The organism is Geomonas oryzae (assembly GCF_004117875.1).
GTDB classification, from domain to species: domain Bacteria; phylum Desulfobacterota; class Desulfuromonadia; order Geobacterales; family Geobacteraceae; genus Geomonas; species Geomonas oryzae.
On sequence record NZ_RAHW01000001.1, the window covers coordinates 568,856 to 626,526 of the forward strand.

General features: G+C 63.1%; 47 protein-coding genes (2 of these 47 running past the window's edge). 24 read left to right on the forward strand and 23 right to left on the reverse strand.

Features of this window, described 5'->3' with window-relative positions; all coding sequences use genetic code 11:
• The 4 genes in view from D6Z24_RS02615 to D6Z24_RS02630 are tightly spaced (at most 43 nt apart) and all read right to left on the reverse strand, a layout consistent with a single transcriptional unit that may run on beyond the window.
• A protein-coding gene (locus D6Z24_RS02615) for a quinol:electron acceptor oxidoreductase subunit ActD (RefSeq protein ID WP_129124982.1) crosses the window boundary here: on the reverse strand, window positions 1-196 show its 5' portion. The gene continues 368 nt to the left of window position 1, outside the view; only the first 196 of its 564 coding nucleotides appear in the window; the start codon lies at window positions 194-196; the stop codon falls past the left edge of the window.
• Between the two features lie 39 nt (window positions 197-235).
• On the reverse strand, window positions 236-421 hold the full coding sequence (locus D6Z24_RS02620; RefSeq protein ID WP_129124983.1) for a DUF6496 domain-containing protein: 186 nt from the start codon (window positions 419-421) through the stop codon (window positions 236-238).
• A gap of 36 nt (window positions 422-457) precedes the next feature.
• Window positions 458-610 (reverse strand): DUF3309 family protein, encoded by a 153-nt coding sequence (locus tag D6Z24_RS02625; RefSeq protein WP_129124984.1) that lies wholly within the window; start codon window positions 608-610, stop codon window positions 458-460.
• A 43-nt stretch (window positions 611-653) separates the two neighbouring features.
• A complete protein-coding gene (locus D6Z24_RS02630; RefSeq protein ID WP_129124985.1) occupies window positions 654-2,273 on the reverse strand; it encodes a DUF748 domain-containing protein in 1,620 nt (539 codons plus the stop codon).
• A 257-nt stretch (window positions 2,274-2,530) separates the two neighbouring features.
• On the opposite strand from D6Z24_RS02630, the gene ku reads away from it, so the two are divergent.
• From ku to D6Z24_RS02655, 5 genes are all read left to right on the forward strand, one after another.
• A complete protein-coding gene (gene ku, locus D6Z24_RS02635; RefSeq protein ID WP_129124986.1) occupies window positions 2,531-3,307 on the forward strand; it encodes a non-homologous end joining protein Ku in 777 nt (258 codons plus the stop codon).
• 334 nt (window positions 3,308-3,641) lie between these two features.
• Window positions 3,642-4,370, forward strand: a complete 729-nt coding sequence (locus D6Z24_RS02640) for an SRPBCC family protein (protein ID WP_129124987.1) — start codon at window positions 3,642-3,644, stop codon at window positions 4,368-4,370.
• Between the two features lie 36 nt (window positions 4,371-4,406).
• Window positions 4,407-5,594 carry a zinc-dependent alcohol dehydrogenase gene (locus D6Z24_RS02645; RefSeq protein WP_129124988.1) on the forward strand — a complete coding sequence of 396 codons (1,188 nt, stop codon included), beginning with the start codon at window positions 4,407-4,409 and terminating at the stop codon, window positions 5,592-5,594.
• A gap of 92 nt (window positions 5,595-5,686) precedes the next feature.
• Complete coding sequence (locus D6Z24_RS02650) at window positions 5,687-5,908, forward strand: SDR family oxidoreductase (protein WP_281275013.1); 222 nt, start codon at window positions 5,687-5,689, stop codon at window positions 5,906-5,908.
• A 46-nt stretch (window positions 5,909-5,954) separates the two neighbouring features.
• Window positions 5,955-6,917 carry a YihY/virulence factor BrkB family protein gene (locus D6Z24_RS02655; protein WP_129124989.1) on the forward strand — a complete coding sequence of 321 codons (963 nt, stop codon included), beginning with the start codon at window positions 5,955-5,957 and terminating at the stop codon, window positions 6,915-6,917.
• Between the two features lie 175 nt (window positions 6,918-7,092).
• On the opposite strand, the gene D6Z24_RS02660 is transcribed toward D6Z24_RS02655, so the two are convergent.
• From D6Z24_RS02660 to D6Z24_RS02695, 9 genes are all read right to left on the reverse strand, one after another.
• Window positions 7,093-7,554: a CHRD domain-containing protein gene (locus tag D6Z24_RS02660; protein WP_246014540.1), complete on the reverse strand. Its 462-nt coding sequence runs from the start codon at window positions 7,552-7,554 to the stop codon at window positions 7,093-7,095.
• Between the two features lie 67 nt (window positions 7,555-7,621).
• Window positions 7,622-10,951: a maltose alpha-D-glucosyltransferase gene (treS, locus tag D6Z24_RS02665; RefSeq protein ID WP_129124990.1), complete on the reverse strand. Its 3,330-nt coding sequence runs from the start codon at window positions 10,949-10,951 to the stop codon at window positions 7,622-7,624.
• Between the two features lie 9 nt (window positions 10,952-10,960).
• Window positions 10,961-12,940 carry an alpha-1,4-glucan--maltose-1-phosphate maltosyltransferase gene (locus tag D6Z24_RS02670; RefSeq protein WP_129124991.1) on the reverse strand — a complete coding sequence of 660 codons (1,980 nt, stop codon included), beginning with the start codon at window positions 12,938-12,940 and terminating at the stop codon, window positions 10,961-10,963.
• Window positions 12,941-13,071: 131 nt separating this feature from the next.
• On the reverse strand, window positions 13,072-16,056 hold the full coding sequence (locus tag D6Z24_RS02675; RefSeq protein ID WP_129124992.1) for a malto-oligosyltrehalose synthase: 2,985 nt from the start codon (window positions 16,054-16,056) through the stop codon (window positions 13,072-13,074).
• Between the two features lie 12 nt (window positions 16,057-16,068).
• Window positions 16,069-18,519 (reverse strand): DUF3536 domain-containing protein, encoded by a 2,451-nt coding sequence (locus D6Z24_RS02680; RefSeq protein ID WP_129124993.1) that lies wholly within the window; start codon window positions 18,517-18,519, stop codon window positions 16,069-16,071.
• Between the two features lie 10 nt (window positions 18,520-18,529).
• Complete coding sequence (gene treZ, locus D6Z24_RS02685) at window positions 18,530-20,395, reverse strand: malto-oligosyltrehalose trehalohydrolase (protein WP_129124994.1); 1,866 nt, start codon at window positions 20,393-20,395, stop codon at window positions 18,530-18,532.
• 251 nt (window positions 20,396-20,646) lie between these two features.
• Window positions 20,647-21,087 carry a ferritin-like domain-containing protein gene (locus tag D6Z24_RS02690; RefSeq protein WP_129124995.1) on the reverse strand — a complete coding sequence of 147 codons (441 nt, stop codon included), beginning with the start codon at window positions 21,085-21,087 and terminating at the stop codon, window positions 20,647-20,649.
• An 83-nt stretch (window positions 21,088-21,170) separates the two neighbouring features.
• Window positions 21,171-21,338 (reverse strand): hypothetical protein, encoded by a 168-nt coding sequence (locus D6Z24_RS21585; protein ID WP_198419497.1) that lies wholly within the window; start codon window positions 21,336-21,338, stop codon window positions 21,171-21,173.
• Between the two features lie 24 nt (window positions 21,339-21,362).
• The gene (locus tag D6Z24_RS02695; protein WP_129124996.1) at window positions 21,363-21,542 is read right to left on the reverse strand and encodes an SAP domain-containing protein; all 180 of its coding nucleotides are present in this window, start codon (window positions 21,540-21,542) and stop codon (window positions 21,363-21,365) included.
• A gap of 280 nt (window positions 21,543-21,822) precedes the next feature.
• Here D6Z24_RS02695 and ligD point away from each other — a divergent pair, with 280 nt between their 5' ends.
• The 3 genes from ligD (at window position 21,823) to D6Z24_RS02705 (ending at window position 25,068) form a co-directional block, all read left to right on the forward strand.
• A complete protein-coding gene (gene ligD / locus D6Z24_RS02700) occupies window positions 21,823-24,519 on the forward strand; it encodes a DNA ligase D (protein WP_129124997.1) in 2,697 nt (898 codons plus the stop codon).
• A 71-nt stretch (window positions 24,520-24,590) separates the two neighbouring features.
• Window positions 24,591-24,740: a hypothetical protein gene (locus D6Z24_RS21485; RefSeq protein WP_162604664.1), complete on the forward strand. Its 150-nt coding sequence runs from the start codon at window positions 24,591-24,593 to the stop codon at window positions 24,738-24,740.
• Between the two features lie 151 nt (window positions 24,741-24,891).
• A complete protein-coding gene (locus D6Z24_RS02705; protein ID WP_129124998.1) occupies window positions 24,892-25,068 on the forward strand; it encodes a DUF1328 family protein in 177 nt (58 codons plus the stop codon).
• A 53-nt stretch (window positions 25,069-25,121) separates the two neighbouring features.
• Here the strand turns inward: D6Z24_RS02705 and D6Z24_RS02710 are convergent, their stop codons facing one another.
• Complete coding sequence (locus D6Z24_RS02710) at window positions 25,122-25,994, reverse strand: ADP-polyphosphate phosphotransferase (RefSeq protein WP_129124999.1); 873 nt, start codon at window positions 25,992-25,994, stop codon at window positions 25,122-25,124.
• Window positions 25,995-26,223: 229 nt separating this feature from the next.
• A complete protein-coding gene (locus D6Z24_RS02715) occupies window positions 26,224-28,014 on the reverse strand; it encodes a thiamine pyrophosphate-requiring protein (protein WP_129125000.1) in 1,791 nt (596 codons plus the stop codon).
• 208 nt (window positions 28,015-28,222) lie between these two features.
• Here D6Z24_RS02715 and D6Z24_RS02720 point away from each other — a divergent pair, with 208 nt between their 5' ends.
• The 10 genes from D6Z24_RS02720 to D6Z24_RS02765 all read left to right on the forward strand — a co-directional run bounded on the left by D6Z24_RS02720 (window position 28,223) and on the right by D6Z24_RS02765 (window position 38,678).
• Window positions 28,223-31,108 carry a molybdopterin-dependent oxidoreductase gene (locus D6Z24_RS02720; protein ID WP_129125001.1) on the forward strand — a complete coding sequence of 962 codons (2,886 nt, stop codon included), beginning with the start codon at window positions 28,223-28,225 and terminating at the stop codon, window positions 31,106-31,108.
• A 93-nt stretch (window positions 31,109-31,201) separates the two neighbouring features.
• On the forward strand, window positions 31,202-33,067 hold the full coding sequence (locus D6Z24_RS02725; RefSeq protein ID WP_246014568.1) for a quinol:electron acceptor oxidoreductase subunit ActD: 1,866 nt from the start codon (window positions 31,202-31,204) through the stop codon (window positions 33,065-33,067).
• Entirely contained in the window at window positions 33,054-34,106 is a 1,053-nt protein-coding gene (locus D6Z24_RS02730; protein ID WP_129125003.1) for a polysulfide reductase NrfD, read from the forward strand. Before D6Z24_RS02725 ends, D6Z24_RS02730 begins: the two co-directional genes overlap by 14 nt.
• Window positions 34,103-34,636 carry a cytochrome c3 family protein gene (locus D6Z24_RS02735; protein ID WP_129125004.1) on the forward strand — a complete coding sequence of 178 codons (534 nt, stop codon included), beginning with the start codon at window positions 34,103-34,105 and terminating at the stop codon, window positions 34,634-34,636. Before D6Z24_RS02730 ends, D6Z24_RS02735 begins: the two co-directional genes overlap by 4 nt.
• Window positions 34,637-34,788: 152 nt before the next feature.
• Window positions 34,789-36,174, forward strand: coding sequence for a cbb3-type cytochrome c oxidase subunit I (locus D6Z24_RS02740; protein ID WP_129125005.1), 1,386 nt, complete (start codon window positions 34,789-34,791; stop codon window positions 36,172-36,174).
• Complete coding sequence (locus D6Z24_RS02745) at window positions 36,171-37,160, forward strand: cbb3-type cytochrome c oxidase subunit II (RefSeq protein WP_129125006.1); 990 nt, start codon at window positions 36,171-36,173, stop codon at window positions 37,158-37,160. The genes D6Z24_RS02740 and D6Z24_RS02745 overlap by 4 nt, the downstream gene beginning before the upstream one ends.
• Before the next feature lie 148 nt (window positions 37,161-37,308).
• On the forward strand, window positions 37,309-37,614 hold the full coding sequence (gene ccoS, locus D6Z24_RS02750; RefSeq protein ID WP_129125007.1) for a cbb3-type cytochrome oxidase assembly protein CcoS: 306 nt from the start codon (window positions 37,309-37,311) through the stop codon (window positions 37,612-37,614).
• Window positions 37,608-37,889, forward strand: coding sequence for a hypothetical protein (locus D6Z24_RS02755; protein WP_246014541.1), 282 nt, complete (start codon window positions 37,608-37,610; stop codon window positions 37,887-37,889). The genes ccoS and D6Z24_RS02755 overlap by 7 nt, the downstream gene beginning before the upstream one ends.
• A gap of 7 nt (window positions 37,890-37,896) precedes the next feature.
• Entirely contained in the window at window positions 37,897-38,187 is a 291-nt protein-coding gene (locus tag D6Z24_RS02760; RefSeq protein ID WP_129125008.1) for a hypothetical protein, read from the forward strand.
• Complete coding sequence (locus D6Z24_RS02765) at window positions 38,184-38,678, forward strand: c-type cytochrome (protein ID WP_129125009.1); 495 nt, start codon at window positions 38,184-38,186, stop codon at window positions 38,676-38,678. The genes D6Z24_RS02760 and D6Z24_RS02765 overlap by 4 nt, the downstream gene beginning before the upstream one ends.
• 131 nt (window positions 38,679-38,809) lie before the next feature.
• Here the strand turns inward: D6Z24_RS02765 and D6Z24_RS02770 are convergent, their stop codons facing one another.
• From D6Z24_RS02770 to D6Z24_RS21915, 7 genes are all read right to left on the reverse strand, one after another.
• Window positions 38,810-41,551, reverse strand: coding sequence for a hybrid sensor histidine kinase/response regulator (locus D6Z24_RS02770; protein ID WP_129125010.1), 2,742 nt, complete (start codon window positions 41,549-41,551; stop codon window positions 38,810-38,812).
• Between the two features lie 35 nt (window positions 41,552-41,586).
• Window positions 41,587-43,824 carry a GspE/PulE family protein gene (locus D6Z24_RS02775; RefSeq protein ID WP_129125011.1) on the reverse strand — a complete coding sequence of 746 codons (2,238 nt, stop codon included), beginning with the start codon at window positions 43,822-43,824 and terminating at the stop codon, window positions 41,587-41,589.
• A gap of 35 nt (window positions 43,825-43,859) precedes the next feature.
• Complete coding sequence (locus tag D6Z24_RS02780) at window positions 43,860-46,004, reverse strand: putative bifunctional diguanylate cyclase/phosphodiesterase (RefSeq protein WP_129125012.1); 2,145 nt, start codon at window positions 46,002-46,004, stop codon at window positions 43,860-43,862.
• Window positions 46,001-46,564, reverse strand: coding sequence for a YfiR family protein (locus tag D6Z24_RS02785; protein ID WP_246014542.1), 564 nt, complete (start codon window positions 46,562-46,564; stop codon window positions 46,001-46,003). The genes D6Z24_RS02780 and D6Z24_RS02785 overlap by 4 nt, the downstream gene beginning before the upstream one ends.
• Before the next feature lie 11 nt (window positions 46,565-46,575).
• Complete coding sequence (locus tag D6Z24_RS02790) at window positions 46,576-48,621, reverse strand: TonB-dependent receptor plug domain-containing protein (protein ID WP_129125014.1); 2,046 nt, start codon at window positions 48,619-48,621, stop codon at window positions 46,576-46,578.
• Between the two features lie 477 nt (window positions 48,622-49,098).
• A complete protein-coding gene (locus tag D6Z24_RS02795) occupies window positions 49,099-49,458 on the reverse strand; it encodes a hypothetical protein (protein WP_129125015.1) in 360 nt (119 codons plus the stop codon).
• 140 nt (window positions 49,459-49,598) lie between these two features.
• Window positions 49,599-49,769 (reverse strand): ATP-binding protein, encoded by a 171-nt coding sequence (locus D6Z24_RS21915; protein ID WP_129125410.1) that lies wholly within the window; start codon window positions 49,767-49,769, stop codon window positions 49,599-49,601.
• Window positions 49,770-49,966: 197 nt separating this feature from the next.
• Here D6Z24_RS21915 and D6Z24_RS02805 point away from each other — a divergent pair, with 197 nt between their 5' ends.
• Window positions 49,967-50,614, forward strand: a complete 648-nt coding sequence (locus tag D6Z24_RS02805; RefSeq protein ID WP_129125016.1) for a flavodoxin family protein — start codon at window positions 49,967-49,969, stop codon at window positions 50,612-50,614.
• A gap of 112 nt (window positions 50,615-50,726) precedes the next feature.
• On the opposite strand, the gene D6Z24_RS02810 is transcribed toward D6Z24_RS02805, so the two are convergent.
• Window positions 50,727-51,809 carry a fibronectin type III domain-containing protein gene (locus D6Z24_RS02810; RefSeq protein ID WP_129125017.1) on the reverse strand — a complete coding sequence of 361 codons (1,083 nt, stop codon included), beginning with the start codon at window positions 51,807-51,809 and terminating at the stop codon, window positions 50,727-50,729.
• Between the two features lie 290 nt (window positions 51,810-52,099).
• Between D6Z24_RS02810 and D6Z24_RS02815 the strand changes: the two genes are divergently transcribed.
• The 5 genes from D6Z24_RS02815 to D6Z24_RS02835 form a co-directional block, all read left to right on the forward strand.
• The gene (locus tag D6Z24_RS02815) at window positions 52,100-52,528 is read left to right on the forward strand and encodes a bacteriohemerythrin (protein ID WP_162605062.1); all 429 of its coding nucleotides are present in this window, start codon (window positions 52,100-52,102) and stop codon (window positions 52,526-52,528) included.
• 280 nt (window positions 52,529-52,808) lie between these two features.
• Window positions 52,809-55,631 (forward strand): response regulator, encoded by a 2,823-nt coding sequence (locus D6Z24_RS02820; protein ID WP_129125019.1) that lies wholly within the window; start codon window positions 52,809-52,811, stop codon window positions 55,629-55,631.
• 1 nt (window position 55,632) lies between these two features.
• Window positions 55,633-56,004, forward strand: coding sequence for a response regulator (locus D6Z24_RS02825; RefSeq protein WP_129125020.1), 372 nt, complete (start codon window positions 55,633-55,635; stop codon window positions 56,002-56,004).
• A 102-nt stretch (window positions 56,005-56,106) separates the two neighbouring features.
• On the forward strand, window positions 56,107-56,610 hold the full coding sequence (gene tpx / locus D6Z24_RS02830; protein WP_129125021.1) for a thiol peroxidase: 504 nt from the start codon (window positions 56,107-56,109) through the stop codon (window positions 56,608-56,610).
• A 121-nt stretch (window positions 56,611-56,731) separates the two neighbouring features.
• Window positions 56,732-57,671 carry the 5' portion of an AI-2E family transporter gene (locus tag D6Z24_RS02835; protein WP_246014543.1) on the forward strand. Its footprint extends 50 nt past the window's final position, so only the first 940 of its 990 coding nucleotides appear in the window; it begins with the start codon at window positions 56,732-56,734; its stop codon lies off the right edge, out of view.

Below are 57,671 nucleotides of genomic sequence, written 5' to 3' on the forward strand. Positions count from 1 at the left end.
CGGTCCCCGCGCCGGTAGCAGACCCCTCAGGCACCTTGGTGTGCTTTTCGTGGGCGAAGTCCTTGGTGCCTACGTTCTCGGAGAACAGCACCGAGATGTCCGTGTTGCGAAAGTCCGCCGCACGCAGAGAGTCGACGGCATGCTCGACGCTCTCGCGGCTGCGGTAGATCCCGAATACTGCGGTGTTCTTTGCCATGACAGCCTCCTTTTCCTTTCTACAGGTTTGCGGTGCCCGTCACTTCTTCTTCGGAGGCTCAGGCACCTTGGCTCCCTTCTCGCGCGCCTCCGAAAGTCCGATGGCAACGGCCTGCTTGCGGTCCGTCACCTTTTTCCCGCTGCCACCGCTCTTAAGTTCCCCTTTCTTGAACTTGTCCATCACCTCATGCACCGTTTCCTGCGCCTTCTTTCCGTACTTGGCCATGCCTCGTCCTCCCTTTTCCTTCCCTCGACCGGCCGCTTAGATGCGCCCCATCAGCATCAGGATCAGCAGGATCAAAAGGATGAGCCCCAGCCCCCCGCTGGGATAGTAGCCCCACCCGGAACTGTACGGCCACGTGGGGAGCGAACCGAGCAACAACAGGATCAGGATGATCAGCAGTATCAACCTCATGGCTTCCTCCTTTTCTTTCTGGTTGTTTTGCCGCCGCCGGAAGTCAGCGCTTTCTCCCCAGTGCCGTCACCTCCTTCTCGAAGGTGGGGAGTATCGCCTTGAAGAACGCGTTCCGCACCAGTTCCACGACGACCTGCCAGGTATTGGTTTTCGGACTCTGCAGCGGCCCCGAGATGTCCGCCTTGGTCGCGACCTGGTCGCGCTCCTTGTTTTCCAGGAGCTTGGCGATCCCTCCCACGAGCATCTCGTAGACCTGGTGGAAGAACCCCTTGTTCTTGTCCTGGCGCCGGTCGTAGACCTTCATGTCCTTGAAAAACGGTTTGATGTAGCCGTTCACGCGGTTGTTCTTCACATGGAGCTCGGTCACCAGGGAGAAAGTCCCCGCGGTCACGTCGAAATCGCCGTAGGTGCGCAGCAGGTCGTTCAGCGACACGAGCTGCGTCCCCGTGATCTTTACGTAGAGGTCGAGATCGGGCCCTTTGTCCTCGGGGCGAAACGCGGCGGTCGCCTCCGAAACGCCGCTTCCCATGAAACGGCCGGAAAGCTTCGCCCGGGCCGGCCCCTTCGAGAACTGGTTCGAGAAGTTGTCCAGGTAGAGGTTGGAATCGGAAAGGAAGAGGCGGACCTTTTTCCCGCCGTAATCGTTCACGAAACCGATGTTGGCATCGGTCAGGCTGAAGTGCTCCACGGTGAGGATCAGGTTCGGCTTGTTGGTCACCTCTTTCGCCGCCTTCTTGACCTTCTCCACGCGCCTTTTCTCGGCCCGCGCCGTCTCCGGGGCATGGATGTAGTCGAGACGCACCCCCTGGATGGAGAGCTTTTTAAGCCTGGCCGTCTGAACCTTGCGCCCGTACTCCACGTTGCCGACCGCGCTCAGCACGCCCCCCTCGATCTTCATGTTGGTGCGGGCGAGCATCGGCGCGAAATAGCCGAGCGGAACCTTGGCGAGTTCGATGGCCGCCTTCACCGCCGGGGTCGGCTCGGCGAGGAAGTTCGCCCTGCCGTCCACGGTCCCGTGACCGCTGCCGAAGATGTCCGTCTCCAGGTGGAAGTTGGAAGGGTAGACCTTGTCCGGGAGGTGGATGTTGCGGATGTTGTCCGCCTCCAGCGCCAGGTTGGTCAGCTTGAGGGGTCGCTTTTCGTCAAGATCGATGTAAGTGATGCTTGCGTCGGTGATCTTCAAAAGGTTGATCTTAAGCGGGTAGATCGCCTCGAAGGCCTGCTGCCACCCCTTCTGCTTCATGGGGACCTTGCTGGCCGCCTCGGTGCGAAGCTGGTTCAGATTGACGTGGATCTTCGGCCCGTCGAGCCTCATGTCACCGACGAGCTTTCCGGAAAGGACCTCGCGCCACTGCACGCTGGCACGCAGGTAGGGGAACTCGGCCACCGGAGGCTTGGGGTGTGCCTGCTGGGATATGGTGAGACCTTTCAGCGTGATGGAGAGACCGATGAGGCTGAAGTGCAGCTTTGGGAGACGAACCGAATACCCCTTGAGGCTCTGGTTCATCCTTTTTTCCGTGGTGCGCCTTAGCGGCTCGTCGATGAAGAAACTGGCGATGAACACGAGGAGGACCAGGGCGATGAGCACCCCGACCACCCAGAGCAGCACCTTCGGCACGGCAACCCCGCGTGTTCGCCCCTGCAACTCTTTCTCTTCAACCATAATGATCTCCGCAGGTTACCGCTGCGCGCGCTCCGCTTGATGAAAACACGCTAATAAATGTATGCACCGTGGTTGTTTTGTCAATCGCCGGGGGTTGTTTAGGGCAAAGCACCTTGCATGGTCGGCCTCCTCTGCCGGGCGGCGCCGGAGCAGTGGATTTGGGGCGAGCAGGCTCAGACATGGTAGAATTCGTGCTGTGCCGGGATGCGCTGAACCGGCAAGAACGGCGGCCGGTTCGGTGCCTATAGGAGGTGGATATGAGAGCGATGTGGTCAGGTTCCATCAGTTTCGGGCTGGTCAACATCCCGGTAAAGCTTTACAGCGGGGCGCAGAGCAACTCACTCGACCTGGACATGCTGCGCAAGAGCGATCTCTGCCCGATCAAGTACCTGCGGGTCTGCAAGTTCGACAACAAGGAAGTCCCTTACGAGGAGATCGTGAAGGGGTACGAGTACAGCGACGGCGAGTACATCGTGCTCACCGACAAGGACTTCGAGAACGCGAGCCTTGAAAAGACCCATCTGATCGATATCGTCGATTTCATCGAGGAGAAGGAGATCGACACGCGCTACTTCGAGAAGCCCTACTACCTGGAGCCCGACAAGAGCGGGCCGAAGGCGTACGCGCTGTTGCGCGAGGCGCTGAAGCGCTCCGGCAAGGTGGGCGTTGCCTATTACGTGTTGAGGAACCGCGGCAGTCTTGGGATCGTGCGCCCGCTCGGGGATCTGCTCGTGCTGAACCAGATAAGGTATGCCGAGGAGGTACGCGACGCCGCGGAACTGAAGCTTCCCGGCGACGAGCAGGTGAAAGAGCAGGAAGTGGCGCTGGCGCTCACCCTGATCGACCAGTTGACGACGAAGTTCGACCCGGGGAAATACAAGGACCAGTACATCGACGACCTGAAGCGGATGATCGAGGAGAAGGCGCAGGGGCGGCAACCGGTCGCTGCGAAGGCGCCGCCCCCGCCCAAGGTGGCGGACATGATGGCGCTGTTGAAGGAAAGCCTGAAGCAAAAGCGCAAGGAAGCGGCCTAACCGGCGGCCCCCACTTTGCCCTTTGCAGGTCCGGCAGCCCCCTTCCCCCTCCCCGACCCTCCCCCTCCGGGGGAGGGGGCCACGCCTCCAACCCACGCCGTGAACCCGCAGCCCCCGCCCCCGATCCACTCCCCCAGGTCAACGCCGCCGCACTCGCGCCCACGTTCTCAACCCTTCTCATCACTCCCATTCTCCCCATTACTCCCATCATCCTGCCTCCCAAATTCCCCTCCCCCTTGTTGCAAACCCGCCCCGACCTGTTAGTTTTCTCTAATTGTTTTTTGACCCCACCTTAATAAGAAACAAACACCGCAGCTTCCAAGGAGGAATCAGCATGGAACAGAGCGAAAGCGAGCACAGCGAACCCAGATCGTGGCAAAGGCCGCGGAAGATGAACGTCGGTCCCGCAGAGCGGAAGGCATCCTTGGCCGGGGGGGCAGCCCTGGCCGTTTCGGGACTCAGGAATCTTAGCCGGAGAAATTACGCCTCCGGCCTCGCCATGATCGTCGCAGGGGGGATGTTCCTCTACCGGGGACAGACCGGCTACTGCGGCCTCTACGACGCGATGGGGGTGGACACGATGCACACGCAACCGGGCGGGCTCAGGATAGAGAAGGCGGTGACCATCGGCCTGCCGCCGGACGAGGTCTACGAGTTCTGGCGCAACCTGTCAAACCTGCCTCGCTTCATGAAACACCTGGAAGCGGTCGAGGTCACCGGCCCGCGCACCTCGCACTGGAAGGCGACCGGCCCCGGCGGCATCAGCGCGGAATGGGATGCCGAGATGATGGAGGACACCCCGGGACAGCAGATCAGCTGGCACTCGGTGGGCGAGGCGGACATCCCCAACAAGGGGAGCGTTGAATTCAAGGAGGCTCCGGGCAACCGCGGCACCGAGGTGAGAGTGACCATCGATTACTACCCCCCCGGCGGCGCCGCAGGAAAGGCCGCAGCAAAGATCGCTCACGGCATCAACGCCCAGCAGCTGGAAGAGGACCTGAAGCGGCTCAAGCAGATCCTCGAGGTGGGCGAGGAAACCACGGCGCGGCGCACCGCCGAATAAACCCGGCTCCCCCGCCTTGCGGGGAAAGGAGGAGATATGAGGGCAGTTTGCTGGCACGGCAGGCACGACGTGCGGGTGGACGAGGTCGCCGACCCGCAGATATTGAGCAAAAACGACGCGATCGTGAAGGTGGCGCTCACCTGCATCTGCGGCTCCGACCTGCACCTTTACAACGGCTACGTCCCGACCATGAAGAAGGGGGACATCCTAGGCCACGAGTTCGTGGGGGAGATCGTCGAGGTCGGGAGCGGTGTCACCCGCTTCCATGTCGGCGACCGCGTCATCGTCCCGTTTCCCATCTCGTGCGGCGCCTGCTGGTATTGCAAGCACGAGCTCTGGGCCCTTTGCGACAACAGTAACCCGAACGCCTGGATGCTCGAGCATATGTACGGCGACACAGGCGGCATCTTCGGCTACTCCCACCTCTACGGCGGGTTCGCGGGCGGGCAGGCCGAGTACGTGCGCGTCCCGTTCGCCGACGTGGGGCTCGAGAGGATCCCGAGCGGCGTTCCCTACGAGCAGGTGGTGCTCCTTACCGACATCCTCCCGACCGGGTACCAGGCCGCTGACTACTGCAATATCAACCCCGGCGACACCGTCGCCGTCTGGGGGTGCGGCCCGGTCGGGCTCATGGCGATGATGTCGGCACGGCACCTGGGCGCCGAACGCGTGATAGGGATCGACCGCTTCCCGGACCGGCTGCAGGCGGCGCGTGCCCAGTGCCAGGCGGAGGTCCTCAACTACGAGGAGGTGGACGTAGCCGAAGCTCTGCAGAACATGACCGGCGGTCGCGGCCCCGACTCCTGCATCGACGCCGTCGGCCTGGAGGCGGTGGGGACCGGCTTCGAGGGGATCTACGACTCGGTGAAGCAGGCCCTCAGACTGGAGACCGACCGGGCCTCGGCGCTGCGCCAGCTCGCCAAGGCATGCCGCAAGGGCGGCACCCTCTCCATCGTCGGCGTTTACGCAGGCTTCATCGACAAGTTCCCGATGGGCGCGCTCTTCGCCAAGGGGCTCACCCTGCGCTGCGGCCAGGCGCACGTGCACAAGTACCTGCCGCACCTGGTCAAGCTGGTCGCGGAGCAGCAGTTGAACCCGTCCTCCATCATCACGCACCGGCTCCCGCTGCAAGAGGCCCCGAACGGGTACAAGATGTTCCTAAACAAGCAGGACGCCTGCATCAAGATCGTCCTCGACCCGCAGGCAGGTGCAACGGGTACTTAGCAGGCGCCGCAAGGTGAGGGTGCATGAGACCGGCAGCCGTCCATCTAACAGGAGGTGACCGATGACCCCACCATTCCCGCGCCGAGAGGGGGATCCTCGTGAACGCGGTCGCTCCCGGCCCGATCTGGACCCCGCTCATCCCGGGTACTTTCCCCGAAGAGAAGACAGAGAAGTTCGGGACCGAGGTGCCGCTGAAGCGCGCCGGTCAGCCGGTCGAGGTGGCGCACAGCTACGTCTTCCTCGCCTCCGAGGGAGGATCCTACATGACCGGCCAGGTGCTGCACCCAAACGGCGGCACCATCGTCGGCGGGTAAGGGGAGAAATCCGGCGCACCGCGCCGCTACCACAAGGAGTGCAACCATGTTCTCTATGCGCGCCTATTTCAAACTCGGGGACACCAGCTACAAGGATCTGGCGAAACGGGTCTTCCGCAAGTTCAGCGACGAGGACTGCCCCGAGCATGCGGCGGCCATGGCGTACTACTTCCTCTTCGCGTCGTTTCCCTTCCTCCTTTTTCTGACCACCCTGATCGGCTACCTTCCCATCCCGCACCTCCTGGAGTACATGCTCTCCAGCGCGCAGCGCTTCCTCCCATCGGAGGCCTTCTCGTTGATCGAGAGCAATATCCGCGCGCTTTTCATGAACAAAAAGGAAGGGCTCCTCTCCATCGGTATCCTTCTGGCGCTCTGGGCCTCTTCGAACGCCGTCGTCTCGTTGATGGACTCGATGAACAACCTCTACGACGTAAAGGAGGGACGCCCGTTCTGGAAGGTGCGCCTGATCGCCATCGCCCTCGTGCTCGGCCTCTCCCTTCTCTTCCTGGGCGCCATGGTCCTGCTCATGTTCGGCCTCAAGATCGGAGACTTCATCGCCAACCTCATCAACTTCGGCATGGCGTTCAAGACCGCTTTCGTCATCGCGCTGGTGCCGATCACCCTGTTCTTGCTGGTACTAGCCGTCGCCATCATCTACTACTTCACACCGGACGTTGAGCACCAATGGAAATGGATCAGCCCCGGTGCCGTCGTCGCCATCCCGTGCTGGCTCGTCATGTCCATCGCCTTCTCGTTCTACATCAACAATTTCGGCTCCTACGACAAGACCTACGGTTCCATCGGCGCGGTGATCGTGCTACTGCTCTGGCTTTACCTGAGCGGACTGATCATCCTCGCCGGTGCGGTGATCAACGCGGTGATCGAACACAGCTCGGAGGAAGGGAAGGAACCGGGGGAAAAGGTGGAAGGGGAGCACGCCGTCGAACGCGGCACGCATTCCAAAGCGGAGTCGCAGCAAAAGGCTAAGGAAGAGGCGGCTAAGTCGTAGACGGCGACCAAGGGCAGATTATTATGCGTTACGTCCCCTCTCCCTTCGGGAGAGGGCTAGGGTGAGGGTGCCGGCAGTTGCCACTATTCACTTCGGGGCAGCGCCCTCACCCGGCCTACGGCCACCCTCTCCCTCCGGGAGAGGGGATTATTGATAGGGAGGTGATGCAGGAAAGTTACTTGATCTGACCGCGGATCTCGCCCAGCGGGTAGGTCACCGTCGGCACGTCGACATACGCCTCGCCCGCCTCGATGATTCGAACCAGATCCTCCACGGTTTTACCTTCCAGTTCGCCGAGCAGGCCCTCGTCGGTGATGAGCCCCTCGTCCAGGATCCCCTTGAAGGGTCCCATCTTGGTCGGGCCGCCGAACAGACCGACCAGGGGCGACCCGTTTTGTCCCGGCTTGCCGCGGTGGATATGAGCGGCGGTAGGACTCGTGATCCTGCTCACGTTGAGCTCGTAGCTCATCTCGCCATCCTTGTAGATCATCTTCAGGTCCCCCCGGGCCGGAGTCTTCACGCTCGGGACCTCCTGCTTCCCGGAAAGCGTCGCCCGGAAGATCTTCTGTTCCGCGCCGGCCGCTTGGACCTGCGCAAGGGTCAGCATGCAAGCAAGTGAAAGCAGTAGTCTTTTCATGTCGCTCCCCCTTTTTACCAGTTTTGTGCTCCGGTCCTGCAGTTTCCGTGGTGCGCCCAATTGCCGTTCATCTCGTCATACCCGTCTCCAGAGCGACAAGCTGCAGGATCCCCGAGAGCGGAATGGAGACCCACTCCGGACGGTTGTTGAGTTCGTAACCCAGTTCGTAGACCGCCTTGTCCAGCATGAACGCCTGCAGCATGATCTCGATCTCGTCCGCCTCGGTAGGCATGAAATTGGCCCCGACCGTCCCTTCCCGGTAGGCGTCGAGGAAGGCTTTCGCGTTGTATTGGTACCAGGCATGGACCCAGGGGAGGAGGTAGGCGATATCCTCGTCTCGCACCTGGGTCCGCTGCATGATGACGGCGTGCGCCGCGTAGTGGAAGGAGCGCATCATCCCCGCCACGTCACGCAGCGGCGACTGCTTTATCCTCCGTTCGCTCAGTGACTTGATCGGCTCTCCTTCCAGGTCGATGATGAGGAAATTGTCGCCCGTGTAGAGGAGCTGCCCCAGGTGGTAGTCGCCGTGGATACGGGTTTTCATGGCGCCGAACTTGCGCACCAGGAACTTCTGGAAGACAGCGTAAAGGTCGTTCTCAATGCCCAGAAGCCCCTCCGCGTCGCTTGCCGTGTGCTGCGGGATCACGGCCATGTTCCTGCGCAGCAGCTCGAACACCTTCCTGCAGCGGGTGCGCATGGACTGGTAGACGGAGCGCTGGTACAGGAGCGCAAACGGCTCCGGCGCGAAATCGGGGTCGTCGCTGCGCGAGGAGATGGCGATGTGGAATTCGGCGGTCCGCCTGCCGATCAGGGCCACCATGTCGGGATATACCCCCTGGATCAGCTCCAGGAGCGCCGGCGTATAGCCGCTCGACTCGTTGCCGGGATGGGGCTCGAACCCCGACTTCTTAGCCTCCTCACGATAGGCGAGAACGCGGTCCACGAACTGGCCGACCTCGCCGAGCGTGAAGGTCCAGGCGTCACCCTGGTTCGGCACGAAACCCTGCAGGAGCCCCAGGGCGAAGGACTCACCGCTGCCGCGCCGGTACTCCAGGGTCCCCCCCAGTGGCGCCACGTGCGGGAAACGGACACGGTCGAGAAACCTGCCGATCTCAAGCTCCGGATGGGCCCCCTCCTCCATGCGCCGGTACAGCTTCAAGAAGAAGCTGTTGCCGAAGAGCACGGAGCTGTTGCTCTGCTCCGCCTTACCCACCTGTGACGGGAAGGGGGGCTTCTTCCCTTCCATGAGCGGCGACATTGAGATGGCGGGCTGTCCGGAGAGTCGGCCGCCGTCCCCCTTCAGAGATTTCCTGCGCCAGATGAGCTCGAAGAGCACCCAGCGCAGGTGCGAATTGTAGAGACCGTCGTAGAGAAGCCCCGGCCGGTCGCCGACCTTAAGCTGGCAGATCACCGCCTCCGGGGATGCGCTGAGGAGCGTTTCACCGCCGCCGTCCATCGGTACGTAGTGCAGCGGCAGCAGGTAGACCTCGGGGGTCCCCTCGCTGTAGGTGACCTCCAGGAAGGCGAGGATCACCGAGGAGCCGTCGATCGGAACGGTGAGTTCGTCAACGAGGGAGAAGCGAACCATGATGCGGCTCTTCCCCTGGAACCAGCGGGCCTTTTTGAGGTATTCCGGCAGGACCGACTGCTCCAGCTGGCGCAGACCGGCGGACCTCAGCACGTTCTCCCAGCTTCCCGGCACCGAGACCTCCTCCAGCGCCCCCTCCTCACGCGGCTTGGTCTTCTCGCGCCCGTCGGTCAAGAGGAGCAGATGGTAGTCGTACGCCCCCATGATGATCCCGTAGGGGGAGTCCTTGATGGCCGGGAAACGGTTGCGGCTGAACATCTCCTCCGGGTAGAAACCGACGAAACGGGGCTGGTTCACCTGCACGAACTGGGTGGCGCGGGAGAGGTTGATCAGCACAAGGATGGTCTGGTCCTCGTACTGGCGCAACATGGCGAGCACCTTCGGGTTGTCCAGCGGCACGAACTCGAGGCTCCCCCAGCCGAACGCCTTGAAGCGCTTTCTGAGATCGATCATCCGCTTCATCCACCAGAGAAGCGAGGACGGGTTCTTCGCCTGGTTCTCGACGTTGCGCGCCTCGTAGTGGTACTCCGGGTCGATTATGGTGGGAAGGTAGAGCTTCTGTGGGTTCGCAGGCGAGAAGCCGGCATTGCGGTCCGGGCTCCACTGCATCGGGGTGCGCACGCCGTTTCTGTCGCCGAGATAATAGTTGTCCCCCATGCCGATCTCGTCGCCGTAGTAGACGATGGGGGTTCCCGGCATGGTGAAGAGCAGCACGTTCATGAGCTCTATCTTGCGCCGGTCGTCTCCCATGAGCGGCGCGAGTCGGCGCCGGATGCCGAGGTTGATGCGGGCGCGCGGGTCGCGGGCGTAGATGCGGTACATGTAGTCCCGCTCCTCGTCGGTCACCATCTCAAGGGTGAGCTCGTCGTGGTTTCTCAGAAACATCGCCCACTGGCAGTGCGGCGGAATGGCGGGGGTCTGCTGCATGATGTTCACGATGGGGAAGGAGTCCTCCATCTGCAGCGCCATGAACATGCGGGGCATGAGCGGGAAGTGGAAGGCCATGTGGCAGGCAGCCCCCCCTCCGAAATAGGAAGCGGCGTCCTCGGGCCACTGGTTCGCCTCGGCTAAAAGCATCCGGTTCGGGTACTTGGCGTCGATGTAGGCGCGCAGCTTCTTCAGGAACTCGTAGGTCTCCGGGAGGTTCTCGCAGTTGGTCCCCTCCCGCTCGTACAGGTAGGGGACCGCGTCGAGCCTCAGGCCGTCCACCCCCATGCCGAGCCAGAAGTCGATCACCTTGAACATCGCCTCGTGCACGCGCGGGTTGTCGTAGTTGAGATCGGGCTGGTGCGAATAGAAGCGGTGCCAGTAGTAGCTCTTGGCGATCGGGTCGCGGGTCCAGTTCGAGACCTCGAAGTCCTTGAAGATGATGCGGGCGTCCAGGTACTTGTCCGGGGTATCGCTCCAGACGTAGAAATCGCGCCAAGCGGAACCGGGCTTCGCGCGGCGCGACTTCTGGAACCAGGGGTGCTGGTCCGAGGTGTGGTTCAAGACGAGTTCCGTGATGACCCTCATGCCGAGGGCGTGCGCCCCCTTCAGAAAGTCCTGGAAATCGCGCAGCGTGCCGTAGTCGGGGTGAACGGTGCGGTAGTCTGCGATGTCGTAGCCGTCGTCTTTGAGCGGCGAGGGGTAGAAGGGGAGCACCCAGACAGCGGTGACGCCCAGATCACGCAGGTAGGGAAGCTTCTGCAACAGCCCGCGGAAGTCCCCGATGCCGTCGCCGTTACTGTCGCAAAAGCTCCGGATGTGCACCTCGTAGATCACGGCATCCTTGAACCAGAGCGGGTTCTTCTCGTTGCGAAACGGCATGGCTTCCTCCTAAAAATAATAATCGAAGTCCGACTCGCGCTTTTGCCAGGTGCTGATGCGGTAGATGCAGGCCGGGTTCACCTGCGGGTCCAGCCTGACCGTGGTCACCCCCCCCTCCCAGATGGAGCGTTCGCCGCTGATCAGGTCGTGCAGCAGGTAGGACTGCCCGGGGGCTACGCCGAACAGATCGAGCGGCACGCGCAGCTTCGTGGTGCGCGCCCGGAAGGGGTCGAGATTCACCGCCACCAGGAGCGAACTCTTCTGCTGTTTAGCCACCTTTGCGTAGAAAATTATGCTGTCGTCATCCGACTCCAGGAAGGTGACGTTGTTGGTCCTCTGCAGCGCGGTGTACTCCCGGCGGATCCGGTTCAAGGTGATGATGAGCTCCCTGATGTTCCCCGGGGCCTTCCTGTCCCACTGCCTGATCTCGTACTTCTCGGCGTCGAGGTATTCCTCCGAGCCCTGCTTTTCCGGCATCCCGATGCAGAGCTCGTACACCGGCCCGTAAATCCCGTAGCTGGAGGAGAGGGTGCCGGCCAGGACCAGCCTGATCATGAAGGCGGGACGCCCGCCGTACTGCAGGAACTCGGTAAGGATGTCCGGTGTGTTGGGCCAGAAGTTCGGACGCATGAACTCCCGCGTGTCGCCGCGCGTCAGCTCCGTCAGGTAATCGGTAATCTCCCGCTTGCTGTTGCGCCAGGAGAAATAGCTGTAGGACTGACTGAAACCGAGCTTGGCGAGCCGCGCCATGATCTTGGGTCTCGTGAACGCCTCGGCCAGGAAGATAACGTCGTGCGACTTCTCCTTCGCTTTTGCGATGAGCCATTCCCACATGGGAAAGGGCTTCGTGTGCGGGTTGTCGACCCGGAAGATGCGCACCCCCTGATCCATCCAGAAGAAGACGATCCCCTTCAGTTCCTCCCAGAGCGCCTCCCACTGCGGCGTTTCGAAGTTGATCGGCACGATGTCCTGGTACTTCTTCGGCGGGTTCTCGGCGTACTGCACCGAGCCGTCGGGAAGCCATTTGAACCACTCCGGGTGCTCCTTCAGGTAGGGGTGGTCCGGCGAGCACTGGAAGGCTAGGTCCAGGGCGACCTCGATGCCGTGCTTTTCGGCCTCCCTTACCAGGTCGCGGAAGTCTTCGATAGTGCCGAGTTCCGGGTGCACCGCCTTGTGCCCGCCCGCCTCCGATCCGATGGCCCAGGGGCTCCCCGGGTCGCCAGCCCCCGCCTCGACCGCATTGGCCTTCCCCTTGCGCTTGCTGGAACCGATTGGGTGGATGGGGGGGAGGTAGAGGACGTCGAAGCCTAGGTCCGCCACATCGGGGAGAAGCGCGATGCAGTCGCAGAGGGTGCCGTGGCGTCCTTCTCCTCCCAAGGAGCGTGGGAAGAGCTCGTACCAGGAACTGAAAAGCGCCTTCTGCCGGTCCACACGGACCACCAGTTCCTTCTCGTAGTGCGTGGCGAACCCGCGCGCGCAGCAGGTGCTGACGAGGTCGGAGAGCCGCGTGTCGAGCCCTAAGGCCACCGCCCCCTCCTGGTTTCGCTCGGCGGAGAGTGCCGCCACCGCCTCGCGCAGCCGGGCTGCGTCCTCCTCCCCCGCCTCCGCCACCGCCTGCTCGAGGGTCTTCCCGCCGATCTGCAGATCGACCGCCACGTCCTGTCCCGCCTCGAAGCGCTTCTGCAGGTCCCGCTGCCAGGTGCGGAAGTGGTCCACCCACCCGAGGATGGTGTACTGGTAGAAACCGGGGGTACCCAGGAGAAATGAGCCCTGCCAGCGGTCGTTGTCCAGGCGCTGCATCGGCGTTTCCAGCCAGTGTTCCTCTCCCATGCGTCGGTAGAGCAGTACGGCCACCACCTCGTCGTGCCCGTCGCTGAAGACGTCCGCCTGCACCACCATATCGTCGCCGACCACGCGCTGCACCGCGAACCTGCCGCAGTCGATCTGGGGATGCACCGCCTCGATAGCTATCCGCGCCCTGCCTTCCATAAGTTCACCTCTCGCTCCACGCCCGTCCGCTCCATCTCTCCCTCCCCCCTGGCGGGGGAGGGTTGGGGTGAGGGGGAAGGCGCCACGAGCGTCGCAGGTCGCAGCGTCACCCACCCCCCTGCCCCCTCCCGTCAAGGGAGGGGGAGTTGTTCCAGCAGCGCCACGCTCACCTCGCCGAAGAGTGCCGCAAGCGGGATGACGCTTTGGCCCTCGTGGAGGACGACATCGACCACCGCGTCGTTCACCACGTTGCGCAACTGCCCACCAATCCCTTCGGGAAGGAGCAGCAACGTGTCCTGCCAGACCGCCTCGCCCAGCGGACTGCTCCCCTCCTCCGGCATCAGGGTCGCCACGAGCCGCGCCGCCGCGACGATCACCACGCCTCCTCCCGCCTTGCGTGCGAAGGCGCACAGATGCCGAGCCCGCTCGCCTTTCGCCTCCAGCGGCAGGTACTCGCCGGCATCGAAGAGTTCCTTGTGCTCCAGGCGATAGTTGAGCACCCGGTAGATGAGAAAGAGCTTCGCCCTCTCGTCTTCCCGCTCCAGCAGCCCGCCCCAGAGCGAAGGCGCACCCTCTTCCTGCTCGCGCCGCTTGAGCTCCGTGAGCGCCTCGATCCTCCTGCCGTAGTCCACCTGGTGCCGGTTGTCCGGGTCCACCAAGGTGAACTCGATGAGTTCGGTCCCCTGGTAGAAGTCGGGAATGCCGGGTGAGGTCATCTTTAAAAGGGTCTGGGAGAGCGAGCTGAAGAAGCCGCAACGGGAGAGCCGCCTTTGCAGCGGCAGGAACTCGCGCAGGAATTCGTTGTCAGGGGTGCGCGCGAGAATGGCGTCGATAAAACCGACCACCGCCTCCTCATAAGTCCCATTCGGGCTCACCCAGCTCGTGTTCACCTTCGCCTCGCGCAGCGCCTTTATCATGTACTCCCGGATGCGTCCCCGGAACACCTCGAATCCGGCATCGTCCACATCGCCTACCGGCCAGGCCCCGATCAGGGTCTGGTACAGGAGGTACTCCTCGTTGAGCTCCGGGACCCTGGCGTTTTCGATCAGAGAGCCGCGCCGCTTGTTGAGCCGACTCCAGCGCGCCACCTGTTTCTGCCACAACGCCGGGATCTCGGAGAGCGCGTCGATCCTCGTGCGCACATCCTCGCCGCGCTTGGAATCGTGCGTCGCCGTCGCGATCATGGCGTGGGGGAAGTTCTTGTTCCGCTCCAGGTTCTGCCCGTGGAAGGCCTCGAGCGTGGTGCCGAAGCGACCCGGCATGCCGCCGACGTCGTTCAGGGAAATCAGCCGATGGTAGACGTAGAAGGCGGTATCCTCGAGCCCCTTGGCCATCACCGGCCCGGTGATCTGCTGGAAACGCATGGCGAAGCAGAGCCAGTCGCGGCGGCTCTCCTCGCTTGCGCGCTCGGGGGATCTCAAAAGGAGCACGTCGCGCAGGAAATCGAAGACCGAGCCGCTGATGGCGGGGTTGCGGCGCTTCGCCTTGGAGACCGCCGCATCGATGTACTGCACGTCGCGGTCACGGACCGAAGCGGAGTTGGCGTAGGTGCGGTACACCGGGAAGCAGGCGATCACCTCGCTTATGGCGCGGGCCAGGCTGTTCAGGGTGAAGTCGCGGGTGAGGCGATCCTCCTCGGCGATATTGTTCAACTGGTGCGCCAGCATGTTCACCTCGCCGGAGAGGGAGACCTGCATCACCAGTTTCTTCTTCTCGTAGACGATCTCGGTGAAATCGGACTCGCGCTTCACGAAGCGGTCGTAGATCCGGTCGAACTGTTTCGCAGTATCGCTCGCCACGAAGATGCCGTTCACACTGTTCAAAAACTCGTAGCCGGTGGTGCCGCAGACCGGCCACTGCTCTGGGAGGAGCTCCCCCTTCATGAGGATCTTTTCCACCACGGTGTAGAACGGTTTGTACCCGGGGTCACCCTCCAGCACCTCGTCGTACTGGCGCTCCCACTCCTCCCGGGTCGCCTCGGCGCCCTCCTCGGGCGGAGCCCCCTCGCTTCTTTCCCTCAGGTTCATCCAGGCGCTTTGCTGCAGGTGCTGCAGGTAGGTGACCGGGTCGTAGAGCCCGTCCACGTGATCGATGCGAACCCCGGTCACCTTCCCCTCCCGGATCAGCCGGAACAGCAGGGTGTGGGTCAGATCGTAGACGGTCTGGTCCTCCATCCGGATTGCGGCGAGGGCGTTGATGTCGAAAAAGCGCCGGTAGTTGATTTCCTCGGTGGCGACGCGCCAGTAGGAGAGGCGGTACACCTGGTCCCGCAGCAGCCGGTCCAGCAGATCAAAGGAATTGGCGTCCCCCTTGGTCCCGTTGAAGACCCTCACGTTTTCCTCCACGAATTCCGCCACTTCGGCGGAGCCCAGGCAGAGCTGGGCGAGGCGCTTCTTGATGATCTCTTTCTCGCGGTGCCGCTCGTTCATCTTCTCCGGGTCCTGCTCGGTGGGAAGGGGGAGGTGTTGCAGGGCGGTCTCGATGCTAAGGAGTTCCTGGAGCGGCGCGGCCTCCGGGGGGAGCTTCTCCCTCAGTGCGTCCAGCCGGTGCTGCAGGATCAACAGGTAACTGCGCGGTTCCACCGGGATCTGCAGCGCGTTGCACTGGACGAAGAAGGCGCCGTCGCGGAAGATGAGTTGCAGCCCTCCCCCCTCGAGCACCCTGCCGTACTGGTCCCCCAGAAGCGGCAGCAGCACCTTCCCGGTCAGCTCCTTTTTCACCGGCTCCCAGTCGATGTCGAAGAAGTGGGCGTACAGGGAACTCATCCCGTTCTCGAGCACGTCCATCCACCAGACGTTGTCGCCGCTTTCGATGCACATGTGGTTCGGGACGAAGTCGAGGATGTGCCCCATGTCATGGCGGGAGAGCTCGTCGACGAAGGCCTGGTGGCTTTGCTCGTCGCCGAGCTCCTTGTTGAAGATGGTCTGGTTCACGACGTCGTAGCCGTGCACGCTCCCCTCCTTCGCGGCTACGTAGGAGGAGGCGTACACGTCGCTGACCCCCAGGTCGTGCAGATAGCCGACGATCCTTTCGGCGTCGGCGAAAGTGAACCCGGAGTTGAACTGCAACCGGTAGGTGGCGCTCGGTATGCGGGCCTGCGGCAGGTGCTGATCCATGCTCTCCCCCGTCTATCCTTGCGGCAGCACCGCTCCTGTGTTGAAGCGCATGGTGTCCCCCAGCCTCTGGAAGGCTTCGAGCCACTGGCTCGCCCCCTCCTCGCCGCGGCGGGAGCGCTCGATGAACTCGGGATAGACGGTCTTCGCCAGCGTGTAGTAGTCGTTCTGCATCTGCCACAGCACCAGGTTGATCGGGATCTCGTTCAGAAGATCCATGTACTTCTGCATCCTGCCGATCACCTTCACGTCGGACGGCTCCTGAAGCAGCTGGGCCGAGAGCTTCTCCAGGTGACGCCGCATATAGTATTCCGTCTCCGGCTCCTCGATCCCTACGCCCCACTTTCTGATCTGACCCACGATGCGCCGCACCGCCTCCTCGTCGACCTCGTCCTCGCTCATGGCGTGCTTGAGCGCCTCGTTCAGCGCCGGCTGCGCCACGGCCATGAAGACGTGCGGCACCGGCACCCGGGTCTCCTTGACGAATTCCATCAGGGGGCGGACGCGCTCGTACATCTCCTGGTAGCTCGCGATGCTCTCCTCGAGGTTGCGGTTGATGATCTCGCCGATGATCTTGCGCTGTTCGTCGGTGAAGAGGTTCAGAAGGGAGAAGCTGTGCGTGCCGAAGTGCTTGTCCATGAGAAGCACCATGTCGGAGTAGAGCCCCTTGTCGAAGGCGGCGCTCATCTCCTCGCGCATGGCGGCGTATCCCTCCTGGTCGCAGGCTTCCTTCACGCCCCCTTTGAAGTCGTGGCTCCCGATGCGCATGACGCAGAAAGTGAGGCAGGCTTTCTCCTCGGTGATCTCGCTCGCCACGTGGATGCGCCCCATGGCGATCACCGCGTCGGGAGTCGCGATCTTGTGGTACTCCTCCTTCGCGATGGCGTAGCAGTAGATCTGCGAATGCTCCTCGTACTCTTCGTAGAGTGAGCTGAAGGCGTAGTGGGCGCCGACCTTCACCAGGTCGAGCCGGATCGGAAGCACGAAATTCTGATAGATCCAGAGCCCGTCGTGGTGATCGGGGATGTTGCTCTTCGCCTCCTTGAGCCGCTCCAGGAATCCCTTCTCCACCGGCCCATCCACCACCCCTTCGGCCAGTTGCAGCGCGCGGCTCGCGTAGTCGATCACCTGCACGGTCTCAAGCCCCGAGAGCTCGTCGAAGAACCAGCCGCAACTCGTGTACATGAGCATGGCGTGCCGCTGCATCTCCAAAAGCTTGAGGGCCCGGATCTTCTCCTCCGCCGAAAGCTCCCGCAACGCGTGCCGGGAAAGGAACTGCTCCGCCACCTCCATGCCCCGGTTCAGGATCACCTCGACGTAAGCGTCACGCACCCGCCAGGGGGTCTTGAAGAGCTCGCGCCCCTGCTGCTCGAACCCCTTCGCCAGCCGGTCGCGCAGCCAGTCGAGCGAAGCGCGCAGCGGATGGCGCCACTGCTGGTTCCATCCCGGCATGCCGCCCGAGCAGCCGCAGTCGCTGTTCCAGCGTTCGACCCCGTGCGCGCAGCTCCAGGAGGTCCGTTCGTGGATCCTCACCTCGGTGTCCGGGGGGCAAAGCTCCAGGTATTCGCCGTAGTTGGTGAGCCGCGCGAGGTTGTTGCTCTCGATGTGGTTCAGGCAGGCGGCGAGCGCCATGTCGCCGAACTTCTGGTGATGGCCGTAGGTCTCGCCGTCCGTGGCGATGTGCATGAGCTGCGACCAGCCGCGCTCGTCGTTGAAACCGCCGACGAGCCTTCCGGCGAGCGCCTCCCCGCTCTCCAGGAGCTTCTCGAAGGCGACGGCGCGGGAGATTGGGCCGTCGTAGAAGAAAAGGTTGATGGAGCGGCCGGAGGGGAGGTTGCAGAGGTAGGCGCGGGTCGGGTCGATTTCCGCCTCGAGCCACTCCTCCTCGCCGACGGCGCGGTAGGCCGCGGCCTGGTGCGGCGCCAGGATGGTGTACTTGATCCCCTGTTCGGCGAGGATGTCGAGCGTCTCCAAGTCCACCGCGGTCTCGGCGAGCCACATCCCCTCGGGGAAACGCTGGAAGCGTTTCTGGAAGTCGGCGATGCCCCAGACCACCTGGGTCCGCTTGTCCCGCGCGTTGGCGAGCGGCATGATCATGTGGTTGTAGACCTGGGCGATCGCCGAGCCGTGACCGGAGCGCCACTCCATGCTCTGCTTGTCCGCGTCCAGGATCGCCTGGTAGATCCTCGGGGCCGCCTGCTCCATCCAGGAGAGGACGGTGGGACCGAAGTTGAAGCTGATCTTCGCGTAGTTGCTGGAGATGTCCATGACGCGGCTGTCGCCGTCCAGGACACGGGAGGCCGAGTTCGACGCGTAACACTCGGCGGTGATCCGCTCGTTCCAGTCGTGATATGGGGAAGCGGAATCTTGTATCTCTACAGCCTCGAGCCACGGGTTCTCCCTGGGAGGCTGGTAGAAGTGACCATGGATGCACACGTAACGCCCGTTACCGTTCTCCTGCGCCATGACTTCCTCCTCAAAGCTTCGCGTTGTACACGACCACGCTGAAGGGGTTGATCCGCACCGTTTCCTTATCTCCTCCGTTACCCGATTCGATCCTTTCCGGGGCCTCCTCGCCCGGCCCGCGCCACTCCGCGGCCGAGGAGTCGAGCACCCGCTCCCAGCTCCCCCGGGGAAGGGTGAGCGGGACCTCCTGCTGAATGTTGCTGAAGCTGAACAGACAGATGACGGCTTCGGCGTCCGTCCACCTTCTCACAAAGAGCATCTTCTGCTCAGGCAGCCCGGAAATTTCCATGGCGTCCCGCTGGAAAACCCGCAGGGCGGGCAACGCGCTGCGCAGCGAGAAGAGCTTCTTGTAGAAGGCGAGGATGATCGCCTGTTCCCCTTCTTTCGGACTCCCCACGCTCACCTTCGACTCCTGAAAGGTCTCCTCCGCCGCCGGGTCCGGGATCTCCCCCTCGCAGACGCCGGAGGCGTGCTCCTCGTGCTTTCCTTTGCGCACCAGGTCGACCAGTTCCGGGTCGCCGTGGTCGATGAAGTAGTGGAAGGGCGCGCGCTCGCCGTATTCCTCCCCCATGAAGAGAAGCGGCAGGTAAGGGGAAAGGATGACCGCCGACGCGGCCAAAAGGAGCTGGTTGAGGGGAAGGGTGGCGCTCAGCCGGTCCCCGCATTTGCGGTTGCCGACCTGGTCGTGGTTCTGGGAGAAGACGACGAACTGGAAGCCGGGATGCCGCTCGGTCGGTCCGCCATGGCGCCGCCTGCGGTAGCGGGAATACTCGCCGGTGTAGACGAAGGCCTCGCTGAAGGCCTTCTGCAACTGCACGAACTGGCCGAAATCCTCGTAGTAGCCGGTGGTCTCTCCGGTCAACAGGGCGCGCAGGGCGTGGTGGAAGTTGTCGCACCACTGGGCATCGAGGCCGAATCCGCATTTGTCCGGGGAGTTGATCAGGCGGACGTCGTTGGTGTCGTTCTCGGCGAAGAGGTAGATCCCGCGCCCAAGGCGCTCCCGATGCCGGTGTACCTCGTCGGCCAGGCGCCTTAAAAGCGGCTTGGGGGTCTGGTCGAAGATCCAGTCCACCGCGTCCAGACGCAGCCCGTCCAAGTGGAACTCGTTGATCCAGTAACCGGCGTTGGAGATGAAATAGTCGAGCACGGGGTCGCTGTCGGCGCCGTCCAGGTTCACGGCACGTCCCCAGGGTGTGCGGTACTTGTCGGTGAAGTAGGGACCGAATTCGTCCAGGTAGCACCCCTCCGGTCCGAAGTGGTTGTAGACCACGTCGAGGAGGACGGCGAGCCCCTTCCTGTGGCAGGCGTTCACGAGGCGCCTGAGGCCGTCGGGTCCGCCGTAGCTGTGCTGCGGGGCGAAATGGTACACCCCGTCGTACCCCCAGTTGCGCCTTCCGGGGTACTGGGAGACCGGCATGAGTTCGATTGCGGAGACTCCCAGCTCAACCAGGTAGTCGAGGTGCTCGATGACCGCCTCGAAGGTTCCCTCCCCGGTGAAGGTGCCGACGTGGATCTCGTAGATCCGGTACTCTTCCAGCGGGATGCCCTGCCACCCCTCCTCCATCCAGTGGAAGAGCCCCGGGTCCACCACCTGGGAAGGCTCATGCACCCCGTTGGGCTGATAACGGGAGAACGGGTCGGGGTAGGTCTTTCCCGAATCCAGCTGAAAGAGGTAGCGGTCGCCGTCCGTCACACCGGGAACGGTCACCGAGTAGTACCCCTTTCCTTCAGGCTGCATCGGCACCGTCCCGGCCGCCTTGCCCGACAGGATCAGGACGCTCGCCCCCTTCGACTTCGGAGCCCAGACCCGGAACTGAACGGCACCTTCCTCCAGCACCGTGGCACCCGATTCCATCCGCCAACCGCTTGCAACCATACGCCACCTCCCGGCCCGTGACGTCACCGCCATGAGCCTTACGCATCGGCGCAAAAACCTCATCAAAGATACATGAGAGCCCCCCCGTGTCAACACGCCCAAAGACGCGGTTCCGCAGAGGGTAAGTGCGCTAACATCCTGACATTCATTAACAAAAGGGAGCCCGAATCCTGCCGGACCCGGGCTCCCTTTTGATCGGTCAACCGCGCGGGCTTGTCACCGCATTGGTGCTTTTATTCCACCTTCCCGGATTACTTGCGTACCGTCGGCAGCGCCTCGCGGATGAAGGAGAGATGGCGCTGTTCGTCGGCGTAGTTGGCGCGCACGATGGCGGAAATGTCGACGGGCAGATCGAGTTTCGAGGCATCCTCGTAGCGGCTGGTGGTGAGTCGCTCGTTGCTCTCCATCGCCTCGAGCGCACCCTTCGTACCGGTCATGCTCCTGAGCGCGGTAAAGCCGGAGATGAGGAACCCCTTGAAGTCAGAGGTGGGCTCCGGCGGCGTTCCGCCCAGTTCGAGCATCTTCGCCGATAGAAGGTCGATGTGCTTTCTGTGGTCGGCCTGGAACTGGATCAGCTTGTCCTTGATGATCGGCTCGTTCACGTTCTTGATCGCCTGATCGTAGGCATGGGTTGCGTCGACGTCGAGCTGGATCAGTTTTTCCAATTGGTTGAGAATGTCGTCCCTGTTCATGCTGTTACCTCCGGATAGATTTGGTTGTCCGCACTGTTTTCCCTCCTGCAGGCAGCATGAAGCGCCGATAGCATGGACTGCGGTTACTCCTCCTTCATCTTCTCGCGCAGGACCCAGTCGTGCCCCGTCGATTTACTGTGGTTTTCCCCCGCCTCGCGGGCCATTTCCCTGCTCTGGAGCCAGTCGGTTATCGCGCCGCAGCCGTCCTTGCACTCGGGGAGGTAGCGGTACTTGGTGTAGTCGAAGTCCATGGAGCCTCCTTTACGGTTACGGGGTCAGTTGCAGTCTTCGGCCCAGAGGCACCCCTGCTGGCCGCACTGCCCCGACTGCCCCGAATCGAAACACGCGATATTCCCTTCTCTGCTTTGGATTAGGCGGATCAGTTCGCCCTTTTTCAGCTTGCCGCAGGGGATCTCCATACGTTGTGCTATTTCCTTGATCTGCTGAACCTTCATCATCCTCTCCTTTCCGCGCCCCGGTAGGCGCCCTTCTTGAAAATTGGCAACGCCTAATAATCTAGCCAGCGCGCTCTCGTTGTCAAAGACGAATGATGAATAAAGTTGCCTATGCGGCCCCCCCCCCGGAGGGGGAGGGACAGGGATTTCCCCCTCCCGACCTCCCCCCTCCGGGTGGAGGCGTACCAACCGCCGCTTCACGGTGTGTTGATGATCAAGTGTCTGAGAGCCCGCGGTCCACGCTGTGATAGACTCATGTGCAGCAAAAGGAGGTGTTCTCATGGGACTGGAGGAATACCATCGCAAGCGAGACCTGGCAAAGACACCGGAGCCGGCGGGCCAAGGCGGCAAGGCGTCGAACGCGCTGCGTTTTGTGATCCACAAGCATGCGGCCTCACATCTGCACTACGATTTCCGCCTTGAGATCGACGGGGTGTTGAAGAGTTGGGCGATTCCGAAGGGGCCGTCACTGGATCCGTCTGTGAAAAGGCTCGCCATGATGGTCGAGGATCACCCCTATGAGTACGGTGATTTCGAAGGTGTCATCCCGAAGGGTAACTACGGCGCCGGGGAGGTGATCATCTGGGACACAGGGACCTTCCACGCCGCCGCCTCGGAGGAGCGTGAGCGTAGCCTCGAGCTTCTGCGCGAAGGGCTGCGCAAAGGGGATCTGAAGTTCATCCTGCGCGGCGAGAAGGTGAGCGGTGAGTTTGCCCTGGTGCGGATCAAGGGGGATAAGGGGAACTCCTGGCTGTTGATCAAGAAAAACGACCGCTTCGCAAGCAGCGAGGATGTGACCCTGCAAGACCGCTCCGTGGTGAGCAACGCGACCATCGAGGACCTGCGCGCCGGGAGAGTGCCCGCGCGAAGGTACGGCGGCTTTGAGGCGGCCCGGGCTCCGGCGGCTCAGCCAACTCAGTCGGACCAGTCGGACCAGTCGGACAGGTCGGACAGGTCGGACCGGTCTGAAATGGCCATCACCGCCGCCCCCGCCGACATGCCCCACCAAATCTCGCCCATGCTCGCCACCTCGGCGGCAGAGCCCTTCGACGACCCGGACTGGCTCTTCGAGATCAAGCTTGACGGCTACCGCACCGTAGCCGAACTCTCCGGCGCCGACGTCCTCCTCTACTCCCGCAACAACCTCTCCTTCAACCGCAAATTCCCCTCCCTGGCGCGCTCCCTTGCCGCCCTTAGCCTTAACGCCGTCCTGGACGGCGAGGTGGTGGTCCTGGACGAAAGCGGCAGATCCTCTTTCCAGCTGCTGCAGAACTACCAGCGCACCGGGCGCGGCAACATCTGCTACTTCGCCTTCGATCTCCTTTACCTGGACGGGGAAGACCTGCGCGACCGGCCGCTTCTCGCCCGCAAGGAGAAACTGCGCACCCTGCTCCCCGACCGACCGGACATCCGCTACAGCGACCACATAATGGAGTACGGCAGGGAGTTCTTCGACCTCGCCCGCCGCAACAACCTGGAAGGTATCCTCGCGAAGCGGGCGTCGAGCACCTACCAGACCGGCCGCAGGAGCAGGGACTGGCTGAAAATCAAGATCCGCATGCAGCAGGAGGCTGTGATCTGCGGCTTCACCGAACCGCGCCGCAGCAGGAAAGGGTTCGGCGCCCTGGTGCTGGGCGTCTATGAGGACGACCGGCTCGTCTGCATCGGCTTTGCCGGCGGCGGGTTCGACGACGCCGGGCTCAAGGAGATGTACGACCTGCTGCAGCCACTGGTCCGGGCGGATTCTCCCTTTGAAATGTCGGTGAAATCGGACATGCCCATCACCTGGGTGGAGCCGCAGTTGGTCTGCGAGGTGGAGTTTTCCGAGTGGACCGAAGAGAACGTTATGCGCCAGCCCGTCTTTCTCGGCCTCAGGGAGGACAAGGACCCGAGGAGCGTGGTGCGGGAACTGGTCCGCTCCGAGCTTGAACCTCCGTCTGCCGCGAAGCCGGAGCCCCCCGCTACGCCGGTTACTGCCTCGCCTGCACCTCTCAACACGGATGCCCCCCCCCCGTCGGCGGAGAACCGCTTCACCGCCTCGCGTAAAAAGGAGCGCTCCCCCGCCAACGGCCGGAACGAAACCCTGGTTCTCGACGGGCACCGCATCGAACTCACCAACCTCGACAAGGTGTTCTGGCCGCAGGAGGGGTACACGAAGGGGGACGTGGTAGCCTATTACCGGACCGTGGCCCACGCCATGCTGCCGCACCTCGTCGACCGCCCCGAATCGCTGTATCGCACCCCTCACGGCATCGCCGCACCCGGCTTTTTCCAGAAGGAGACCGGGGATCTCCCCCCCTCCTGGATCGCCACCCGCGAGATTTACTCCAAGCACGTAGACAAGAACATCAAATTCCTCATCTGCCAGGACGAGGCGACCCTCATCTACATGGCGAACCTCGGCTGCATCGAGATCAACCCCTGGCTTTCGCGCCTGCAGCAGCTCGACTACCCCGATTACTTCGTCATCGACCTCGACCCGGAAGACATCCCCTTCGCCAAGGTCATCGACGCCGCGCTTGCCGTGAGGGAGGTTTTGGAAACGGCGGGTGCCGCAAGCTTCCCCAAAACCTCCGGCGCCACCGGGATCCATATCTACGTCCCCCTCGGCGGGAAGTACGACTATGACACCGCAGGCGGCTTCGCGAAGATCGTCGCAACCCTCGCGCATCACAAGGTCCCCGAGTTCACCAGCCTGGTGCGCAGCCCAAAACTGCGCCAGAAACGGGTCTATCTCGACTTCCTCCAGAACAAGCCGGGGCAGACGCTAGCCGCCCCTTACAGCATCCGTCCCCGTCCGGGCGCACCTGTCTCGACTCCGCTAAAGTGGGAGGAAGTGAAGCCTGGGCTCGACCCGGGTCAGTTCACCATTCGGACCATGCCTGGGCGCCTGGAGAGGATGGGCGACCTCTTCGCCGGCGTGCTAGGTCCCGGCATCGATCTGGAACGGTGCATCGAAAATCTGGAAGGGAGATGACAGGTTGCGGGCGGTGCGACAACGGCTATAATCGGGCCTGGTTAAAATCATCCAACAAAGGAGGAAGGGCCATGAAAGTGGAAGAGGGTGATGTCCTTATCTGCAGCACGGAAGATTGCGAGGTTGAATTGACCGTCACACGGGCCTGCAAGTCCAAGACTTGCGGTGCCGCCTGCGAGATCGAAGCGACCTGCTGCGACGAACCGATGGAGCTCAAGTAGAAACGGGGCCGGCCCAAGGCCGGCCCTTTCCTTGCCTGCCGTGACTTTCCCCCGCCACCAAATATTAAAAAAAGACAAGCTATTAAACCCGAAATCTCCCATGATACACTTTATTCAAGGAAGCTAATGAACCGCAGGGAGGTGAAAGGTCATGCTACATTGGGCAGTGGTATTCTTCATCATCGCGATCATCGCGGCGGTATTCGGTTTCGGTGGCATTGCAACAGCGGCGGCCGGTATCGCAAAACTGCTCTTCTACCTGTTCCTGGTTGTCGCCGTAGTGATGCTCGTGGCAGCTCTCTTGGCTGGCCGCGGCATTACTCGATGACACGGCATGAGGTACGACCTTCAATCGAGGCGGCGCAAGCCGCCTCTTCGCTGTCACCCCTTAGCCAGTTCCTGCCGGATGCTCTGCAATTCTTCTCTTCTTTCCTCGGACACAGCCGGATATTTCATCTTAAGTCCCTCCAAAAGGTCCAACAGCACCTGCGCCACGATGAGTCTCGCGTTCTTCTTGTCATCCGCCGGGACGACGTACCATGGTGATTCCTTGGTACTGGTCGCATTAAGGCACTCCTCGTAGGCATCCATATACCGCTTCCAGAGCTTGCGCTCGTCGATGTCTCCACGGTCGAACTTCCAGTTCTTCTCCGGGTTGTCGATCCGCTCCAGGAAGCGCTTGCGCTGCTCCTCCTTGGAGATGTGGAGGAAGAACTTCACGACGCGCGTGCCGTTGCGGGCAAGGTGCGCTTCCAGGTCGGTCATGGAGCGGAAACGGTCGCGCCAGATCCCCTTGCGGGCGGCCAGGGCATCGGGCAGGTTCTCGCCGGCCAGGATCTCCGGGTGCACGCGGACGATCAGCACCTCCTCGTAGTAGGAGCGGTTGAAGATGCCGATGCGTCCGCGCTCCGGCAGACGCCTCATGCTGCGCCAGAGAAAGTCGTGGTCGAGCTCTTCCGCGCTCGGGTGCTTGAACGAGTAGACCTCGCACCCCTGCGGGTTGATTCCCGACAGGACGTGCTTGATCATGCTGTCCTTCCCAGCCGCGTCCATCGCCTGGAAGATGAGCAGGATGGACCAGCTGTTGTTCGCGTAGAGGAGCCCCTGCAGGGCGCTCATGCGTTCGATCTGCTCGTTCAGAAGCTCGCGGTACTCCTCCTTGGATCGGTAGAACGGATCTACCGAGGTGGGGGACTTTCCCAGCTTCACTTGGTCTTTCGGCTTCACCCGGAACTGCTCGGTAGGAATCTTCATGCGCCTCTCCTCGTCGGTTGCGACAGTTTGAGGCTAGCGCAGTTTGCCCGGTTTTCAATGAGAGTGCAAAAGCCTGAGGTTCATTGGCCCGCATCGGCGCTCTCAACGACAAGCGTGACGCCACGTTCCCTCCCCCGGAGGGGGAGGGGCAGGGAGGGGGCTCTTCGGGGTGCCGCGGCTTCCCCCCTCCCAACCTCCCCCCTCCGGGGGGAGGAGTGATGGACGACTACTACTTCTCGTTTCTAACCAGGAGCTTGGACATCATCTGCTTGGCGGACTGGCTCATGATGCCGCCGAGGTTCGGGTCACCTTTGAAGAGCGAGGCGACGAAACCCTTTGCTTGGTCGAAGGTGATGTGCGGCGGCAGGGGTGGGACGTCCGGGTCGCACATGGCATCGATCACCACCGGCCGCCCCGCTTGCAGGGCGGTCTTCCACGCCTCACGCACCTGCCCCGGGTCCTCCACCCTGATCCCGTCCAGGCCGAGCATCTCGGCGTACCCTGCGTACGGGAAGCGCGGGATGTCCTGTGAGGCTGCGAACTTGGCGTCGCCGTTCATCACCCGCTGCTCCCAGGTCACCTGGTTCAGGTCCCCGTTGTTCAGCACCAGGATCACTAGATTCGGGTTGCTCCACTGTTTCCAGTATTTGGCGATGTTCACGAGACCGTTGATCCCCTGCATCTGCATGGCTCCGTCGCCGACCATAGCGATCACGGGACGGTCCGGGTAGTTCATCTTCGCGGCGACGGCGTAGGGAACCCCCGGGCACATGGTGGCGAGCCCGCCGGAGAGCGAGGCCATCATGCCGCTGCGAAGCTTCAGGTCGCGGGCGTACCAGTTCGCCGCCGAGCCGGAATCGCAGGTCAGGATGGCGTGGTCCGGCAGTTGCGCCGAGAGCTCCCAGAAGAGGAGTTGCGGGTTGATCGGGCTCGCCGCGAGCTTCGCCCGCGCCTCGAGCACCTCCCACCACTCCGCCACGTCCTTCTCGATCCCCTCACGCCACGACCGGTCCTGTTTTTGTTCCAGAAGCGGAATCAGCGCCCGCAGGGTGAGCCTCGCGTCTCCCTGCAGGTTGACCTCCATCGGGTAGCGCAGGCCGAGCATCCTCGGGCTGATGTCGATCTGCACCCCGCGCGCCTGATCCTCCTTGGGGAGGAACTCGGCATAAGGGAAGCCGCTGCCGATCATGAGCAGGGTGTCGCACTCCTTCATCATCTCCCAACTCGGCTTGGTGCCCAGAAGACCGATGGAACCGGTCACGTAAGGGAGATCATCCGGGAGGACCGCCTTGCCGAGGAGCGCCTTGGCGACACCGGCGCCCAGTTTCTCCGCTGCGATGGCAACCTCTTCACCGGCCCCCAGCGCCCCCGCGCCTACCAACATCGCCACCTTCTTTCCCGCGTTAAGTACTGCTGCTGCCCGCAGCAACTCATCGCGCTGAGGAAGCACCTCCGGCCGGGAAAAACCAAGCCCGGTGAAGGTCGAGCCATGCTTGCGCACGGGCGCGGCGACCTCGTCCTCCTCCTGGACGTCGCTGGGGAGGATGACGCAGGTGACGGTGCGCTCGGCTAGGGCGATCCGTATGGCGCGGTCCACCAACTGCCGGACCTGTGCCGCACTGGTCGCCATCTGCACGTAGTGATGGGCCACATCCTTGTAAAGCGAGAGGAGGTCGACTTCCTGCTGGTAGTCCGCCCCCATGGCCGTGGTTGCCTGCTGCCCCACGATCGCCACCACGGGCTGGTGGTCTAGCTTCGCGTCGTAAAGACCGTTCAACAGATGGATGGCGCCCGGACCGGAGGTGGCGATGCAGACCCCTACCTCGCCGGTGAACTTAGCGTGGGCGCAGGCCATGAAGGCGGCCTCCTCCTCGTGGCGCGTCTGTATGAATGAGACCTTCTCCTGTTCCCGGTTCAGGGCGCCCATCACCCCGTTGATGCCGTCCCCGGGATAGCCGTACACCCTGCGCACCCCCCAGTCGTAGAGGCGCTGCACCAGGTAATCGCTGGCTGTTGCCATGTGACCTCCCTTGTTCATTAGATTGATTAATTCTAATTTGACTCCAACAGTCTAGAGAGGGAGGCCGCATTGTCAACCCAGACGCGCCGCCGCGGTTTTTTCGGGGCTCCCTTGACAACCAAACTCGCCTTGATAAAAAAGGTTAATCTTTTTTCATCTTCCTTTTCATTGGTCCTGGGCCTTGAAAACCGCCGCGCGAGGGAGAGCGATGTCCGAGATTTCCAGACGCACCTTCTTGTGGATCACGGGTGGCAGCAGCATTGCGCTGGCGACCGATCCTCCGCGCAAGCTGGTCAACAAGCTGATCCCCAAGGTGGTCCCACCGGAGGACATCCGGCCCGGGCACTGGACCTTCTACGCGACCACCTGCCGCGAATGTCCGGCCGGATGCGGCATGCACGTGGCGCACCGGGACGGCCGCGTCACGAAGGCCGAAGGAAACCCGGAGCACCCGGTAAACCGCGGCGGGCTCTGCGCGCGCGGACAGTCCTCCCTGCAGGGGCTCTACGACCCGGACCGCGTGGTCAGCGTGCTGCAGCGCGCAAGCGACGGCAAGACCGGACGTAAGAGCTGGGACGAGGCGCTCTCCGCGATCTCCTCCCGCCTGGCCGCGGGGGGAAAGCCGGCCATCCTCTCCAGCCTGCAGACCGGGGCCCTCGCCGATCTCATGAAACGCTTCGCCGCCGCCTTCGGCTCGAACCGGGTCCTCTTCTACGAGGCGTTCAACTACGAGGCGCTACGCGCCGCACACCAGCGCGTTTTCGGACTCCCCGTCATCCCCCGCTACGACCTGGAAAACAGCGACTTCATCCTTAGCTTCGCCGCCGATTTCCTGGAGACATGGGTCTCCCCGGTTTCCTACGCGCGCCAGTTCGCGGCCATGCACGGCTACCATGAAGGAGCCGCCCCGAACCGGATGGCCTACGTGGGACCGCGCCTCTCCATGACGGCGAGCAACGCGGATCACTACCTCCAGGCGGCACCGGGAGAGCTCCGGCTTGTTGCGGCCTCGCTTCTGAAGATCATCATGGACCGCGGCTGGTCTCGAAATGACGTCTCGGCGGTGCGACCGGCGGTGGAGGCCCTCATCGCGTCCTTCCCCCCGCCTGCCGTCGACCAGGGGAGCCTGGTCGCCCTGGCGCAGGCCTTCAGCCATGCACGCCGCCCGGTGGCGCTGGCAGGACCCGGGGCGGCGAGCGGCCCGGCGGCAACCGACGCGGCCCTTTGCGTCGCCCTTTTGAACTACGCCGCAGGCGCCGTCGACACCACGGTCGACTTCTCCCGCCCCCATGCCCTGAGTGACAGCGCGCGCGACCAGGACCTCGATCTCTTCTTCTCGTCACTCGGACCGCAGGACGTCCTCTTCGTGCACGACACGAACCCTGCTTACAGCAGAAGCGGGGCGGCGGCCCAGATCGGCAGGGCTGGGATGGTGGTGTACTTAGGCTCGCTGATGGATGAAACCGCCTCCCTCGCGCACTGGGTCCTGCCCATCGACACGCCCCTCGAGTCCTGGGGGGAGTACCAGCCCGAGCCGGGCATCAACGGCCTGATGCAGCCGACCATGGGGCGCCTCCACGACACGCTCGGTACGGGGGACGTTTTCCTGGCCCTGGCGCGAAAGGCGGGACGGCCGCTCGTCACGGAGCATGGATCGGCTCCCCAAGACTTCCAGGGATGGCTCAGGGAACGTTGGAACGGAAGCGACCGAAACTGGAATGCGGCTCTGGGACAGGGAGGAGCGTGGCAGACGGCAGCATCGGGTTCCGACGGGAAGCCTTCGCTGCATCCCGAGGGCGTGACCTTCGCCGCGCGACCGGCCGCTGTTCCGGTACGTCGTGACGAAGCGGAACTCTGGCCCTGGCCCTCCATCATGCTCTTTGACGGCAGGCTCGCGAACCGCGGTTGGCTGCAGGAGGCACCCGACCCGGTGACCTTCTTCGTCTGGGGAAACTGGATCGACCTCCACCCCCGGAAGGCGGCGACGTTGAAGATCGACGACGGGGACCAGGTGCAGCTCACCACCGCCTCCGGTTCGCTCCGCGCGACGGTACGCATCACCACCGAGGTGAGCGAGCACGCCGTGGCGGTCGGCCTGGGACAAGGGCATGCGGCACTCGGCAGGAACGCGCGCGGCGTTGGGGCGAACGCCTTCGTGCTCCTCGGCGGACAAAAAAGCGGCTTCTTCACCACCTGTCGCATCAGCCGCGTGACCGGAGACGCCCTCCCCCCGATCCGCACCTCGATAGAAAGCAAGCAGTTGCACCGCGACGTGGTCCAGTCGGTGCGTTTCTCCGTGCTGCGCGCCATGAAACCCGGGGAGGGTGACCGCCTGGATCTCCCGCTTCCCGAGGATTACCGCCCGGAGCATGACATGTACCCGCCGCACCAGCACAACAAGCACCGCTGGGGGATGGTCGTCGACCTGCAGCGCTGCATCGGCTGCGGTGCCTGCGCCGTCGCCTGCTACGCCGAGAACAACGTAGCGGTGGTGGGGAGGGCGCTCGTCGCGGACGGGCGCGAGATGGCGTGGCTCAGGGTCCCCCCCTACCGGGTGCCGGAAAAGCCGTGGCGCTACGCCTGGCTGCCGCTTTTGTGCCAGCACTGCGACGCCGCCCCCTGCGAGCCGGTCTGCCCGGTGTTTGCGGCGGTGCACAACGAGGAGGGGCTGAACGCACAGATCTACAACCGCTGCATCGGCACGCGCTACTGTTCCAACAACTGCCCCTACAAGGTGCGCCGCTTCAACTGGGTGAACCTGGAGTGGAAAAAGCCCCTGGACCTGCAGCTGAACCCGGAGGTGACGGTGCGCCAGCGCGGCGTCATGGAGAAGTGCACCTTTTGCGTGCAGCGCATCCGGCAGGCCGAGTACAGGGCCGCGCGCGAGGGACGGCCGGTCCGGGACGGCGAAATTGTTCCCGCCTGCGCCCAGACCTGTCCTGCCGGGGTGTTCACCTTCGGGGATCTCATGGACCCGAACGCCGCGGTGACCCGGCTCACCCGCACCGATCCGCGCCGCTACCACCTGTTGCACGAGCTGCACACCAAACCCGCGGTGACCTTTCTTAGAAGAGTGGAGAACGACCTGGTTTGAGTCGGACGTCGGACCAGTCAGACTAGTCGGACTAGTCGGACTAGTCGGACCGGTCTGACTGAGTCCGACAATGGAGAGCCCCCCTTGCCTGAAATGAGCTACGGCCAAATCAACGATGACGCCCTGAACCCCATGGGCAAGCCCGGCCTCGCGTACCTGCTCGCCATCGTGATGCTGGCGGGGCTTGCGGGGCTCGGGGCGCTCAGCCTCATGTACCAGACCCAGGCGGGGATGGGGGTCACCGGACTTAACCGCCCCGTGGGATGGGCGGTCTACATCACCAACTTCGTCTTCTGGGTAGGGATCGCCCACTCCGGCACCCTCATCTCCGCCATCCTCTACCTCATGCGCGCCAAGTGGCGCGACGCCGTCTCCCGATCCGCCGAGGCGATGACCATCTTCGCCGTCATGACCGCGGGGCTCTTCCCGCTCATCCACTTGGGACGCCTTTGGGCCGCGTACTACATCGTCCCCTACCCCTCTCAGCGCGAGCTCTGGCCCAACTTCGTGAGCCCCCTGGTCTGGGACGTCCTCGCCGTCACCACCTATCTCACCGTGAGCCTCATCTTCTGGTACATCGGCCTCGTCCCCGACCTCGCGGCGGCGCGCGACCGCTACCGCGCGGAACTCGGTCCGGAACACCTGAAGAGCAGGATCTACCGCGCCCTCGCCCTCGGATGGTCCGGGTCGGGAACCCAGTGGCATCACTACGGCCGTTCCTACCTCTTCTTCGCCGCCCTGGCCACGCCGCTCGTGGTCTCGGTGCACTCGGTGGTCTCCTGGGACTTCGCCATGAGCCTGCTACCCGGCTGGCACAGCGCCATCTTCCCCCCCTACTTCGTTGCCGGCGCCATCCACTCCGGACTTGCCATGGTGCTTACCCTGATGATCCCGATGCGGAAGCTTTTGCACCTTGAACGCCTGGTGGAGATGCACCACTTCGAGATGCTCGCCAAAACCATCGTGCTGACCGCCACCATCGTCGGGTACGCCTACGCGGTCGAGGCGTTCATCGCCTGGTACTCCGGGGATGTCACCGAGTGGCAGAACCACAAGTGGCGCGTGTTCGGCCCCGTCGCCTGGATGTACTGGCTCTGCGTCGTCTGCAACGTGCTCGTCCCCTGGCTCTTCGTGTTCCGGCGCATGCGCACGAGGTTCCTCCCCCTGCTGGTGGTCTCGCTCCTCGTGAACCTAGGCATGTGGTTCGAGCGGCTCATGATCATCTACACCTCGCTGGCGCACGACTTCCTGCCGCACAACTTCGGGCGCTACCTCCCCACCTGGGTGGAACTCACCATCACCGCCGGCTCCTTCGGCTTCTTCCTCCTCTTCTTTTTAGGCTTCACGAAACTCCTCCCGACCGTCCCGCTCAGCGAGTTGAAGGGACACCTGGCCGAAAAGGAAGTGGTGCCGACCGGCGCGTGCAGCCACCGCGTGCGCCCCGGACTGCCGCAACATCGTCCCGCCGTGCTCGCCGTCTTCTCCAACGCCGGACGCCTGTTGCAGGCCGCCAAGGGATGCTGCGACGGCGGCTTCAAGGTGATGGAGACCTTTTCGCCGGTGAAGGTCGAGGAGCTTTCCGGGGTGATGAAGCACGCGAAGAGCCCGGTGCGCTGGTTCACCCTGGCGGGCGCCCTCGCGGGGCTTTCCGGCGGCTTCTGGCTCGCCGGCGGAACCGCGCTGGTGAACCGCCTCGTCGTCGGTGGAAAACCTCCGCTCTCCTGGGTTCCTTTCTGCGTGGTCGGCTTCGAAGGGACCATTCTGATCGGGAGTCTCGCCAACCTGGCCGGGCTCGTGCTCTTCGCGCGCCTGTTCCGGCTCGAGCCGCACCCCTTTTACGACCCGCGCTTCTCGCGCGACAAGTTCGGCCTGCTGATCTCCTGCGGCGCCGATGAGTACGAACGCCTGAAGGCGCAACTGGCCCCCGCCCATCCGGAGGAACTCCATGTCCACCAGTGACCGGCCCTCGACGAAATCCTGGCTCGTGCTCTGGCTGGTCCTCGCCGCCGCCGGGTGCGCCGTCTGGCTCTACCTTCTGAACGGTGCGGACGAGGCGCGCGTCTGGCGGGCGCTCCTCGTCAACTTCCTCTTCTTCACCCCGCTTTCGGCGGGACTCGTCGTCTGGCCCGCCATCGTCGCGACCTGCAACGGCAAATGGCACCACCCGGTCGAGCGGCCGGCGAACTCGGCCATCGCCTTCGCCCTTCCGTCGCTCGTAACGCTCCTCATCCTGTGGTGGGGGAGTGCGCGCTGGTCCCCCTGGAACGGCGTGAACCACCACCAGGGGGCGTGGCTCCACCCCGGCTTCCTCTTCGGGCGCGATCTGGCCGTCCTCCTTCTCTTCTGGGGGCTTGCCCTGTACCACCTGCGGGCCAAACGGAAGGGAGAGGCCGCGCGCTCCGGCGCGGTTCTGGTGCTGGTCTACTGCCTCGCCTTCTCCCTCATCGGCTTCGACCTGGTCATGGCGCTCGATCCCCTCTGGCACAGCAACCTCGCGGGGGGCTACTTCTTCATCTCCGGGCTCTACATCGCCATGACCTGCTGGGCCCTCTTGTCCGCCTGGCACCCCGAGGCGGGACCGGATCAGCTCCACGACCTGGGGAAACTGACCGTCGCCTTCAGCCTCATGACCACCTATCTCATGTACGCGCACCTCCTACCCTTCTGGTACGAGAACCTGCCGCGCGAGATCAGGTTCCTGTTGCCGCGCATGCACGCGCCCGAGTGGCGCCCGTTGAGCTTTTTCCTCTTGGGGCTCGTCTACTTCGGGCCGCTCGTGCTTCTTCTCCCGATCCGGACCAAGCGCAGCCGCGTCGCCCTCGGGACGGTCGCCTTCATCGTCCTGTGCGGCCTCTGGCTTGAGCGCTGGTGGCTGGTGGCGCCTACCTTCGACCCGATGGCGCACCTCGGTCTCGCCGAACTCTCCCTCGCCGCCGGTTTCGCCGGTATCCTCGGTCTCGGCATGCTCGGCGCGCGCAAGAGCGGAGGTGCTCCTTGAGCGGCCCGGAGAAAAAGGGGGTGCCGCGCTGGGCGTCTTATGCCGCCGCGACCGCCATCCTCGCTTCGGCGCTCGCCGCACTCGTCTACCTGAACCGCCTCTACCCGGTGGGGCTCGGGCCGCGCCAGCCCATCCCGTTCAGTCACCGGGTGCATGCCGGGATCAAGCAGATCAGCTGTTTCATGTGCCACGACGCCGCCGCGCGCTCCTCCCGGGCCGGGATCCCGCCGCTTCAAACCTGCCTTTTGTGCCACTCCCGCATCATCCGCAACTACCCGTGGATCGCGCGGCTCAGGGGGCACGTGGCGCAGAACCGGCCGGTGGTGTGGGAGAGGGTGAACTGGCTCCCCGAGTTCGTCTATTTCGACCATTCCATGCATCTCATGCGCGGCGTGGACTGCGGTCACTGCCACGGCGACGTGCGGCAGATGGACCGGGTGGCGGGAGCGCGCAAGTTCGAGATGGGCTTTTGCATCCGGTGCCACAAGGAGAACCGGGTCACCCACGACTGCTTCGTTTGCCATCGGTAGGGAAGGTTCAGCCTCCGCCAGTCCCCCTCTCCCTCCGGGAGAGGGTGCCCACAGGGCGGGTGAGGGCGTTGCCACGAAGTGAAGAATTGCATCTGCCGACGCCCTCACCCTGCCCTTCTCCCGGAGGGAGAGGGACGTCTTAGGAGAAGTCGATGACCAACCTGTTCCGCAAGCCGCAGAGCGCTTCGTTGGCCTTCATGGTCGCCGGCGCGGTCTGGTTCGTGGTGGGCGCCGTGTACGGCATGTTTTCCGCCATACACCTGGTGGCGCCGGAGTTCCTGCCGCACGTGGCACCGCTCGTCTTCGGACGGGAGCGCCCGGTCCACGTCAACACCATGCTCTACGGCTTCGTCGGCACCATGCTCACCGGCATCGGCCTCCACTACGTTCCGGCCCTCCTGAAGACGCGCCTTTGGTCCGAGCCTCTAGGGTGGGTCACCTTCCTCTTCTGGAACCTGACCGTCCTGAGCGGCCCGTTAGGTTTCGCCTTCGGCTTCACCCAGGGGCGCGAGTACAACGAGTACGTCTGGCTCGCCGACGTCTCGCTGGTCGTCGCCGTTCTCTGCATGATCGTCAACGTGACCCTCACCATCATGCACCGGCGCGAACCGCAGCTCTACGTCTCCATCTGGTACTTCGTGGCGACCTTCCTCTGGACCGCCTGCAATTACCCGCTCGGCAACGTCATGTGGCACCCGGCCACCGGCGCCATGCCCGGCCTGATCGATTCCATCTTCCTCTGGTTTTGGGGACACAACCTCCCGGGGCTTCTGATCACCCCGCTTGCCACCGGGGCCGCCTACTACGTCATCCCGCGCGTAGCGAAGACCCCGCTCAACTCGCACACCCTGTCCCTTCTCGGCTTCTGGCTCCTGATCGCGCTCTACAGCCACATCGGCGGCCACCACGTGCTGCAGTCCCCCATTCCCAGCTGGCTGAAGACGATCTCGGTGGTCGACTCGATCTCCATGGTGCTGCCGGTCTCCATCGTCGTGATCAACCTCTGGCTCACCGCACGCTTCGTCGGCGGACGGGTCTGGAGCGACCCGTCGGCGCGGCTCGTCATGGCGGGGGTCGTCTGGTACATCGTCACCTGCATCCAGGGGCCGTTGCAGTCGCTCCCCTTTCTGCAGCGCGTGACCCATTTCAACAACTGGACCGTAGGCCACGCCCACATCGCCATGCTCGGCTTCGGCGGCTACATCGCCCTCGGCGCCATGTGGCACACGCTTCCCCTGGTGAGCGGCCGCCCCGTCTACTCGCAACGGCTCATCAACCTGCAGTTCGGCCTGATCACCTTCGGCCTCACCGGCTTCTTCATCGTCCTCACCATGGCGGGGCTCGTGCAGGGGACGGCCTGGTACAACGGCGAGACCGTGGTCAGGGTGCTGCCGCAACTCATCCCCTTCATGGCGATGCGGGCGGCACTCGGCGTCTTCATCCTGAGCGCCTCGATCGTGGGACTCTTCAACGTCTACATGACGCTGCGCGGCGCAAAAGAGCCTGAAGCGCTGCGGCGCCTCGAGGAGGCGACATGAAGATGACTCCGGCCTTCGTCATCGTCGGAGCGCTCCTCGTGTTCTGGGCCTCCGCCTTCATCATCGTCGGGATCCCGTCGCTCACCATGAAGGAGACCCCCTCGGAGATCTGGCGCCCGCTCACCCCGCTGGAAGCGCGGGGACACCGGCTCTACGTCGAGAACGGCTGCAGCTATTGCCACTCGCAGTTCATCCGGGTGATCGACTGGGGTATCGGGGCGGAGCGGATCGCCAAGGCGGGGGACTACGTCGGGATCGAACCGGCCATCCTGGGGAGCGAGCGCACCGGTCCGGACCTCTCGCAGGAGGGGGGGGAGCACAGCGACGACTGGAACCGGGCGCACTTCCTGGACCCGCGCAACACGACGCCGATCTCGCTCATGCCCGCCTGGGACTTCCTCTCCGACGGTGAGATAGAGGCGCTCATGGCATACGTTCAGGGGCTCGGGGGGAAAGCGGCGGACTTGAGGGTAAAGCGGCAGCGGGATTGGAAACGCCAGGCGGTGGCGGCTTACGCCGCCGGGGTCGATGCGAACATCGAGTGGCTGCACGGCCAGGTCCCGGAGGTGTGGCGCAGGATGCCTAACCCTTACCCGGCGACCGAGGCGGCGCTGCAGCGCGGCAAGAGGATCTACCAGCAGCTGTGCATCAACTGCCACAGCCCGATCGGCGACGGCAACGGCCCGGCCCAGCCGCACCTGAGCCCGCCCCCCTTGAACTTCACCATACTCAGGCGTCACCTCGTGGAGAACAGGTACATCGGCGGGATCTTCTACTACCAGATCATGAACGGCATCACCGGCACCGCGATGCCGTACTTCAAGAAGCACCTGGAGTCGGAGAAGATCTGGGACCTGGCCAACTACCTGGCCGTTTCCTTCGTCGGCTACACCGATGCCAACACCGATCCGCGCGGCATCGACGCCTCCTACGAGGGGGGGTGGGTGAACCGGTACCTGCCGCCGGCGGTGACACCGGGGCGGTAGACGGGATCGGGCCAGTCGCCTGGACATCCCCCTCCCCTTGCGGGAGGGGGGCAGGGGGTGGGGGAAAACGCCATCAGCGTCACAGGTTGCAGCTTCACCCACCCCCCAGCCCCCTCCCGTCAAGGGAGGGGGAGCGAGGAGCACCGACATGAACAACCCGCTCGACAGCACCGCCTTCGTGCTCATCTGGATCGGCTTTCCGCTCCTTGTTGGAAGCGTGGCGGCGCTATTTTTCTTCTGGGGGATGCGCAACGGCCAGTTCGCAGACCAGGAGCGCGCCCGCTACCTGCCGCTGGAATCCGGTTGCGAGGAGGAGCCCCCCACGCTGCCGGACCCGCGCAGGACCGAACGGGGTTGCCGGGAAGTTGCACAGGTGCCTGCGTCTGCGCAGCCCGGACGTCATGAGACAGGCCTAGGCACCGAAAATGGTGCGGGAGGTACGCGTCCATGCTGACCCTCTACCTCTACGTGCTGCAAAACCAGTGGCTCGTCATGGCGCTTTTGTGCGGCCTGGCACTCGTAATCGCCACCGCGCTCGTCTACCAGGCGCTCTGGCTGCCGCGCGGGACCGAGAAAAAAAGCGAGGAGATCAAGGTGAGGGGACCGGCTAGCTTCCTCGCCTGGCTGCGCTCCTTCATGCCCTGGGTCATCATCCTGCTCTTTCTGGCCTGCATCGCGTTCACCTGCTTCGAGATCTCGTACAACGCCGGCATCCCCCCCAACTGGTGAGGCCAACATGGAAGAAAAACCGGAATACGACGAGCAGCAGGAGCTGCGATCCCCCTGGGAGTGGGTGATCCTGATCGTCTTCAGCGCGGCCCTCATGGGGTACGGCTGGCTGGTCTACCTCCTCGTCCAGGACGGGGCGAGGCGCTGGGACTTCGGGCAGCTGCCGGACGCGCCGGCGGAGTCGATCTACTCGAGCGAGCAGCCGCGCAGACCGGCGCAACGCCAGATCCAGGCGCTGCCGGAGGCGATACCGCTGCAACCGGCACAGAAACGCGGCAAGGACGGGGAGAAAAGATGAAGAAGCTGATCGCCTTCATGGTCCTGGCACCCCCGTTGTTCGGGGCGGTGGTTTTCAGCTGGATCCTGGTCCGGGGACCGAGGATGACGGTGCAGCACCACATTCGGGAATTCCAGATGGTGTTGCCGGGACCCGCACCGGGGAGCGTGAGCGTGACCTCGGCCACATCGGCACCGGCCGAGGAGGGAGCAGGGGGGGTGACGGGACCCAAGGCGACTCCGGCGCTGCTCGCCCAAGGGAGGATCTACTACAGCTATTACTGCCTTTTCTGCCACGGTGTCGCCGGCGCCGGTGACGGGCCGGTTGGAAACAGCTACGTGCCGAGGCCCGCCGACCTGCGCCATGCGTCGGTGGGCGCCTACCCGGACGGGGAATTGCTGCAAAGGATGCTGACCGGTGCGGGACACGAGCCGGTGCTCGAACGTGTGGTGCCGCAGCGGCACCGCTGGCCCCTGGTCGCCTACCTGCGTTCGCTCAGCTCCTCCAGGTGAACGGGAGCAGCCCGCTTCCAGGAGGCTCATGCGAAATAAAGACAAATCCCCCCCGTCCCCCCTTCGCAAAGGGGGGGGCGCGAGGTCACCTGCAGCGCTTCGTGGACACACCTGCCGTCGTTCCCCCGAATTTATTTAAGAACCTTCCCCGAGAGCACCTCCTGCACCAGCTTGGCGAGCTCTTCCATCTGGAACGGTTTCTTCAAAAAGGCGGCACCTTCCCTCTTCACGCTCTCGTCGTCGAGGATGGCGGCGGTGTAGCCGGACATGTAGATGCATTTAGCCCCCGGCCTCACCTTGCGCAGGGCTGCCATCATCTCCTGCCCGCGCATCCCGGGCATGAGGACGTCGGTCAGCACGAGGTCGATCTCCACCTCAGGGTTTTCCGCCACGGCGAGCGCCTCGCGGGGATCGGCAATGGCAAGGCATCGGTACCCCATGCTTTCGAGCATGGACGTAGTCAGGTCGCGCACCATGTCCTCGTCCTCCACAAGGAGCACCGTTCCGCTCCCCCGAGCCGGGACCGGCGCCTCCTGCTCCGGCTCCTGGCACCGCGCTTCCCGGCACCTCGGGAAGAAAACCTTGAAGGTGCTGCCGCAACCGGGCTCGGTCTCTACCTCGATGAAGCCGCCGTTCTGGGTGACGATGCCGTACACCGTCGCCAGCCCGAGCCCGGTCCCCTTCCCTTGTCCTTTCGTCGTGTAGAAGGGTTCGAAGATGTGACGGCGCGTCTCGGCATCCATCCCCTCGCCGGTATCCCGGCACTCGATCCGGACGAAACCTCCCGGCGCCACCCCAGGGGAGCCCGGCGGGGACTCCCTCAACTCGCAGTTGCCGGTGGCGATGGTGATGGTCCCCCCCTGCGGCATGGCATCGCGCGCGTTCACCGCGAGGTTCATGATGATCTGGTCCAGTTGCACCGGGTCGATGTTGATCTGCCACAGACCTTCCCCCGGCACTACGACGATGGCGATGTGCTCGCCGATCAGACGCCCGAGCGACTTGCGCAGATCATCCAGCATGGCGTTGACCTGGACCGGCCTCGGCGTGACCACCTGCTGCCGGGAGAAGGCAAGGAGCTGGGAGGTGATGTCGCGAGACTGCTCCGCAGCCTTCAAGATCTGCCTCAGGTGCTCTTTGAGCGCCGGCTCTTCCGTCTTAAAGGAGGCGAGCTCGGCGTTGCCCAGGATGACGGTGAGCTTGTTGTTGAAGTCGTGCGCCACCCCGCCCGCCAGGCGCCCCACCGATTCCAGCTTCTGGGCCTGGCGCAGTTGCTCCTCGATGGCGCGGCGCTCGGTGATGTCGCGCACCGTGGCGATTACCCCGACCACCTCCCCGGAGGCGCTGCGCAGGGGAGCGGAGGCGTCCGAAAGCCAGATGCTCCGCCCGGCCGCGTCGCGCCCGCTGAATTCCAGAGTCACCGGGGCCCCTCCTCTCAAAAGCTCCTCCAGGCGCGCCAGCAGCCCCTCCTCCTTGAGCTGAGGGAAGACCTCACCGGCTTTTTTCCCCAGCGCGTCTGCGGCTTTGACGCCGCTCAGCTCCTCCATGTACGGGTTCCAGACCAGGTAGCGCAGCTCGCGGTCGTACACGACGATCCCCTCGCGCGCACTGTTGATGATCTCCTGGCTGAACTGCAGGGCGTCCGAGAGCCTTTCCGCGTGGAGCTTCTTCTCGGTGACGTCCTCGTAGACCCCGAGCACCCCCCAGATCGCCCCCCCCTTGTCCCTCAGCGGCATCTTGCTCGTGTCGATCCAGATCACGCTGCCGTCCGCCTGGGTCAGGTTCTCGATGATGTGCATCTTGGCCCGGCCGCTCTCCATGACGGCCCGGTCGTCCGCCAGGTACCCCTCGCACTCCTCATCGGTCCAGGGGAGGTCGTGGTCGGTCTTCCCCACCACCTCGGACGGGTCGGCAAGCCCCGCACCCGCGGCGAACTCGCGGTTGCACCCCATGTAGACGCTGTCCCGGTCTTTCCAGAAGATCGACTGCGGGATCGAGTTCATGATGTGGCGCAGGACGTCGTTGGTAAGGCGCAGCTCTTCCAGGGCCTGGTGCAGCTCGCCGTAGGGACGCTGCACCGCGGCGGCGAACACGCCGTGGTAGATCATGGCGAAGGCGATCAACTTGTACAGGTGCCCCAGCACGTTGTAGGTGTCGTAGACGCTTTTATAGACGGTGAAGACCAGCTCGCTGAAGATGCAGAGGACGAAGGCGCAGACGAAACAGCGGTAGTGGAATTCCTCCGACGCGTTGAGCCGCCAGAGGTAGACCGCCGTGGCGAGGCAGAGCAGGATGATGATGAGCCATTCCGCCCCCTTCTTGAACGGGGTGAGCCCGTAGCCCGGTACGAAGGTCGCGGGGAGCGCATCAGGAAAGAAGGTGACCAGGACGAAGACGGCGCCGGTCACCGCGAGGACCGCGGCGAGAAGCGGCCAACGCCCGAACCGGTCCGAACGCCCCTCCTTGCCTACGAAGCCGCTGGCGAGGAAAGAGGCCGCACCGAAGAGGCGGACCGCGATCCAGAACTGGGTGGACTTGTTTGGGGAGTTGGGGGTGATGAAGGAAGGCATCCCCGGGTAACCCATGGTGTGCATGAAGTCCATGAGGCCGATCCCGAGGAAAGCGACGCCGAGAAAGAGCGTGTGCCGGTCTCCGCTTTGGCTGTGCGAGAACCAGGCGGCCCCGAAGATGGAGAGGGAAACCATGACGCTGAAGAATTCAACGGTGTTGTGGAAGACCAGGTAGTCGGACGCATCCAGCACCAGGTAAAGCGCTGAGGGGAACAGTTCGACGAGAAGAAACGGGAAGGCCGCCACAAGGCTAACCGCGACGAGCACCACCCGACTTCGCATTGGCATGTCGATCCGAATCATGGTCACTTTCCCGGGGGCTGCGTATCAGGATCAGGCTACATGCACACCTTCAGCACCTGCTCGAGGTCCGTCTCCCCCTGCATCATCTTCAAAAGGCCGTCCATCTTCAGGGTCCACATCCCGTCATCCATGGCGATGCCGCGCAGCTCGTCCATACCCTTGCCGTGCCTGATGGCGACCTTAACCGCCTCGGTCCCGGTCATGAGCTCGTGCAGCGCGATGCGCCCCTTGTAGCCGGTTCCCCCGCAGCTGTCGCAGCCGACCGCCTTCATGAAGTTCACTTCCTTGAACTCGGGGATGACGTTCGGCCTCTCCCCCGCGATCTGCCTGAGCGCCGCCACGGCCTCGTCGTAGCGCTGCCGCTGGTCGGGCGCCGGCTTCTTGCAGTTCGGGCAGAGCCTCTTGGCAAGGCGTTGCGCCAGGATGCCGAGGAGCGCGTCGGAGAAGTTGAAGGGGTCCATCCCCATCTCGATCAGGCGCACCGCCGCCTCCGGGGCGGAGTTGGTGTGCAGGGTGGAGAAGACGAGGTGACCGGTGAGTGAGGCCTCGATGGCGATCTTCGAAGTCTCGGCGTCGCGCATCTCTCCGATCATGATGACGTCCGGGTCCGCGCGCAAAAAGGAGCGCAGCGCCTCGGCGAAGGTGAAGCCGATCTTCGCGTTCACCTGCACCTGGCAAAGCCCCGCCTGCGTGATCTCGACCGGGTCCTCCGCGGTCCAGATCTTGCGCTCCTGCGTGTTGATGTGGCCGAGCGCCGAGTGCAGCGTGGTGGTCTTTCCCGACCCGGTAGGTCCTACGCAGAGGATGATGCCGTGCGGCTTATCCAGGATATCTATGAACCGTTCCAGGTTGTGCGGCGTGAGACCTAGCCCGGTCAGGGGGTAGGGCTTGCTCGCGGCGAGAAGCCTCAGGACCGCGGCCTCGCGCCCCCCCACCATCGGGGTGATCTCGACGCGGTACTCGAGCATCTTTTGCCGGTAACGGAGCAGGATCTTGCCGCTTTGGGGACGGCGCCGCTCGGCGATGTTCAGGTCCGCCATGATCTTTATGCGCACCAGGATGGCACCCTTGTAGGAGGCGGAAACCTTGTGCGCCGCCACGCACTCCCCGTCGATACGGTAGCGGATCCCCAGCGGCTCGTTGCCGCTCCCCGGCTCGAAGTGGATGTCGGAGGCCCCCTGGTTGTAGGCGTCGATGAGGATGCGGTTCACCAGCGAGATGATCTTCGAGTCGGGCTCGAAGAGCAGGCGCGTATCGTCCGCCTCCTCCTCGATGGTGACCGTCTCCGCCTCCCCCTTCATCGAGTTCAGCAGGGTATCCACGGTGTCGATCCGGTTCCGGTAGTACTTCTCGATCGCCGCGGCGATCTTTTGCTGCGGGGCAACGACGAGCTCGGTGGCGAAGTTGGTCGAGAACCTCAGGTTGTCGCCGATGCTGAGATCGGTGGGGGAAGAGGTGGCGACGGTAAGGGTCCTACCCTCAAGCGAGATCGGGAAAACCTTCAGGCGGGAGGCGAGCCCCTCGGAGATGGCGCCGAGTGCCGCGTCGCTCGGGATCACCGTGTCGAGGTCGACGTAGCGGAGCCTGAACTTGGTCGCGAGCGCCGAGAGGAGCTGCTCTTCGGTGATGAGCCCCTTCATGATGAGAAGCTCGCCCACCTGCAGCTTCTTCCCCTTCTGGCTCTTGAAGGCCGCCTCCACCTGCTCGCGGGTCACGAGCCCGGACTCGACCAGGATGTCCCCCACCCTCGCGTGGTGCATGAGGGCGTGCTCCTGCGCCTCACCTTCGTCGACGGCATCGGCCAGAAGGATCGCGGCGTCGGCATCGCCCCCCTTTGCCTGCTCGGACTGCAGCCTTATCGCCGCCTCCACCTTTTCCGGTGAGACGTACCCCTGGTCCTCGAGGATCTGCCCGGTGCGCCGGTCGTCCTGGCGGTATCTTACGCCCGAGTCGGTGAAGAAGGCGGTGCAGTAACTCTCCTCCCCCTGCAGCATGCCGAGGAATCCCTTGAGGAACTTGCCGTTGGCCGGGACGGCAACCCTGAAGGTCTCACCGGCGATGGTCTGCACCTCCTCGACGGTCTCTTTCCCGCCGCCGATTCCCGCAGGGGGATTCAGGAAACGTATGTAGCAGATCTCGTCCAGCGAGAAGGTGAGCGTCTCCCTCCCCCCTTCCACCTGTACCTCTATCTCGCTGTCCTGATACTTGAAGGAGCGGGTGAGTACCCCCCTCACCTCGTCTCCGGTTTTCAGCCTTATCCTCAATTCGTTCATGTTCGTTACCTCTCGGCGCCTCTCCCGCGCCGGGTTTATGCCGCATCCCCGGCCTGGATGCCGGTACGTCGGTCTTGCATCAGACGGTCTTCATCGGTGAAAAAACGTGCCACTTTCTCGGCGTTCACCGGCCGCGAGATCAGGAAGCCCTGGATCTCGTGGCACCCCTGGTCCTTCAGGGCCTCAAGCTGTTCCACCGTCTCCACGCCTTCCGCCACGATCTGCATGTTGAGGCTTTTGGCCATGGCGATGATCGCGGTGACGATGGCCTGATCCTCGGTGCTCTTCATCATGTTGAGGATGAAGGTACGGTCTATCTTCAGCGTGTTGATGGGGAACCGGTGCAGATAGGAGAGCGACGAGTAGCCGGTGCCGAAATCGTCCACGGAGACGGTGATCCCCATCCCGCGCAGCTCCCCAAGCACACGGCAGGTGTACTCGTCGTTTTGCATGAGCGCCCCTTCGGTGATCTCGATCTCGAGCAGCGTCGGGTCGAGTTCCGTCGTCGCGAGCACCGCGAGGATCGCCTCCTTCACGTCCTGGCGCTGGAAGTGGAAGGGGGAAAGGTTCACCGCCACCCGCACCGGGGGATGCCCCGCCTCCTGCCAGTCCTTCGCCTGCCGACACGCGGTGCGCATGACCCAGTCGGTGAGCTCGGCGATCAAGCCGCTCTCCTCGGCGAGGCGGATGAAGCGGTCCGGTCCCAAAAGCCCCAGTCTCGGGTGCATCCAGCGCACCAGCGCCTCGACGCTCGTCACCTTCCCGGTCAGGACGTCGACCTTGGGCTGGTAGTGCAGCACGAACTCACCCTGCACCACCGCCTGGCGCAGGTCGGTGAGCAGGGTGACCCGTTCGCTTGCGTGCTCGTTCATCCTCTTCTCGAAGAGGGCGTACACGTTCTTGCCGGCGCCCTTCGCGTGATACATGGCGATGTCGGCGTTCATCAAAAGCTCGTCCACCGTCTTGCCGTCGTAGGGGAAGAGGGTCACGCCTATGCTCGCGGTGACGTGAATCTCGCTTTCCCCGAGCCGGAAGGTGTCGGCAAAAAGAGCTACCAGTTTCTGCGCCACGAGGGCCGCGTTCTCCGGCGTGGCGATGTTCTGGCAGAAGACGGTGAACTCGTCGCCGCCCAGCCGCGCCACGGTGTCGCAGCTTCTAACCACCGTCGAAAGCCGGCTTGCCACCTCGATGAGGAGCAGGTCGCCGATCCGGTGCCCGAGGGTGTCGTTGATGTCCTTGAAGTGGTCGAGGTCGATGAAGATCACCGCCACCGCTTCCCGTGCCCGTCCTGCGAGCGAGAGGGCCTGGCTCAGCCGGTCGTAGAACAGGGTCCGGTTCGGGAGCCGGGTCAGGGGATCGTAGTGCGCCAGCTGCTGCAGGTGCGCCTGGCGCTGCCTGAGGATCTGGTTGCGCTCCTCGATCTCGCAGAGCATCTCGTTGAAGCCGTCGTAGAGAAGGCCGATCTCGTCGTTCGAAGGCTTCTGCACGCGCAGGGAGAAGTTCTTGCTGGCGGAAACCTCCTTCATGGTGGCGAGCAGTTCCAGAAGCGGCGACGACACCATCTGCTGCAGCCGTGCGGAAAAGAGGTAGGCGGCCACGAAGGCGGCGCCCATGAACAAAAACGCCGCGAGAAGGGTCCACCCCAGGTTGCGCAGAAACCCCGAGGCGTTGGCATGGAGCACCACGGTGCCGACCGGCTCGCCGTCGAGATAAATCGTCTTCACCGCGCTTGCGTATCCGGAGGAAAACGAGCTCCGGTAGGCGTCGTCTTGTACCTGTCGTACCGCCCGGGTGATGTCGGCGGGTGTCGCCCCCTCGGGAAGGAGCTCCAGGGGGAGCTTCGCCCGCGCCGCACCCGGCGCCAGGTACCGGGCGAAGAGTCGGCCGTCCTTGGTGATGATGTACGCCGCCAGGATGGAGCTCTTCGCCGCCAGGGGGCGCACCGTGTCCTCCGCGGACTTCGGGTCGTTGAAGACGACCGCGGAGGCGCTGTTTTCCCCGATCACCTCCGCTATGGAGACGAGGTCCTCCTCCTGGGCCCGGTAAAGCACCTTCGCCTCCCGCGCCACGAAGAAGAGCGAGGCGAGGATGAGGGTCGCCGTGCAGCAAAGCATGATGATCAGCATCAGCTTGCGTTGCAGCGGGAGGTTTCTTATGAAATGCTCTCCGGGACGGCTCATGAATCACCCTCTTTTAGGATCCTGGCCAACTTGAGGAGTTGCGAGCTGATCTTGAACCGGGACTGGTGCGCCGCCTTCATGTTGATCTCGAAACGGACCCGCCCCTCCTGCTCCACGAGCCCGATGATCCCCCCCTGGCGCGCGAAGTCCGGGACATCCCCGACGGTGAGCACCGACCTCCTTCGCGCCAGGTCGAGGACCCCCGCCAGGTAGCGTTTCTCCACCCCGCTCACCACGAGAACGTGGCACTCGCCCAGCTCTTCACCGACCTGCAGGTGCCTCACCAGGACCGGATGCCCCAGCACCGTCTTGCCCCGGTACGGCTCCAGCGCCGCCGCAAACGGGCCGCGCCCCATGCTGCAAATCATGAGGGGGGCGCCGTTCGAGGCGAAGGCCCCCGCCGGCCACTCGATGTACTTCGCCATGTTGTAGACCATGGCCCCCTTCACCTGGTACTCCTGCGCCCCCTCGGCCCCGAGGGGCCGGGGCCCGGACAGAAAGAGGGAGGCGGCCACAAGACCCACGGCAAGCCGGCGCGTCATGTTGAAAAGGTTCGGCATCGGCATCTCCCCTAGAACCGGTAGCTCACCTGGAGCCGGTAGGTCCTGCCGTCCTGCGGAATCACGTTCTGCACGTGATCCGTGGTGGCGGGATCGACAATACGGCGGTCCAGGAGGTTGTAGACGGAGACGGAGGTTTCAAGCCCGGGGAGCAAGGCGGTGGAGAAGAGCGTCGCGTTGGCGACCGCGTACCCCCCCGCCGACACCTGGGCGTCGTTGTGGGTGAAGTCGCGCCGGCTCACCCCCTGCAGCTCGATACCGGCGAAGAGCTTCTTCCGGTACAGGGGCGCCGTCACGTTGAGCTTCACCAGGTGCCTGGGCGAGTAGTCCAGGCGCTCATCGGTCACGTCGTTTCGCGCCGAGACGAAGCCGTAACTCGCTCGGGCCGAGAAGCCGGTGTTCCACTGCCCCTCGACCTCGAACTCTCCTCCGAGCGCCTTAACCCGCTCTATGTTGGCGAAGGCCACCTGCGTTGCCGAGACGTCCTCGTAACTGATCAGGTTGTCGATCTTGTTGTAGAAGAGGCTCGCGCTGGTGCGCACGATGTCGCCGTAGTACTGCTCCCAGATCGCCTCGTAAGTGCGCACCGTCTCGGGCCTAAGCGACGGGCTCGTGGCGTAACCGTTGAAGACGTCGTTGTAGTAGAGCTCGTAGGCGTTGGGAGCCCGAAACGCCTTGCCGTAGATCAGCTTGAAGACGGTCCCCTCCACGGGAGTGTAGATGAGTGCCAGGCGCGGACTCGTCGCGCCGCCGAAGGTTTCGTAGTGGTCGTAGCGCACCCCCGCGTTCAGGATCAGTTCATCCAGGATGCGCAGCTCCGCCTGCCCGAAGAGGGCCCAGAACAGGTCGCTGTGGTCGTTCTCCACGCTGCGCCCCCCGGGGACCAGGTCTACGTTCGGGATTTCCAGTTGGAAGGTGTCCCTAAAGCGGGTGCCGCCGGTCAGCTGCAGCCTCGGGAGCACCTGCCGGCTTGCCTGTGCCTCGGCGCCCCACCAGCGCGCCAGGTGGTCGTCCCGGTTCACGTAGGTGGCGGGATAAGAAATGGGATCTCGGGCGTCGCGCTCGTAGGCGAAGTCGCCGATGAAGCGGTACTCGTCGTAGAAGAGCCGCGCGGTCACGCTGGTCCCCTCGAAGGCCTTGTCGTATTTGAGATCGAGGAAGCTGCGCCGGTCGGTGGACTTGGTGCGGGGGTCGTCGAAGATGGTGCCGAAGGATGCGGTCGGGATGCGCTTGTCGCGCGAGACGAGGGCGCCGGTCAGGGTGAAGTCGCGCAGGTGCCCGGAGGCGAATAGCGAGTAGTTGCTGTCGCGGTCCATGTTGTCCGCGATGCCGTTGTTGGTGGCGGGGTCGTTGAACTCGGGATAGAAGAGGCGGTCGTCGCCGCGGCTTACGTAACGTGAACCGGAGACCAGGAACTCGCCGCCGTTGAACGCCTTCCCGAAGGTGAGGCGCCCCGAGCCGCTCTTCTGGCTCCCGAAGCTTCCCGCCGCCTCCACGCCGTCCAGTTGCTTGCCGCTTTTGCTGATCACGTTGATGACGCCGAAAAAGGCGCCCGCGCCGTAGAGCGAGGAGCTTGGTCCCCTGATGATCTCGATGCGGTCGACGAGGGCCAAGTCGAGGATGAATTCGGTACCTATGGCGGCGGATTCGTAGATGACGTCGTTGACCTGGTGCCCGTCGAGCAGCAGGAGAACGCGGGTGTTGTAGTCGCCGGGGCGGTTGAAGCCGCGCGTCCCTATGTAGCTGTAGTTGCGGTCGTAGGTGGCGAAAAAGCCGCGCGTCGCCTTCAAGACGTCCGCCAGGGTGCGCCACCCGTAATGCCTGATCTCGTCCGAGGTCACCACGGTCACCGACGCCGGCGCCTCGGTCACCACCTGCTCGAACTTGGAGACGCCGTAGACCTTTTCCACCTTCAGGTTGGTGAGCTGTTCCAGGTCCATGGCGCCCAGGTCCTGGGCGGGCTGCTCGACGGCGTCATCCGCGCGCGCCGTCCCGCAGAGCAGGGAGAGCAGCAAGCCGGCCAGGGACACCAGAAGCCTGCAACGGTTTCTTGTCATCGTCTTCCTCCAGCAATCCACTTCCTCTGTACCAGTGCCGGCTGGTCGGAACAACGAGCCCGAGGAAGAAGGAGCTGCAATGTATCAAGCAGGTGGCCGAAGCTGCCTGATAGGTAACGGATCATTTAATATTTTATTATTATTGTCAATGTTTAATATTGTATCTGCGCCCCTGTACTGCTATGCGACATAGAAGTCGGGACAACCAAGTCAAGTCTCGCAACTGATACTTTGTTAAACGCCAATAGTTGGTATCCGTTGCAATGCGGGGAATCGTATCATACATAAGGTACATTGCAATTGAGCATATAAGCCTTCTTCACTTCCTGTTCTCCCAATTGACCTATGTCACTTTTCGGCTGTTCTTCCGCGAAAATTAGCACGGTGATACGCGACTGAGGAAAGTCCTTCCGAAAACGAAAAAGGGCCAGTTAAGCTGGCCCTTTTTCCGTCGGTTTTTACTGTGTGGTGTTCGTACTAGGCGGGGATATGCTCCGCGGCGCCGATTTCGGTCAGGTAGAGACGGACCGTGACGGAGCAGTCCGAGCCTGCGCCCTTCACCAAAGCCACCACCTTCTCGAGAATGGCTCCCGCCAGCTTGTTCTCCACGGCGGTGCGGGGCCCGAGGCTGCGTGCGAGCACTATGATGCGCAGGTCCGCCCCGGTGTCGCGGCCGCTCGCCTGGGAGAACTGCAGCGAGATCTGCTCCGGTTTGAGGATCGCCATCTTGCCGCCGCGGATTTCCAGTAACCCTGAAATGATGGAAGGGACATCCTTCGCGAGGGCGTCCAGCACCTCGTCCTTCACATTCGCCTTATGGACTATCGCCACATTCATGATTACTTCCTCCTTGTGCAGTATGAGCGGTGAACAATCGGGGCAGTATAGAAGAAAATGAGTGATACATCAATAAAGAGAATAAAAAAGGACCAGCGTGATCACTGGTCCTGTGAAAGTAGAGGCTGTGAGAGTTGGTGCTACGGCAGCGTGAAGAAGAAGATGGCCCCCTGTCCCCTTTGCGACTCCGCCCGGATCTTTCCCTTATGCCGCTGCACGATGCGGTGCACCGTGGCGAACCCGATGCCGTTACCGTCGAACTCCCTTCCGTGCAGGGTCTGCTCATATCGCCACTGCTGGATGTTTAAAATTTATCAAAAAACAGCTCACGCTAGTTAATAGCAAGATTAAATACAACAAAAAAATGTGATACGTTTCTTCGCGGGTACTATGGCACCAAAATGTTCGTACTATTCAAGAAAGGCTCCATGTTCTATGCTGCCGAAACCGCTGCCGCCACTGCGGCACTGCGGGTGACCAGCAATCATTTTATGGACAGGAGGCCTTCGTGAAAGTTATCGCAATCAACGGCAGCCCGAGGAAGAAATTCAATACTGCTCAGGTGCTGCAAAAAGCGCTGGACGGGGCAGCTGCGAAAGGGGCGGAGACGGAACTGATTCATCTGTACGACGTCGACTTCAAGGGGTGCACGAGCTGTTTTGCCTGCAAGCTGAAGGACGGGAAGAGCTACGGGAAGTGCGCCATGAGAGACGGGCTTACGCCGGTTTTGGAGAGGATCGCACAGGCGGACGCCCTGGTGCTTGGCTCGCCGATCTATTTCGGAAGGGTTACCGGTGAGATGAGCTCTTTCATGGAAAGGCTCCTCTTCCAGTACTTCGTCTACTCCCAGCCGCCGGCGTCCCTGTTCGGCAGCAAGATCCGCACCGGGTTCATCTACACCATGAACGTCCCGGAGGAACTGATGCAGCAGTGGAACTACCAGGTCCACACGTCGGGAAATGAGAACTACCTGCGGGCCATTTTCGGCGAGTGCGAGTCGCTTTACTGCAACGAGACGCTTCAGCTTACGGACTACAGCAAATACGTCTTCAGCTACTACGACCCCGAGCAGCGGCGGGAACGGCACAGCGTGCTCTTCCCGGAGAACTGCCGCAAGGCGTTCGAGATGGGCGAGCGGCTGGTAACAATGGCATAAAGGATGGCACCCTCCCCCACTGCCCCTTCCGGCAAGTCTCCACTAAAACAAAAAGGCGTCGGCATTGCCGACGCCTTTGCTTTTTCGATGCAGCATGACCAGCGAGAACGCGCTAGGGTATCCTCGACGCGAAGGAGACACCGTCGACGATAAGCGTTTTGTTGTCGTCCGAGACTGCAATACTCCCGGTTCCCGAGTTGACGCCCCAGTCACCGTTGGTATCGACTGCAGCGTTTGTCGTTATGACATGGGTCGCAGGGTTCCAGGTGTAGGTACCACTCTCGATGCCGGGCCAACCGCTGCCATCGGGCGTTCCATCGTGGGCGAGCATGAAGGTTGTGTCGTTGATGATGGTGATGGCGATGGAGCCTCCCGGGCCGGGGCGATACCATCCACCGACGAGCGCGTTGGTGCCGGAAGGAAGGACACGGGTCGCAAAGGCGGAATCGTTGACGAGAAGGGTATTGTTGTCCGCCGACACGGTCAGTTTGAGCGGCCCTGCATTGGAGAAGCCCCACTGTCCGTTGGTATCCGCCGTCACGGTGGGGATGAAGGCGCCGGTGCTCTCATTCCAGGTGTAGGTGCCGGACTCCATCCCCGGCGTCCCTGATGGATCGGCCTGCACGTCACCGTCATGAGCCATCATGAACCTCTGGCCGTCGACGAAGTTGATGACGACGGGCCCCTTCGCCTGTCCCGCGTTGGGATATGCGGCATACCAGCTTCCCACGAGCTTGGAGGTAGCGGTGCCGAATTCGGTAACGGCGGTGGCGATGGCGGTGGCAGGCGACGCGTTCCCGAAGGCGTCATACGCAACCACGGTATAGCTGTACTTGGAACCCGCAGCGAGCCCGGTGTCGGTGAAAGTCGTCCCGGTCACCGTGCCGACCTGGGAAGCGCCACGGAAGATTTTGTACGCGGCCACCCCGACGTCGTCGGTCGCGGCGGTCCAGGTGAGTTTTATCTGGGTGGTCGAGAGGGCGATCGCACTCAGGTTGGTGGGGGCGGTCGGCGGGACGGCGTCGGGCGTGACGTTCAAAAAGGCGTTGATCACGCTTTGCAACTCGCTGAGAGAGACCTTGCCGTCGAGGTTCAGGTCTCCCGGAAGAGCGGTCCCGGCGCTCGCCGGAAAGGGCATCAACATGGCCGCCGCAACGGCGGTGAACAGACTTCTCCTCAGATTCTCCTTAAACATGATCCCCTCCCCAGGAACATCATTGCATAAGTCTTATTGGTCCTCACAAAAAAAGCTACCTGCTAGTACACTGTTTCATTTCTCATGTCAACACGAATCAAGCAGGTTTTTCAAAGACATAGAACGGGCATGAAGACTTTGACGCGTCCATCCCCCCCTGCTGAACCACCTCCATTGGTAGTTATAGACCTACGCGTTACGCTTTTTCCCTCCGCCTTTACTTAAAGTTTAGCTCTGTGGTTCCCGATGAATGGATCAATGAGATGTGCAACTGGGAAAAGGGAGGAACCATGCCGATTGTAACTTGGGACGGAAGCTTGGCGGTCGGGCACGAAATGATAGATGAACACCACGAACACCTCGTGGAACTGCTCAATAAAGCGTATGACGAGTTCTGTGAAAAGAAAGCCGCTCAACATATCGCCGCTGTGCTCGATGAACTGGCGGACTATGCGACGTACCACTTCGCCCAGGAAGAGCTCCTCATGGAGGAGACGGACTACCCCCGCAAGGAAGAACACCTGCTGGATCACGCCTATTTCGTAAAAAGGATCGGTGAAATCCAGAGGGATTTTGCCACCGGCGGAGTTCCCATCTCTCTCGAGATCATCTCATTCCTCAGGGGATGGCTCGTAAGACACATATCGCAGAGCGATGCAGATCTCGGTGCTCACGCGGCTAAGGTCAACAAAAAGCCTGTCATCATCACCCTCGACTGATCCCGGTCGTAACCAACCTACAATGAATATGGTAGCGGCAAGGCACAGGGCACCGCGCGTCCCTGCCTTGCCAGGACCATGTCCACCTCCCCCTCCCTCACAGCACTTCTTGAATTGGTTTAAGTTCTGCCATATAGAGCCGATATCTACGCTCAACGGGATCCGTTTGTCCAACAGAGCCCACTGAACGAGACATTTCACATTTTATGGCTGTCGATGCATACCTCAGCTGTCCCACACAGCTCACTAAAGAGGATCATAGAATGAACGGGACGAAGCGATGCGCCGGACTCTGATCAATCGGTTGCCGATACGCAAAAAGATGATGCTGATCCTGATGATTACCAGCGGGTTCACACTCATTCTCGCCTCGCTCACCTTCGTGGCTGGGACCTTCATATGGGCGCGCGTCGCGATGCGGCAAGAGCTCTCGGCACTCGCCTCGATCGTCGGGCACAACAGCTCGGCGGCGCTGGCCTTCGGCGACCGGACCGACGCACGGCGCACCCTGCAGTTTCTCGAGGACAGGAAGTACATCCTGGAGGCCCACATCCTCTCAGAGGACTTCCAGCCCTTCGCCTCGTACCGCGCGGCCGGAGCGCAATCATCGACGAGATCTGGAAGGGAGCTGGCCAGGGAAGCGGCGCGAGATGGCTTCTGGGATATGGACGGCGACATGGTGGTGGCCCGCAGGATCTCCCTTGAGGGGCAACCGCTGGGGACCGTGGTGATCCGGGCAGACTACCGGGAGCTGAACGCGCAGTTGACCTGGTTCCTTGGCTCGGTACTCATCGTGATGCTGGGAAGCCTCGCCTGCTCGTACTTCGTGTCTTCGCGGCTGCAGAGCGTCATCTCGGCCCCCATAGGGGGACTCGCCCGCACCATGGCGGCGGTCTCCCGGGACCAGAACTACGCGATCCGCGTGGAGAAGGTGAGCGACGACGAGATCGGGGCGCTCATGGACGGCTTCAACGAGATGCTCGGGCAGATCCAGGGAAGGGACGAGGAGCTCGCAAGCTACCGCAATAAGCTCGAGCAGAAGGTCGCCCAGCGCACCAGGGAACTCGACCTCACCGTGGCAGAACTCCAGCGCGCCATGGAGGCGGCCCAGGCGGCAAGCCGCGCGAAGTCGCAGTTCCTCGCCAACATGAGCCACGAGATCCGCACCCCCATGAACGGGATGCTGGGGATGACCGAGCTTCTCATGGCGACCAAACTGGATGAGCAGCAGAAACGTTTCGTCTCCTCGGTGCGCCGCTCGGGGGAGGCGCTCCTCGCCATCATCAACGACATCCTGGACTTCTCGAAGATCGAGGCCGGGAAGCTCGAGCTCGAAGAGTCCACCTTCAGCCTGCAGGATACCGTGTCCGACGTGGTCGAGCTCCTTGCGGAGAGCGCACACCGGAAGGGGCTGGAAATCGCGACCCTGGTCGAGAAGGACGTCCCCGCCTCGCTATTGGGAGATCAGGTAAGGGTGCACCAGATCCTCATGAACCTCGTCGGGAACGCGGTGAAGTTCACCGACCGGGGGGAGGTGGTCATCTCCGGTACGCTCCAGGAGGATAACGGCGACGAGGTGACGGTGCTCATGAAGGTAACCGACACCGGCATCGGCATCCCCGATGAGGTGAAGGAGCGCATCTTCAGCGGCTTCTCCCAGGCGGACAACTCGACGACACGCAAGTACGGCGGCACCGGTCTCGGGCTCACCATCGCCCGGCAGCTGGTGGAGCTCATGAGGGGAGAAATCGGTGTCGAGAGTGTTCCCGGGCGCGGTTCCACCTTCTGGTTCACACTTAGGCTGCGCAGGGAACCCACGGTACGCAACGGCACGACCGAACCGATCCCGCTGGCCGGCTACCACGCGCTCATCGTTGACGACAACTCGACCAACCTGAGCATCATGCACCACGAGCTGGCGGGATGGGGGATGACCGCGGACATGGCGGACAACGCCGGGACCGCCCTCGACCTCATGCGCAGCGCGGTCGACGCCGGCTCACCCTACCAGCTCGCGATACTCGACATGCAGATGCCCGGCATGAACGGGATCCAGTTAGCGCGCGCCATCAAGTCGGAACCCGCCCTGGAGGCTACCCCGCTCCTCATGGTCACCTCCGTCGGGCAATACGGTGACGAGGAGGAGGCGATCCGTGCCGGAATCGGATGTTACATCAGCAAGCCGGTGCGTCAGTCGCGCCTTTTCAATGCCGTCATAGACCTTCTGGGAGTGGGGATGAGCAGTGCGGCACAGCCGATGCTGACGGCGCAGCCGGGTCCGGCGCAGTTCGGTGCGAGGATACTCCTGGTTGAGGACAACCCGGTGAACCAGGACGTCGCCACCGCGATGCTGGAAAGCTGCGGCTGCCGGGTGAGCGTCGCCAATAACGGCTCCGAAGCGCTCCACGTCGTCGCCCGGCAGGAGTTCGACCTCATCTTCATGGACTGCCAGATGCCGATCATGGACGGCTATGCCGCAACCAGGGCGATCAGGGATAAGGAACGGGATGCGGGCCCGGACGGGATGCGACGCACCATCATCGCGCTGACCGCGCACGCCATGCGCGGCGACCGAGAGCAGTGCTTCGCCGCCGGCATGGACGACTACCTGACCAAACCGTTCACGCAGGCGCAACTGGTGGCGATGCTGCAGCGCTGGCTCACTGAGGCTGAGGTGTGTGCGCCCGGCGGCGCGGAAGGCTCGCAGCGCTGCGAGCCTTCCGGCGACGGGTTCGACCCTTCCGCGCTCGAAGAGATCCGGGCCCTGCAGCAGCCGGGGAAGCCAAGCCTGCTGTGGAAGGTGATCGGCTCCTACGAGAAATCGAGTCCGCTGCTCGTCGCAGCCATGCGCGAGGGGCTGCACCGCGACGACCAACAGGAGGTGCACCGTGCGGCGCACACGCTGAAATCGAGCAGCGCCTCGCTCGGCTGCATCGCCCTCTCCGATTCCTGCCGCCGCATGGAGGCCCTGACGATGGAAGGGGGAGGCGCCGACGCCGAGACGCTTCTCCAACAGATAGAATCACAGCACCGGCAGGCGCTGGAATTTCTCGCCGCACTCAGGGAGGAAGAGTCCCTCCCCTCCCCCGAACCAAGGAGTTGACATGGGAAAACAGAGGATCCTGGTCATAGACGACGATGAAACGATCACCTCGCTGCTGCAGGGGATCCTGGAATGGGCCGGTTTCGAGGTCTGCATCGCCGGCAACGCCGCCGAGGCAAACCGGCACATATGGGAGGGGGCCAAGCCTTCGCTCATCGTCCTCGACCTCATGATGCCCTTTCTCTCCGGCGACAAGGTGGCGGGGATTTACAAGGGGAACGAGGCGACCCGCGACATCCCGATCCTCTACATCTCCGGCAAGCCCGAAAGCGAGCTGCAAACGATCGTGAGGGAAACGGGCGCCGCAGGGTACCTGCAAAAGCCGTTTGGTGCCGCCAAGGTCGTCGACGCGGTGCGCGCGGTCCTCGGGTAAGCGGCGAGGAGCGGGGGTGTGATCCCCATACGCCTCCCTCTCTTGCAATCCGGTCAAAATGTCTTACCCTTACCCCTGAATTCTACTTGCTCAGGAGGAACTATGCCTAAGGTTACATTCAAGGGAAACCCGGTGACATTGGTCGGACCGGAACTTAAGGTGGGAGACGCTGCTCCCAATTTCGCCGTGGTCGACAACGCTCTCAGCCAGACAACGCTGGCGAGCTATGAGGGAAAAGTGAAGATCATCAGCGCGGTACCGTCGCTGGATACGCCGGTCTGTGACACGGAAACGAGGCGCTTCAACCAGGAAGCCGCGTCGCTTCCGGGGGACGTGGTGGTTCTCACCATCAGCGCCGATCTCCCGTTCGCGCAGAAGAGGTGGTGCGGTGCCGCCGGTATCGACAAGGTCGTCACGCTCTCCGACTACCGTGACCGCTCTTTCGGCCTTGCCTACGGCGTACTTATCGAGGAGCTGAAGCTTCTCTCCCGCTCCATCTTCGTCATCGATAAAAAGAACGTCATCCGCTACATTCAACATGTCCCCGAGGTGACCCAAGAGCCGGACTACGCGGCGGTGATCGCCGCCGCACGCGAGCTTGCCTGATCCTGAGCTGACGCACCGTTGCAAACCAGAGGCGCCCCCGGTTCAACCGGCGGCGCCTTTTGTTTTTTCTGGACGAAGTCACCTGGTGATAGTAAAAGTGGTCGTCATGGAAGAGAGAATCATGCCCAAAACACAGATGGCGAGCTACCTGCTCGCGGCACTCGCCGTGGTGACCGTGCTCCATTTCCACCTGCTCCCCGCCGTCTTCGCCGGTCTCGCCGTGTACGCGCTTACGGCGAAGCTTGCGCTGCGCCTCCCGGCGAGCTGGGGCGCACTGACCCAGAAGGTGGCCCTCGCCGGGATCATCCTCTTCGTCATCGCGCTCGTGTCCGGGATCTGCCTCGGGCTCTGGTCGTTTCTGCGCGGGCATCACGGCATGGCGAACCTTTTGGACATGACGGCCGAGACGCTCGACAACCTTAAGCGGACCCTCCCGGAAGAGTTGACCGCGGCGCTGCCGGACACGGTGGACGAACTGCGTGAACAGATCGTCACCATGCTGCGCGAGCACGGCAAGAACATCTCCTCGGTGGGGATGTCGGGGGTGAAGACCTTCGCGCACCTGATCCTCGGCATGGTGGTGGGAAGCCTCGCCGTGCTGCACCGCTTCAACCTCGAGGACGGCTTTCCCCTGCTCGCCTACCACCTGCACGCCCGGCTTTTGAACCTGGCCGACGCCTTCGACAAGGTGGTCTTCGCCCAGGTGAAGATCTCGGCGCTGAACACCTTCCTTACCGCGCTCTACCTTGCCGTGGTCCTTCCGCTCCTGGGGATCCACCTCCCCATGGTGACCCTGCTGATCCTGCTCACCTTCGTGGCCGGGCTTTTGCCGGTGGTCGGAAACCTCATCTCCAACTTCACCATCGTACTGATCAGCCTCGGCTTGTCACCTATGGTGGGCGTGGCATCCCTGGCCTTCCTGGTACTGATCCATAAGCTCGAATACTTCACCAACGCCCGTATCGTCGGAGGCGAGGTGAAGGCGAACGTCTGGGAGCTTTTAACCGCCATGCTCGTCATGGAGGCGATCTTCGGCATCGCCGGCCTGGTCGCCGCCCCGG

Coding starts and splice junctions, on each gene's coding strand:
- D6Z24_RS02620 (WP_129124983.1), bottom strand. CDS start 421: ATGGCCAAGTACGGAAAGAAGGCGCAGGAAACGGTGCATGAGGTGATG.
- D6Z24_RS02625 (WP_129124984.1), bottom strand. CDS start 610: ATGAGGTTGATACTGCTGATCATCCTGATCCTGTTGTTGCTCGGTTCG.
- D6Z24_RS02630 (WP_129124985.1), bottom strand. CDS start 2,273: ATGGTTGAAGAGAAAGAGTTGCAGGGGCGAACACGCGGGGTTGCCGTG.
- ku (WP_129124986.1), top strand. CDS start 2,531: ATGAGAGCGATGTGGTCAGGTTCCATCAGTTTCGGGCTGGTCAACATC.
- D6Z24_RS02640 (WP_129124987.1), top strand. CDS start 3,642: ATGGAACAGAGCGAAAGCGAGCACAGCGAACCCAGATCGTGGCAAAGG.
- D6Z24_RS02645 (WP_129124988.1), top strand. CDS start 4,407: ATGAGGGCAGTTTGCTGGCACGGCAGGCACGACGTGCGGGTGGACGAG.
- D6Z24_RS02655 (WP_129124989.1), top strand. CDS start 5,955: ATGTTCTCTATGCGCGCCTATTTCAAACTCGGGGACACCAGCTACAAG.
- D6Z24_RS02660 (WP_246014540.1), bottom strand. CDS start 7,554: ATGAAAAGACTACTGCTTTCACTTGCTTGCATGCTGACCCTTGCGCAG.
- treS (WP_129124990.1), bottom strand. CDS start 10,951: ATGCCGTTTCGCAACGAGAAGAACCCGCTCTGGTTCAAGGATGCCGTG.
- D6Z24_RS02670 (WP_129124991.1), bottom strand. CDS start 12,940: ATGGAAGGCAGGGCGCGGATAGCTATCGAGGCGGTGCATCCCCAGATC.
- D6Z24_RS02675 (WP_129124992.1), bottom strand. CDS start 16,056: ATGGATCAGCACCTGCCGCAGGCCCGCATACCGAGCGCCACCTACCGG.
- D6Z24_RS02680 (WP_129124993.1), bottom strand. CDS start 18,519: ATGGCGCAGGAGAACGGTAACGGGCGTTACGTGTGCATCCATGGTCAC.
- treZ (WP_129124994.1), bottom strand. CDS start 20,395: ATGGTTGCAAGCGGTTGGCGGATGGAATCGGGTGCCACGGTGCTGGAG.
- D6Z24_RS02690 (WP_129124995.1), bottom strand. CDS start 21,087: ATGAACAGGGACGACATTCTCAACCAATTGGAAAAACTGATCCAGCTC.
- D6Z24_RS21585 (WP_198419497.1), bottom strand. CDS start 21,338: ATGGACTTCGACTACACCAAGTACCGCTACCTCCCCGAGTGCAAGGAC.
- D6Z24_RS02695 (WP_129124996.1), bottom strand. CDS start 21,542: ATGAAGGTTCAGCAGATCAAGGAAATAGCACAACGTATGGAGATCCCC.
- ligD (WP_129124997.1), top strand. CDS start 21,823: ATGGGACTGGAGGAATACCATCGCAAGCGAGACCTGGCAAAGACACCG.
- D6Z24_RS21485 (WP_162604664.1), top strand. CDS start 24,591: ATGAAAGTGGAAGAGGGTGATGTCCTTATCTGCAGCACGGAAGATTGC.
- D6Z24_RS02705 (WP_129124998.1), top strand. CDS start 24,892: ATGCTACATTGGGCAGTGGTATTCTTCATCATCGCGATCATCGCGGCG.
- D6Z24_RS02710 (WP_129124999.1), bottom strand. CDS start 25,994: ATGAAGATTCCTACCGAGCAGTTCCGGGTGAAGCCGAAAGACCAAGTG.
- D6Z24_RS02715 (WP_129125000.1), bottom strand. CDS start 28,014: ATGGCAACAGCCAGCGATTACCTGGTGCAGCGCCTCTACGACTGGGGG.
- D6Z24_RS02720 (WP_129125001.1), top strand. CDS start 28,223: ATGTCCGAGATTTCCAGACGCACCTTCTTGTGGATCACGGGTGGCAGC.
- D6Z24_RS02725 (WP_246014568.1), top strand. CDS start 31,202: ATGAGCTACGGCCAAATCAACGATGACGCCCTGAACCCCATGGGCAAG.
- D6Z24_RS02730 (WP_129125003.1), top strand. CDS start 33,054: ATGTCCACCAGTGACCGGCCCTCGACGAAATCCTGGCTCGTGCTCTGG.
- D6Z24_RS02740 (WP_129125005.1), top strand. CDS start 34,789: ATGACCAACCTGTTCCGCAAGCCGCAGAGCGCTTCGTTGGCCTTCATG.
- D6Z24_RS02745 (WP_129125006.1), top strand. CDS start 36,171: ATGAAGATGACTCCGGCCTTCGTCATCGTCGGAGCGCTCCTCGTGTTC.
- ccoS (WP_129125007.1), top strand. CDS start 37,309: ATGAACAACCCGCTCGACAGCACCGCCTTCGTGCTCATCTGGATCGGC.
- D6Z24_RS02755 (WP_246014541.1), top strand. CDS start 37,608: ATGCTGACCCTCTACCTCTACGTGCTGCAAAACCAGTGGCTCGTCATG.
- D6Z24_RS02760 (WP_129125008.1), top strand. CDS start 37,897: ATGGAAGAAAAACCGGAATACGACGAGCAGCAGGAGCTGCGATCCCCC.
- D6Z24_RS02765 (WP_129125009.1), top strand. CDS start 38,184: ATGAAGAAGCTGATCGCCTTCATGGTCCTGGCACCCCCGTTGTTCGGG.
- D6Z24_RS02770 (WP_129125010.1), bottom strand. CDS start 41,551: ATGATTCGGATCGACATGCCAATGCGAAGTCGGGTGGTGCTCGTCGCG.
- D6Z24_RS02775 (WP_129125011.1), bottom strand. CDS start 43,824: ATGAACGAATTGAGGATAAGGCTGAAAACCGGAGACGAGGTGAGGGGG.
- D6Z24_RS02780 (WP_129125012.1), bottom strand. CDS start 46,004: ATGAGCCGTCCCGGAGAGCATTTCATAAGAAACCTCCCGCTGCAACGC.
- D6Z24_RS02785 (WP_246014542.1), bottom strand. CDS start 46,564: ATGCCGAACCTTTTCAACATGACGCGCCGGCTTGCCGTGGGTCTTGTG.
- D6Z24_RS02790 (WP_129125014.1), bottom strand. CDS start 48,621: ATGACAAGAAACCGTTGCAGGCTTCTGGTGTCCCTGGCCGGCTTGCTG.
- D6Z24_RS02795 (WP_129125015.1), bottom strand. CDS start 49,458: ATGAATGTGGCGATAGTCCATAAGGCGAATGTGAAGGACGAGGTGCTG.
- D6Z24_RS02810 (WP_129125017.1), bottom strand. CDS start 51,809: ATGTTTAAGGAGAATCTGAGGAGAAGTCTGTTCACCGCCGTTGCGGCG.
- D6Z24_RS02815 (WP_162605062.1), top strand. CDS start 52,100: ATGCCGATTGTAACTTGGGACGGAAGCTTGGCGGTCGGGCACGAAATG.
- D6Z24_RS02820 (WP_129125019.1), top strand. CDS start 52,809: ATGCGCCGGACTCTGATCAATCGGTTGCCGATACGCAAAAAGATGATG.
- D6Z24_RS02825 (WP_129125020.1), top strand. CDS start 55,633: ATGGGAAAACAGAGGATCCTGGTCATAGACGACGATGAAACGATCACC.
- tpx (WP_129125021.1), top strand. CDS start 56,107: ATGCCTAAGGTTACATTCAAGGGAAACCCGGTGACATTGGTCGGACCG.